53 protein-coding genes and 3 tRNA genes (1 of these 56 cut by a window edge) are annotated in these 57,232 nt (G+C 64.5%); 20 read left to right on the top strand and 36 right to left on the bottom strand.

The window, feature by feature from the left end; genetic code table 11:
- From AX729_RS26090 to AX729_RS26015, 16 genes are all read right to left on the bottom strand, one after another.
- Positions 1–328, bottom strand: partial view of an NADH-quinone oxidoreductase subunit M gene (locus tag AX729_RS26090; RefSeq protein ID WP_061027052.1) — the beginning only. It extends 1,181 nt beyond the left edge of the window; 328 of the gene's 1,509 nt are visible here — the first part of the coding sequence; it begins with the start codon at positions 326–328; the stop codon falls past the left edge of the window.
- The gene (gene nuoL / locus AX729_RS26085; RefSeq protein WP_061027050.1) at positions 329–2,404 is read right to left on the bottom strand and encodes an NADH-quinone oxidoreductase subunit L; all 2,076 of its coding nucleotides are present in this window, start codon (positions 2,402–2,404) and stop codon (positions 329–331) included.
- A gap of 8 nt (positions 2,405–2,412) precedes the next feature.
- A complete protein-coding gene (nuoK, locus tag AX729_RS26080; RefSeq protein ID WP_008547737.1) occupies positions 2,413–2,721 on the bottom strand; it encodes an NADH-quinone oxidoreductase subunit NuoK in 309 nt (102 codons plus the stop codon).
- Positions 2,718–3,356, bottom strand: a complete 639-nt coding sequence (locus tag AX729_RS26075) for an NADH-quinone oxidoreductase subunit J (RefSeq protein ID WP_061027048.1) — start codon at positions 3,354–3,356, stop codon at positions 2,718–2,720. Before AX729_RS26075 ends, nuoK begins: the two co-directional genes overlap by 4 nt.
- 9 nt (positions 3,357–3,365) lie before the next feature.
- Complete coding sequence (nuoI, locus tag AX729_RS26070) at positions 3,366–3,854, bottom strand: NADH-quinone oxidoreductase subunit NuoI (RefSeq protein ID WP_026232873.1); 489 nt, start codon at positions 3,852–3,854, stop codon at positions 3,366–3,368.
- A 14-nt stretch (positions 3,855–3,868) separates the two neighbouring features.
- Entirely contained in the window at positions 3,869–4,936 is a 1,068-nt protein-coding gene (gene nuoH / locus AX729_RS26065) for an NADH-quinone oxidoreductase subunit NuoH (protein WP_156457209.1), read from the bottom strand.
- Between the two features lie 10 nt (positions 4,937–4,946).
- The gene (gene nuoG / locus AX729_RS26060; protein ID WP_061027044.1) at positions 4,947–7,022 is read right to left on the bottom strand and encodes an NADH-quinone oxidoreductase subunit NuoG; all 2,076 of its coding nucleotides are present in this window, start codon (positions 7,020–7,022) and stop codon (positions 4,947–4,949) included.
- Positions 7,023–7,027: 5 nt separating this feature from the next.
- Positions 7,028–8,353: an NADH-quinone oxidoreductase subunit NuoF gene (gene nuoF / locus AX729_RS26055; protein WP_061027042.1), complete on the bottom strand. Its 1,326-nt coding sequence runs from the start codon at positions 8,351–8,353 to the stop codon at positions 7,028–7,030.
- A 15-nt stretch (positions 8,354–8,368) separates the two neighbouring features.
- On the bottom strand, positions 8,369–8,569 hold the full coding sequence (locus AX729_RS26050) for a hypothetical protein (RefSeq protein WP_061027073.1): 201 nt from the start codon (positions 8,567–8,569) through the stop codon (positions 8,369–8,371).
- Positions 8,569–9,180: an NADH-quinone oxidoreductase subunit NuoE gene (gene nuoE, locus AX729_RS26045; protein ID WP_061027040.1), complete on the bottom strand. Its 612-nt coding sequence runs from the start codon at positions 9,178–9,180 to the stop codon at positions 8,569–8,571. Before nuoE ends, AX729_RS26050 begins: the two co-directional genes overlap by 1 nt.
- 12 nt (positions 9,181–9,192) lie before the next feature.
- Positions 9,193–10,173: an FkbM family methyltransferase gene (locus AX729_RS26040; RefSeq protein WP_061027037.1), complete on the bottom strand. Its 981-nt coding sequence runs from the start codon at positions 10,171–10,173 to the stop codon at positions 9,193–9,195.
- A complete protein-coding gene (locus AX729_RS26035) occupies positions 10,173–11,369 on the bottom strand; it encodes an NADH-quinone oxidoreductase subunit D (RefSeq protein WP_061027036.1) in 1,197 nt (398 codons plus the stop codon). Before AX729_RS26035 ends, AX729_RS26040 begins: the two co-directional genes overlap by 1 nt.
- A gap of 2 nt (positions 11,370–11,371) precedes the next feature.
- Positions 11,372–11,986, bottom strand: a complete 615-nt coding sequence (locus AX729_RS26030; RefSeq protein ID WP_061027034.1) for an NADH-quinone oxidoreductase subunit C — start codon at positions 11,984–11,986, stop codon at positions 11,372–11,374.
- Between the two features lie 11 nt (positions 11,987–11,997).
- Positions 11,998–12,585 (bottom strand): NuoB/complex I 20 kDa subunit family protein, encoded by a 588-nt coding sequence (locus AX729_RS26025; protein WP_061027033.1) that lies wholly within the window; start codon positions 12,583–12,585, stop codon positions 11,998–12,000.
- Complete coding sequence (locus AX729_RS26020) at positions 12,576–12,941, bottom strand: NADH-quinone oxidoreductase subunit A (protein ID WP_027550614.1); 366 nt, start codon at positions 12,939–12,941, stop codon at positions 12,576–12,578. The genes AX729_RS26025 and AX729_RS26020 overlap by 10 nt, the downstream gene beginning before the upstream one ends.
- Before the next feature lie 685 nt (positions 12,942–13,626).
- Positions 13,627–15,882, bottom strand: coding sequence for a TonB-dependent siderophore receptor (locus AX729_RS26015; RefSeq protein WP_061027032.1), 2,256 nt, complete (start codon positions 15,880–15,882; stop codon positions 13,627–13,629).
- A 476-nt stretch (positions 15,883–16,358) separates the two neighbouring features.
- Here AX729_RS26015 and AX729_RS26010 point away from each other — a divergent pair, with 476 nt between their 5' ends.
- The 4 genes from AX729_RS26010 (at position 16,359) to pepT (ending at position 18,670) form a co-directional block, all read left to right on the top strand.
- Positions 16,359–16,562 carry a hypothetical protein gene (locus tag AX729_RS26010; protein ID WP_061027070.1) on the top strand — a complete coding sequence of 68 codons (204 nt, stop codon included), beginning with the start codon at positions 16,359–16,361 and terminating at the stop codon, positions 16,560–16,562.
- A gap of 159 nt (positions 16,563–16,721) precedes the next feature.
- Positions 16,722–16,798: transfer RNA gene (locus tag AX729_RS26005), tRNA-Asp, on the top strand.
- Between the two features lie 203 nt (positions 16,799–17,001).
- Complete coding sequence (locus AX729_RS26000; protein WP_061027031.1) at positions 17,002–17,316, top strand: HU family DNA-binding protein; 315 nt, start codon at positions 17,002–17,004, stop codon at positions 17,314–17,316.
- Between the two features lie 103 nt (positions 17,317–17,419).
- On the top strand, positions 17,420–18,670 hold the full coding sequence (pepT, locus tag AX729_RS25995; protein WP_061027030.1) for a peptidase T: 1,251 nt from the start codon (positions 17,420–17,422) through the stop codon (positions 18,668–18,670).
- Between the two features lie 60 nt (positions 18,671–18,730).
- Here the strand turns inward: pepT and AX729_RS25990 are convergent, their stop codons facing one another.
- On the bottom strand, positions 18,731–19,621 hold the full coding sequence (locus AX729_RS25990) for a hypothetical protein (protein WP_061027029.1): 891 nt from the start codon (positions 19,619–19,621) through the stop codon (positions 18,731–18,733).
- 464 nt (positions 19,622–20,085) lie between these two features.
- Here AX729_RS25990 and AX729_RS25985 point away from each other — a divergent pair, with 464 nt between their 5' ends.
- From AX729_RS25985 to AX729_RS25965, 5 genes are read left to right on the top strand one after another with little or no spacing between them, the layout of a single operon-like run.
- On the top strand, positions 20,086–20,448 hold the full coding sequence (locus AX729_RS25985; RefSeq protein WP_061027028.1) for a hypothetical protein: 363 nt from the start codon (positions 20,086–20,088) through the stop codon (positions 20,446–20,448).
- Positions 20,449–20,503: 55 nt separating this feature from the next.
- Complete coding sequence (gene ihpA / locus AX729_RS25980; protein WP_061027027.1) at positions 20,504–21,778, top strand: divalent metal ion exporter subunit IhpA; 1,275 nt, start codon at positions 20,504–20,506, stop codon at positions 21,776–21,778.
- Positions 21,775–22,761, top strand: a complete 987-nt coding sequence (gene ihpB, locus AX729_RS25975) for a divalent metal ion exporter adaptor subunit IhpB (protein WP_061027026.1) — start codon at positions 21,775–21,777, stop codon at positions 22,759–22,761. Before ihpA ends, ihpB begins: the two co-directional genes overlap by 4 nt.
- Positions 22,754–25,972: an efflux RND transporter permease subunit gene (locus AX729_RS25970; RefSeq protein WP_061027025.1), complete on the top strand. Its 3,219-nt coding sequence runs from the start codon at positions 22,754–22,756 to the stop codon at positions 25,970–25,972. Before ihpB ends, AX729_RS25970 begins: the two co-directional genes overlap by 8 nt.
- A 2-nt stretch (positions 25,973–25,974) precedes the next feature.
- On the top strand, positions 25,975–26,940 hold the full coding sequence (locus tag AX729_RS25965; RefSeq protein WP_061027024.1) for a cation diffusion facilitator family transporter: 966 nt from the start codon (positions 25,975–25,977) through the stop codon (positions 26,938–26,940).
- 159 nt (positions 26,941–27,099) lie between these two features.
- Here the strand turns inward: AX729_RS25965 and AX729_RS25960 are convergent, their stop codons facing one another.
- On the bottom strand, positions 27,100–27,960 hold the full coding sequence (locus tag AX729_RS25960) for a class I SAM-dependent methyltransferase (RefSeq protein WP_061027068.1): 861 nt from the start codon (positions 27,958–27,960) through the stop codon (positions 27,100–27,102).
- Positions 27,961–28,448: 488 nt separating this feature from the next.
- On the opposite strand from AX729_RS25960, the gene AX729_RS25955 reads away from it, so the two are divergent.
- Positions 28,449–29,963, top strand: coding sequence for an outer membrane protein (locus tag AX729_RS25955; protein WP_061027023.1), 1,515 nt, complete (start codon positions 28,449–28,451; stop codon positions 29,961–29,963).
- A 166-nt stretch (positions 29,964–30,129) separates the two neighbouring features.
- Here AX729_RS25955 and AX729_RS25950 read toward each other — a convergent pair.
- The 7 genes from AX729_RS25950 to AX729_RS25920 form a co-directional block, all read right to left on the bottom strand.
- Positions 30,130–30,206, bottom strand: a tRNA-Val gene (locus AX729_RS25950).
- Between the two features lie 48 nt (positions 30,207–30,254).
- A complete protein-coding gene (locus AX729_RS25945; protein ID WP_061027022.1) occupies positions 30,255–30,659 on the bottom strand; it encodes a GFA family protein in 405 nt (134 codons plus the stop codon).
- Between the two features lie 72 nt (positions 30,660–30,731).
- Positions 30,732–33,155, bottom strand: a complete 2,424-nt coding sequence (gene lon, locus AX729_RS25940; protein ID WP_061027066.1) for an endopeptidase La — start codon at positions 33,153–33,155, stop codon at positions 30,732–30,734.
- Between the two features lie 323 nt (positions 33,156–33,478).
- Complete coding sequence (gene clpX / locus AX729_RS25935) at positions 33,479–34,750, bottom strand: ATP-dependent Clp protease ATP-binding subunit ClpX (RefSeq protein WP_061027021.1); 1,272 nt, start codon at positions 34,748–34,750, stop codon at positions 33,479–33,481.
- A gap of 462 nt (positions 34,751–35,212) precedes the next feature.
- Complete coding sequence (locus AX729_RS25930; RefSeq protein ID WP_061027020.1) at positions 35,213–35,848, bottom strand: ATP-dependent Clp protease proteolytic subunit; 636 nt, start codon at positions 35,846–35,848, stop codon at positions 35,213–35,215.
- Positions 35,849–36,124: 276 nt separating this feature from the next.
- Positions 36,125–37,486, bottom strand: a complete 1,362-nt coding sequence (tig, locus tag AX729_RS25925; RefSeq protein WP_061027019.1) for a trigger factor — start codon at positions 37,484–37,486, stop codon at positions 36,125–36,127.
- A 172-nt stretch (positions 37,487–37,658) separates the two neighbouring features.
- Positions 37,659–37,743, bottom strand: a tRNA-Leu gene (locus tag AX729_RS25920).
- A gap of 154 nt (positions 37,744–37,897) precedes the next feature.
- Between AX729_RS25920 and AX729_RS25915 the strand changes: the two genes are divergently transcribed.
- Positions 37,898–39,202 carry a multicopper oxidase family protein gene (locus tag AX729_RS25915; protein ID WP_061027018.1) on the top strand — a complete coding sequence of 435 codons (1,305 nt, stop codon included), beginning with the start codon at positions 37,898–37,900 and terminating at the stop codon, positions 39,200–39,202.
- Between the two features lie 4 nt (positions 39,203–39,206).
- Here the strand turns inward: AX729_RS25915 and AX729_RS25910 are convergent, their stop codons facing one another.
- Positions 39,207–40,706, bottom strand: a complete 1,500-nt coding sequence (locus tag AX729_RS25910; protein ID WP_061027017.1) for a bifunctional ADP-dependent NAD(P)H-hydrate dehydratase/NAD(P)H-hydrate epimerase — start codon at positions 40,704–40,706, stop codon at positions 39,207–39,209.
- A 382-nt stretch (positions 40,707–41,088) separates the two neighbouring features.
- Here AX729_RS25910 and AX729_RS25905 point away from each other — a divergent pair, with 382 nt between their 5' ends.
- Together AX729_RS25905 and glnA are read left to right on the top strand one after the other, a co-directional pair.
- Positions 41,089–41,427 carry a P-II family nitrogen regulator gene (locus AX729_RS25905; RefSeq protein ID WP_007603495.1) on the top strand — a complete coding sequence of 113 codons (339 nt, stop codon included), beginning with the start codon at positions 41,089–41,091 and terminating at the stop codon, positions 41,425–41,427.
- Positions 41,428–41,578: 151 nt separating this feature from the next.
- Positions 41,579–42,988: a type I glutamate--ammonia ligase gene (gene glnA / locus AX729_RS25900; RefSeq protein ID WP_061027016.1), complete on the top strand. Its 1,410-nt coding sequence runs from the start codon at positions 41,579–41,581 to the stop codon at positions 42,986–42,988.
- 281 nt (positions 42,989–43,269) lie between these two features.
- Here glnA and AX729_RS25895 read toward each other — a convergent pair whose 3' ends face one another.
- Positions 43,270–44,043, bottom strand: a complete 774-nt coding sequence (locus tag AX729_RS25895; RefSeq protein WP_061027015.1) for a gamma-glutamyl-gamma-aminobutyrate hydrolase family protein — start codon at positions 44,041–44,043, stop codon at positions 43,270–43,272.
- An 89-nt stretch (positions 44,044–44,132) separates the two neighbouring features.
- Positions 44,133–44,837, bottom strand: coding sequence for a hypothetical protein (locus tag AX729_RS25890; protein ID WP_061027014.1), 705 nt, complete (start codon positions 44,835–44,837; stop codon positions 44,133–44,135).
- A 139-nt stretch (positions 44,838–44,976) separates the two neighbouring features.
- Here AX729_RS25890 and AX729_RS25885 point away from each other — a divergent pair, with 139 nt between their 5' ends.
- Positions 44,977–46,116, top strand: coding sequence for an AI-2E family transporter (locus AX729_RS25885; protein ID WP_061027013.1), 1,140 nt, complete (start codon positions 44,977–44,979; stop codon positions 46,114–46,116).
- A 14-nt stretch (positions 46,117–46,130) separates the two neighbouring features.
- Here the strand turns inward: AX729_RS25885 and AX729_RS25880 are convergent, their stop codons facing one another.
- The 6 genes from AX729_RS25880 to AX729_RS25855 all read right to left on the bottom strand — a co-directional run bounded on the left by AX729_RS25880 (position 46,131) and on the right by AX729_RS25855 (position 49,816).
- Positions 46,131–46,427, bottom strand: coding sequence for an antibiotic biosynthesis monooxygenase family protein (locus AX729_RS25880; RefSeq protein WP_061027012.1), 297 nt, complete (start codon positions 46,425–46,427; stop codon positions 46,131–46,133).
- A 115-nt stretch (positions 46,428–46,542) separates the two neighbouring features.
- A complete protein-coding gene (locus AX729_RS25875; protein WP_061027011.1) occupies positions 46,543–46,779 on the bottom strand; it encodes a hypothetical protein in 237 nt (78 codons plus the stop codon).
- A 56-nt stretch (positions 46,780–46,835) separates the two neighbouring features.
- The gene (locus AX729_RS25870) at positions 46,836–48,056 is read right to left on the bottom strand and encodes a GGDEF domain-containing protein (protein WP_061027010.1); all 1,221 of its coding nucleotides are present in this window, start codon (positions 48,054–48,056) and stop codon (positions 46,836–46,838) included.
- Between the two features lie 229 nt (positions 48,057–48,285).
- Positions 48,286–48,765: a 30S ribosomal protein S9 gene (rpsI, locus tag AX729_RS25865; protein WP_028178828.1), complete on the bottom strand. Its 480-nt coding sequence runs from the start codon at positions 48,763–48,765 to the stop codon at positions 48,286–48,288.
- A gap of 1 nt (position 48,766) precedes the next feature.
- A complete protein-coding gene (gene rplM, locus AX729_RS25860; RefSeq protein ID WP_061027009.1) occupies positions 48,767–49,231 on the bottom strand; it encodes a 50S ribosomal protein L13 in 465 nt (154 codons plus the stop codon).
- A gap of 156 nt (positions 49,232–49,387) precedes the next feature.
- A complete protein-coding gene (locus AX729_RS25855) occupies positions 49,388–49,816 on the bottom strand; it encodes a PaaI family thioesterase (RefSeq protein ID WP_061027008.1) in 429 nt (142 codons plus the stop codon).
- Between the two features lie 85 nt (positions 49,817–49,901).
- Here AX729_RS25855 and AX729_RS25850 point away from each other — a divergent pair, with 85 nt between their 5' ends.
- The 4 genes from AX729_RS25850 (at position 49,902) to AX729_RS25835 (ending at position 53,320) form a co-directional block, all read left to right on the top strand.
- Positions 49,902–50,726, top strand: coding sequence for an enoyl-CoA hydratase (locus AX729_RS25850; RefSeq protein WP_061027007.1), 825 nt, complete (start codon positions 49,902–49,904; stop codon positions 50,724–50,726).
- A 106-nt stretch (positions 50,727–50,832) separates the two neighbouring features.
- Entirely contained in the window at positions 50,833–51,417 is a 585-nt protein-coding gene (locus AX729_RS25845) for a CoA-binding protein (RefSeq protein WP_061027006.1), read from the top strand.
- Between the two features lie 139 nt (positions 51,418–51,556).
- Complete coding sequence (locus AX729_RS25840) at positions 51,557–52,837, top strand: O-acetylhomoserine aminocarboxypropyltransferase (RefSeq protein WP_061027005.1); 1,281 nt, start codon at positions 51,557–51,559, stop codon at positions 52,835–52,837.
- Positions 52,838–53,029: 192 nt separating this feature from the next.
- Entirely contained in the window at positions 53,030–53,320 is a 291-nt protein-coding gene (locus AX729_RS25835; RefSeq protein WP_061027004.1) for a hypothetical protein, read from the top strand.
- Positions 53,321–53,345: 25 nt separating this feature from the next.
- Here the strand turns inward: AX729_RS25835 and AX729_RS25830 are convergent, their stop codons facing one another.
- A complete protein-coding gene (locus tag AX729_RS25830; protein ID WP_061027003.1) occupies positions 53,346–54,428 on the bottom strand; it encodes a COX15/CtaA family protein in 1,083 nt (360 codons plus the stop codon).
- A gap of 93 nt (positions 54,429–54,521) precedes the next feature.
- Here AX729_RS25830 and AX729_RS25825 point away from each other — a divergent pair, with 93 nt between their 5' ends.
- Positions 54,522–54,743: a DUF2842 domain-containing protein gene (locus AX729_RS25825; RefSeq protein ID WP_061027002.1), complete on the top strand. Its 222-nt coding sequence runs from the start codon at positions 54,522–54,524 to the stop codon at positions 54,741–54,743.
- Here AX729_RS25825 and AX729_RS25820 read toward each other — a convergent pair.
- Positions 54,727–55,773, bottom strand: coding sequence for a polysaccharide deacetylase family protein (locus AX729_RS25820; RefSeq protein WP_061027001.1), 1,047 nt, complete (start codon positions 55,771–55,773; stop codon positions 54,727–54,729). The two genes, AX729_RS25825 and AX729_RS25820, sit on opposite strands and share 17 nt — an antisense overlap.
- A 129-nt stretch (positions 55,774–55,902) precedes the next feature.
- On the opposite strand from AX729_RS25820, the gene AX729_RS25815 reads away from it, so the two are divergent.
- Positions 55,903–57,084: a GNAT family N-acetyltransferase gene (locus AX729_RS25815; protein ID WP_061027000.1), complete on the top strand. Its 1,182-nt coding sequence runs from the start codon at positions 55,903–55,905 to the stop codon at positions 57,082–57,084.
- Positions 57,085–57,232: the final 148 nt, after the last annotated feature.

Raw genomic sequence — 57,232 nt, 5'->3', positions numbered from 1 at the left:
TGATCGCCTTCCAGCTCGCGATGATGCAGAACGGCATCACGGCGGTGGTGAGGATCACGAGCGGCAGCGAGATGCCGTCGACGCCCATGTGATAGGTGATGCCGGTCGCGAGCCAGTTCGCCTTCTCGACGAACTGGAAGTCGGGGTTCGATGGGTCGAAGCGCATGACCAGGATCACCGACACCGCGAAGGTGATCAGCGTGGTCCAGAGCGCGATCCAGCGCGAGTTGCGCCTGGCCGCCTCGTCATCGCCGCGGCTGAGATAGACGATCAGCGCGCCGACCAGCGGCAGGAAGGTCGTGACCGAAAGAATGGGCCAGGTCGTCATTTACTGGCCTCCAAAGCCGAACATGAACCAGGTGATCAGGCCGGCGGCGCCGATCAGCATGGCGAATGCGTAGTGATAGAGATAGCCGGTCTGTATCTTCACGACGTTGCGGGTGACGTCCAGCACGCGGGCCGAGACGCCGTCGGGGCCGAAGCCGTCGATGACGAAGCCGTCGCCCTTCTTCCAGAGCTGATAGCCGAGCCACTTCGCCGGACGGACGAAGATGACGTCGTAGAGCTCGTCGAAGTACCATTTGTTGAGCAGGAACTTGTACAGCATCGGCTGCGTGTTCGCGAGCTCGACCGGCAAATAGGGCCGGCGGATGTAGAACAGGTAGGACACCAGGAAGCCGAGCACCATCATCACCGTCGGCAGGAAGGCGATAGCCTGCGGGATGTGATGCATCTCCTCGATGATGTGCGGGTTCATCTTCAGGGACTCGCGGAAGAACTCCTCGATGCCGTGGCCGGCGAACAGCTCCTTGAACGGCAGACCCGCCACGAACGAGCCGATGGCGAGCACGCCGATCGGGATCAGCATCCAGATCGGGGCCTCGTGCGCGGCCTCGTAGTGATGCTCGTCATGAGGCTCGCCGTGGAACGTCTTGAAGATCAGGCGCCAGGAGTAGAACGAGGTCAGGCCCGCGGCGACGACCGTCATCAGGAAGCCGTAGACCCCGAACGGATTGTGCGAGGCGTAGGCCGCTTCGATGATCGCGTCCTTGGAGAAGTAGCCGGCGGTGAGCGGGAAGCCGGTCAGCGCCAGCGTGCCGACCACCATCACCGCATAGGTGTAGGGGATCTTCTTCCAGAGGCCGCCCATGTTGCGGATGTCCTGCTCGTGGTGCATCGCGTAGATCACCGAGCCGCTCCCCAAGAACAGCAGCGCCTTGAAGAAGGCATGCGTGAACAGGTGGAACATGCCGACCGAGTAGGCCCCTGCCCCCATCGCCACGAACATGTAGCCGAGCTGCGAACAGGTCGAGTACGCGACGATGCGTTTGATGTCGTTCTGGACGAGGCCGATGGTCGCGGCGAAGAACGCCGTGGTGGCGCCGAAGAACATCACGACGGCCTGCGCATTCGGAGCGAGCTCGAACAGCGGCGACAGGCGCGCCACCATGAAGACGCCGGCGGTGACCATGGTCGCGGCGTGGATCAGCGCGGAGACCGGGGTCGGGCCTTCCATCGCGTCCGGCAACCAGGTGTGCAGCAGGAACTGCGCCGACTTGCCCATCGCGCCCATGAACAGGAGGAGACAGGTCAGGGTCAGCGCGTCGGCGTGCCAGCCGAGGAAATTGATGGTCTTGCCGGTGAGGCTGGGCGCCGCATGGAAGATGGTCTCGAAATCGGTCGAGCCGGCCAGCATGAAGATCGCGAAGATGCCGAGCGCAAAGCCGAAATCGCCGACGCGGTTGACCACGAAGGCCTTGATCGCCGCCGCGTTCGCCGACGGCTTCTGGTACCAGAAGCCGATCAGGAGGTAGCTCGCCAGACCCACGCCTTCCCAGCCGAAGAACAGCTGGACGAGGTTGTCCGCGGTCACGAGCATCAGCATGGCGAAGGTGAACAGGCTGAGATAGCCGAAGAAGCGCGGCCGGTTCGGATCCTCGTCCATATAGCCGATGGAATAGAGGTGCACGAGCGAGGACACGGTCGTGACCACCACCAGCATCACGGCGGTGAGCGTGTCGACGCGCAGCGTCCACCATACCTGGAGGTCGCCGGAGAAGATCCAGGGCAGCAGCTGGATCCTGTAGTCGTGATGCATGAAGCCGACGTCGACCAGCGTCATCCAGGACAGTGCCGCCGAGACGAACAGCAGCGCCGTCGTGATCAGCTCGGCCGCGCGCGAACCGGCCGCGGGCGGCTCGGTCGGACCATGGCCGTGGTCGTCGTGACCGTGTTCATCGTGGTCATGGGCGTCATGGGCCGTCGAGGCATGGGCGCCGTGGCCATGATCGCCATGATGCTCGACCTCGTCGCCCGAGGGGTTGCGGGCATGCGCGCCGAACAGCGCGATCAAGCCGGCCAGAATGGCGCCGAGCAGAGGCAGGAAAACGATTGCCTGAACCATTTGAGAGCTCAGCCCTTCATCAGATTGACGTCCTCAACCGCGATCGAGCCGCGGTTGCGGAAATAGACCACCAGGATGGCGAGACCGATCGCGGCTTCAGCGGCCGCAACCGTCAGCACCAGCAGCGCGAAGACCTGGCCGACGATGTCGCCGAGGAAGGTCGAGAACGCGACGAGGTTGATGTTGACCGAGAGCAGGATCAGCTCGATCGACATCAGGATGACGATGATGTTCTTGCGGTTCAGGAAGATGCCGAGAATCCCGAGCGTGAACAGGATCGCGCCGACCGCCAGATAATGTCCGAGCCCGATCGTCATTTCACCCACTCCGCCGCGTCGGCATCCGAGAGCCCCTGCCCCGGCGCCACCTTGCGCATCGCCATCGCCATCTCGGGCGTGCGCGCGTTCTGAACGTTGATGTCCTGCCGCTTCACGCTCGCCTTGTGGCGCAGCGTCAGCACGATGGCGCCGATCATGGCGACCAGGAGCACCATGCCGGAGAGCTGGAAGTAGTGGATGTACTTCGTATAGAGCACGAGGCCGAGCGCCTCGGTGTTGCTGACATTGGCCGGGATCGCCGCCGTGATCGTCTTGGAGACGCCGGGGTTGATGACCCAGAAGCCGACGGTGAGCAGCAGCTCGAACAGGAAGATGCCGCCGATCACGAGGCCGACCGGCAGGTATTCGATGAAGCCCTCGCGCAGCTCGAGGAAGTCGACGTCGAGCATCATGATCACGAACAGGAACAGCACCGCGACCGCGCCGACATAGACGACGATCAGCATCATGCCGAGGAATTCGGCGCCCATCAGCACGAACAGGCCGGAGGCGTTGACGAAGGCCAGGATCAGGTACAGCACGGAGTGCACGGGATTGCGTGAGACAATCACCATCACCGCCGAGGCGACGCAGACGCCGGCGAACAGATAGAAGAACAGCGCGGGAAGGATCATGCCCTCACCTCACCGGTACGGCGCGTCGAGCTCGATCGCTTTCGCGATCTCGCGTTCCCAGCGATCGCCGTTGGCGAGCAGCTTGGCCTTGTCATAGAACAGTTCCTCGCGGGTCTCGGTCGCGAACTCGAAGTTCGGGCCTTCGACGATGGCGTCCACAGGACAGGCCTCCTGGCAGAGGCCGCAATAGATGCACTTCACCATGTCGATGTCGTAGCGCACCGTGCGGCGGGTGCCGTCGTTGCGGCGCGGGCCGGCCTCGATGGTGATGGCCTGCGCCGGGCAGACGGCCTCGCACAGCTTGCAGGCGATGCAGCGTTCCTCGCCGTTCGGATAGCGGCGCAGCGCGTGCTCTCCGCGGAAGCGCGGCGAGATCGGGCCCTTCTCGAACGGATAGTTCAGCGTCGGCTTCGGCTGGAAGAAATAGCGCATGGCGAGGAAGAACGCCGAGACGAATTCCGACAGCAGAAGCGAGCGTGCAGTGGCGTTGATGTTGATACCCATGACGGCCCTCACTTCGGCGCGATGCCGGCGAAATGCAGCACGCCGGCCACCACGATCACCATCGCCAGCGACAGCGGCAGGAACACCTTCCAGCCGAGGCGCATCAGTTGATCGTAGCGGTAGCGGGGCACAATCGCCTTCGCCATCGCGAACAGGAAGAACATGAAGAACAGCTTCAGCGAGAACCAGATGATCCCCGGCACCCAGTTGAAGGGCGGCAGGTCCACCGGCGGCAGCCAGCCCCCGAGGAACAGGATCGTCGCCATCGCGCACATCGTGACGATCGCGACATACTCGCCGAGCATGAACAGCAGATACGGGGTCGAGCCGTATTCGACCATGAAGCCGGCCACGAGCTCGGATTCGGCTTCGACGAGGTCGAAGGGCGGACGGTTGGTCTCCGCCAGCGCCGAGACGTAGAATACCACGAACATCGGGAACAGCGGCCAGACGTACCAGTTCAGGATCGTGAGCTGCGGCAGACCGATCAGGCTGGCGAGGCCGCGCGTGTGCTGGGCCTCGACCACGGCCGTGAGGTTCAGCGTGCCGGCGCAGAGCAGCACCGTGATGATGACGAAGCCGATCGAGACCTCGTAGGACACCATCTGCGCCGCCGAACGCAGCGCGGCCAGGAACGGATATTTCGAGTTTGACGACCAGCCGGCCATGATGATGCCGTAGATCGACAGCGACGAGATCGCGAAGATGAAGAGGATGCCGACATTGATGTCGGCGATCACCCAGCCGAGATTGGTCGGGATCACCGCCCAGGCGGCAAGCGCGAGCACACACGACACCAGCGGCGCCAGCAGGAACACGCCCTTGTTGGCGCCGGCCGGAATGATCGGCTCCTTCAGCACGAACTTCAAAAGGTCCGCGAAGGATTGCAGCAGGCCCCACGGGCCGACCACGTTCGGACCGCGACGGATCTGCACCGCCGCCCAGATCTTGCGGTCGGCGAGCAGGATGTAGGCGATCGCGACCAGGAGGACGACGAGCACCAGGACGCTCTGCGCGACCATGATGATCAGCGGCCAGAGGAACCCGGTCCAGAATGCGCTTTCGAAGAATTCCATCAGATCACGCTCACTCCGCTGCGGTCAGCATGTGCCCGGAGGCGAGGCGCGAGCATTCCGCCATCACGGCAGACGCACGCGCGATTGGGTTGGTCAGGTAGAAGTCCTCGATCAGAGGCTTGAACGGGGCCTTCTCCGGCGCGCCGCCCTTCCCTGCGAGCTTCCTGATCTGGTCGGCGGTGCCGGCCTCGATCTGGTCGAGACGCATCAGATGCGGCACGGCCTTGAAGATCGCTTGGCGCAGAGCCGCAAGCGAGTCGTAGCCGAGCTTCTTGCCCAGCGATTCCGACAGCGCGCGGATGATCGCCCAGTCTTCGCGGGCTTCGCCCGGCGGGAACGCGGCGCGGCCGGTCATCTGCACGCGGCCCTCGGTGTTGACGTAAATCGCGGACTTCTCGGTGTAGGCGGCTGCCGGCAGGATGACGTCGGCGCGGTGCGCGCCGCGGTCGCCATGGGTGCCGATATAGACCACGAAGGTGCCGTCCGGCGCCTTGATTTCGTCGGCCCCGAGCAGGAACAGGAGGTCCAGCGTGCCGAACGTGGTCATCTGCGCGGCGTTGAGCCCGCCCGCCGTGGCGGAGAAGCCGACGTCGAGCGCACCGACGCGCGAGGCGGTCTCGTGCAGCACGCCAAAACCGTTCCAGCCTTCCTTCACCGCGCCGACGTCGAGCGCGAGCTTGGCTGCGACCGCCAGAACCGCCGCGCCGTCGTGACGCGAGGCGGCGCCCCCGCCGACCAGGATGATCGGGTGCTTGGCGTTCTTCAGCACGTCCATGAAGGAGTGCTTGCCGGCCGCGAGCTCGCCGAGCGTGTCGGTGCCCGCGCCGAGATGGTCGTAATCGTAGGTGAGATCGGCCTTGGCGCCGATCACGCCGACCTTGAAGTCGCCGGCGCGCCAGCGCTTGCGGATGCGGGCGTTGAACACGGCCGCTTCCTTGCGCGGATTGGCGCCGATGATGAGCAGCGCGTCGGCCTGCTCGATGCCGGCGAGCGTCGGATTGAAGATGTAGGAGCCGCGGCCGAGCGCCGGATCGAAGGCATCGCCGCCCTGCACCGCCAGATTGGCAGAGCCAAACTTGGCCAGCAGATCCTTCAGCGCGAACATCTCCTCGACGCCGGCGAGATCGCCGGCGATCGCGCCGATGCGCTTGCCGTCGGTGCGCGCGGCCTTGGAAGCGATGGCAGCGAAGGCCTCGGGCCAGCTCGCCGCGCGCAGCTTGCCGGCTTCGCGGATATAGGGACGGTCGAGGCGCTGGGTGCGCAGGCCGTCGACGATGTGGCGGGTCTTGTCGGAGATCCACTCCTCGTTCACGGCCTCATTGATGCGCGGCAGGATACGCATCACCTCGCGGCCGCGGGTGTCGACGCGGATGGCCGATCCCAGGCCGTCCATCACGTCGATCGACTGGGTCTTGCCGAGCTCCCAGGGGCGCGCAGCGAAGGCATAGGGCTTCGAGGTCAGCGCGCCGACCGGGCAGATGTCGACGAGGTTGCCCTGCAATTCCGACGTCAGCGCATGCTCGAGATAGGTCGTGATCTCCATGTCCTCGCCGCGGCCGGTGGCGCCCATCTCGGGCGCGCCGGCGACTTCCGCCGAGAAGCGGACGCAGCGCGTGCACTGGATGCAGCGGTTCATCGAGGTCTTGACCAGCGCGCCGAGATATTTGTCCTCGACCGCGCGCTTGTTCTCGGCGAAGCGGCTGGTGTCGACACCATAGCCCATCGCCTGGTCCTGCAGGTCGCACTCGCCGCCCTGGTCGCAGATCGGGCAATCCAGCGGATGGTTGATGAGAAGGAATTCCATCACGCCTTCGCGTGCCTTCTTCACCATCGGCGAACGGGTCGATATCTCCGGAGGCTCACCCTTCGGGCCCGGACGGCAGTCGCGCACGCCCCATGCGCAGCTCGCGACCGGCTTCGGGCCGCCCTTCACCTCGACGAGGCACATCCGGCAATTGCCGGCGATCGACAGCCGCTCATGATAGCAGAAGCGCGGGATCTCGGCGCCGGCCGCTTCGCACGCCTGAAGCAGCGTGTACTCGGCGGGGACATCGATCTCTTTGCCGTCGATGATGAGCTTGGTCATGTCTCTTACTCCGCCGCGACCATGTTCACGGGATCGCGGACGCCGATATCGTCGATGTCGGCCTTATGCGAATACTGGTCGATGCGCGCTTCGATCTCGTGACGGAAATGCGTGATCAGGCCCTGGATCGGCCATGCGGCTGCGTCGCCGAGCGCGCAGATGGTGTGGCCTTCGACCTGCTTCGTCACCTCGAGCAGCATGTCAATCTCGCGCTTGTGGGCGCGGCCTTCGGCCATGCGAGTGAGTACGCGCCACATCCAGCCGGTGCCCTCGCGGCAGGGCGTGCACTGGCCGCAGCTCTCATGCTTGTAGAAATAGGAGATGCGGGCAATCGCGCGGATCAGGTCGGTGGACTTGTCCATCACGATCACGGCGGCGGTGCCGAGGCCCGAGCGCAGCTTGCTCAAAGAGTCGAAATCCATCGGCGTGTCGATGATCTGCTCGGCCGGCACCATGCGCACCGACGAGCCGCCGGGGATCACGGCCTTGAGATTGTCCCAGCCGCCGCGAATGCCGCCGCAATGCTTCTCGACCAGTTCCCGGAACGGGATGCCCATGGCCTCTTCGACGTTGCAGGGACGCTCGACATGGCCGGAGATGCAGAACAGCTTGGTGCCGACATTGTTCGGACGGCCGATGCCGGCGAACCAGGCTGCGCCGCGGCGCAGGATGTCCGGCGCGACCGCGATGGACTCGACATTGTTGACGGTGGTCGGACAGCCGAACAAGCCGACATTGGCCGGGAACGGCGGCTTCAAACGCGGCTGGCCCTTCTTGCCTTCCAGGCTTTCGAGCAGCGCGGTCTCCTCGCCGCAGATATAGGCGCCGGCGCCGTGGGCGACGTAGATGTCGAACGGCCAGCCATTGACGTTGTCCTTGCCGACCAGCTTGGCGTCATAGGCCTGATCGATCGCGGCCTGGAGATGCTCGCGCTCGCGAATGAACTCGCCGCGGACGTAGATGTAGCAGGTGTGCGCGTTCATCGCGCAGCTAGCGATCAGGCAGCCCTCGATCAACAGATGCGGATCGTGCCGCATGATCTCGCGATCCTTGCAGGTCCCGGGCTCGGACTCGTCGGCGTTGACGACGAGGTAGCTCGGCCGGCCGTCGGTCGATTCCTTCGGCATGAAGGACCATTTCAGGCCGGTCGGGAAGCCGGCGCCGCCACGGCCGCGCAGGCCCGAGGCCTTCATCTCGTTGATGATCCAGTCGCGGCCCTTGTCGATGATGTTCTTGGTACCGTCCCAGGCGCCGCGGCGCCGCGCACCCTCGAGCCCCCAATCGTGGAGGCCGTAGAGGTTCTTGAAGATGCGGTCCTTGTCCTCGAGCATGTCAGTGCTTTCCGATCAACGAATGGACTGCTTGTAGGCAAGTCCGGCGGCGCAGGCAGCGAAGAACAGCGCCCAGAGCAGACTGGTCTCCTGAGACGCGTTCATGAAGAAACGCTGCAGCAGGAACATGAAGGTAGCCGCGACCGCGGCGTGCATGGCGACGAAGCCCCATTTCTTCACGGCCGCGGTCCCTCCGTTTGCGATGAGATCACGCATCATGTGACCTCCTTCAGCGTGGTCGGCCCGGTGATCGGCGCCGAGAACTGGCGGCCGTTCTGCGGGCCCGGCTTGGGCGGATTGCCCGAAGCGAAACCGTCGAGCACCTTGCCAAAGCTCTCCTTGGTCAGGTCCTCATAGGTATCCTTGCCGATCATGACCATCGGCGCGTTCACGCAGGCGCCCAGGCACTCCACCTCTTCCCAGCTGAAATTGCCGTCCTTGGAGAGATGGAAAGGCTCGTGATGGATGCGGTGCTCGCAGACGTGGATCAGATCCTCGGCGCCGCGCAGCCGGCACGGCGTGGTGCCGCAGACCTGGACGTGGGCCTTCTTGCCGACGGGGGCGAGCTGGAACATCGTGTAGAAGGTCGCGACTTCCAGCACACGGATATAGGGCATGTCGAGCATGTCGGCGATGACGCGGATCGCGGCTTCCGAGACCCAGCCGTCGTTCTGCTCCTGCGCCCGCCAGAGAATGGCGATGACGGCGGACGCCTGGCGGCCGGCCGGATATTTCGCGATCTGCTGACGCGCGAATGCGAGGTTCTCGTCCGTGAACGCAAAGCTCGCGGGCTGGACTTCCTTCGGTGCTAATCGGCGAACGGACATCTCTTCAATCTCTCACTGCATGCGGCGCACGGGCTTCGCACTCAAGTTCTTGGCATTCATGGCTTCGATCCTGTCCTGCCAGAATGCGCTCGCGGTGCCGAAAACGTTGTAGCCGACGTGGGTCGAGACCTTGATGCGGTCGAGGATCGACAGCTCGGTCACGGTTTCCATCCGATTGCTGCGCGGATCGAACACGATCAGCTTCAGCGGGGTCTGTTCGAGGATGTAGCGCGAGACGGCATGAGAGCGGTCGCTGCCGTGCTCCTCGCACATGATGACGCTGTCGGCCTGGAGCAGCCGCGCGCCGCCCTTGATCGCCTCGATCTCGACGCCCTCGACGTCGAGCTTGATCAGATATTTGCCGGTGCCGGCGATCTTGCCGTCGTCGATGAGGTTGTCGAGCGCGATCACGGGCACTTCTTCGCCTCCCGCCGACGGATCGCCGGCGATGCTGAAGGCCTCGTGCTTGGTGCCCGAGAGCCGCGCGGTGCCGCGGGCCGCGCCGATGGCGCATTTCATGGTCTCGAAGCGATTGCCGTTGACGCGCGCATTGTTGGCGAGCTTCGGATAGTTCTGCCCCGACGGCTCGATCGCGATCGCCTTGTGCGCGCCGAACGGCTTGCTCGACACCAGCACCGACCAGTAGCCGTAGTTGGCCCCGCAATCGAGCAGCGTGTAGTCGACATCGATGGAGTCGGCGAACAGCAGCTCGAGCTCGTCCTCGTAATTGTAGGAGCGGTTGAGCAGCTTGCTCCAGTAACCGTCGCCGTAAGGGAATTCGAACACGGCGTCGGGATTGAGCCTGATCGCGATATTGCGCTCCGGCAGCGTCTTGCGCAGCAGATTGGCGCAGGCGATGTAGCCCATGTGCGAGAAGTGCGAGGAGATCTTCGATCCCGTCACCAGCGCCAAGGCAGCCGTCCGCTCCCACAGGTTGGCCCCTTCAAGGGCCCCCGAGGCGCGGTCGAACTGGATTGGCGCCTGCTGGCCCATCACCTATCGACCTCTCCGAACACGATGTCGAGCGAGCCGAGGATCGCCGAGACGTCGGCGAGCAGATGGCCGCGGCAGATGTGATCCATGGCCTGCAAATGCGCAAAGCCCGGCGCGCGGATCTTGCACTTGTAGGGCTTGTTGGTGCCGTCGGCGACGAGATAGACACCGAACTCGCCCTTGGGCGCCTCGACCGCGACATAGACCTCGCCGGCCGGTACGTGGACGCCTTCGGTGTAGAGCTTGAAGTGGTGGATCAGCGCTTCCATCGAGCGCTTCATCTCGCCACGCCGCGGCGGCGCGACCTTGTTGTCCTCGACGACGACGGGACCCTTGCCCTCAGGCGCGTTCAGCTTCTGGATGCACTGCTTCATGATGCGCACCGACTGGCGCATCTCTTCCATGCGGATCAAGTAGCGGTCGTAGCAGTCGCCGTTCTTGCCGATCGGAATGTCGAAATCCATCTCGGCGTAGCACTCGTAAGGCTGCGACTTGCGCAGGTCCCAGGCCGCGCCCGAGCCGCGCACCATCACGCCGGAGAAGCCCCACTCCCAGGCCTCCTTCAGCGACACCACGCCGATGTCGACGTTGCGTTGCTTGAAGATGCGGTTGGCGGTGAGCAGGCGGTCGAGGTCGTCGACCACTTTGAGGAACGGATCGCACCAAGCCTCGATGTCGTCGACCAGCTTCTGCGGCAGGTCCTGATGCACGCCGCCGATGCGGAAGAAAGCAGCGTGCATGCGGCTGCCCGAGGCGCGCTCGTAGAACACCATCAGCTTCTCGCGCTCCTCGAAGCCCCACAGCGGCGGGGTCAGCGCGCCGACGTCCATCGCCTGCGTGGTGACGTTGAGCAGATGCGACAGGATGCGGCCGATCTCGCAATAGAGCACGCGGATCAGCTGGCCGCGGCGCGGCACCTCGATGCCGAGCAGCTTCTCGGCCGCGAGGCAGAAGGCGTGCTCCTGGTTCATCGGCGCGACGTAGTCGAGCCGGTCGAAATACGGGATCGCCTGGAGATAGGTCTTCTGCTCGATCAGCTTTTCGGTGCCGCGATGAAGCAGGCCGATATGGGGATCGACGCGGGCCACGATCTCACCGTCCAGCTCCAGCACGAGGCGCAGAACACCGTGCGCCGCAGGATGCTGCGGACCGAAGTTGATGGTAAAGTTGCGAAGCTGTTCGGGTTGCTCGTTCATGATCAGACCTTCGGCCCTGCTTTTTCATCGCCCGGAAGGACCGGATAGTCGGCCCCCTCCCACGGCGACAAAAAGTCGAACTTGCGGAATTCCTGGTTGAGCCGCACCGGCTCGTACACCACCCGCTTCTCCTGGTCGTCGTAGCGGACCTCGACGAAGCCGGTGGTCGGAAAGTCCTTGCGCAGCGGATGGCCCTCGAAGCCGTAGTCGGTGAGGATGCGGCGCATGTCGGGATGGCCGACGAAGAACACGCCGTAGAGGTCGTAAGCCTCGCGCTCGAACCAGTCGGCACCGGGGAATACGTCGATGAGCGAGGGCACCTGCGTGGTCTCGTCAGCCTGGGCCCTCAGGCGGATTCGCGCGTTCAGGGTCGGCGACAGGAAATGGTAGATCACGTCGAAGCGCTTGTCGCGATCGGGATAGTCCACCGCCGTGATGTCAGTGATGTTGACGAAACGGCAGTTTGGGTCATCTCGGAGGTACTTGACCACCTCAACGATCTTGCCGGCCTCGACATCCACGGTGAGCTGGTTGAAGGCGACGGCATGACCGGTCGCGGCGCCCGGAAGCGCGCTAACGATCGTCTGCCCCAGGGCGTCGAGCTTGGCGTCGTCCATGACGTAAAACCTTAGCGTTCGATGGTGCCGGTGCGGCGGATCTTCTTCTGCAGCAGCAGCACGCCGTAGAGCAGCGCTTCCGCGGTGGGCGGGCAGCCCGGCACGTAGATGTCGATCGGCACGATGCGGTCGCAGCCGCGCACGACCGAATAGGAATAGTGATAATAGCCGCCGCCATTGGCGCAGGAGCCCATCGAGATGACGTAGCGCGGCTCCGGCATCTGGTCGTAGACCTTGCGCAAGGCCGGCGCCATCTTGTTGGTCAGCGTACCGGCGACGATCATCACGTCGGACTGGCGCGGCGAGGCGCGCGGCGCGAAGCCGAAGCGCTCGACGTCGTAGCGCGGCATCGACACCTGCATCATCTCGACGGCGCAGCAGGCGAGACCGAAGGTCATCCACATCAGGGAGCCGGTGCGCGCCCAGGTGATGAGGTCGTCGGTCGCGGCCACGAAGAAGCCCTTGTCGGACAGCTCGGAATTGACCTCGAGAAAGAACGGATCATTGGCCCCGACGGGCTTGCCCGTCGACGGATCCAGGATGCCCTTCGGGGCCGGCGCCACGACCGGACCCGCGGACGATGCAGGGGTCAATCCCATTCGAGTGCTCCCTTCTTCCATTCATAGGCGAACCCGACCGTCAGCACGGCGAGGAACACCAGCATGGACCAGAAGCCGGTCGCGCCAAGCTTTCCGAACGCCACCGCCCAGGGGAACAGGAACGCCACCTCGAGGTCGAAGATGATGAAGAGGATGGCGACCAGATAGAAGCGGACGTCGAACTTCATGCGGGCGTCGTCGAAGGCGTTGAAACCGCACTCGTACGCCGACAGCTTTTCCGGGTCGGGCTGCTGAAACGCCACGATGAAGGGCGCGATCAACAGCACGAGGCCGATGAGGCCGGCCACCCCAATAAAGACGACGAGTGGAAGATAGTTCTGAAGAATGCCGCTCATTGACGAGCCCTTTTTCCCGCAGCCTCGGGACAGCCACGGATTCGTCCGATTTGGAATTATTCTGAGCCTTAGCGCAGTGCACCAATGGGCGCAAGACACGCTCTTTTTAGGCCCTTTGCCGCTCCCAGAACGGTCGAAATCCCGGAATCACCCCGCGGCTGGTATGGAGCAGATCGCCTGCCCCAGCAAGGGCGGTCACGGTTTTGCAGGTCGGCAGTTCTGAGATTGCGGCGCTGGGGCCGCGGCAGCTATTTGCCGAGCGCTGACCAAGCTAAATGTTCGGTTTCTTGGTGCGGTAGCGCACGCTGAACCCCGGCAATGACCGCCACAGGGCGCTCTCCCTCCTTCCAGCGGCATACGCCGACCACGATCAGGGCTTGCAGCGAAGGAAAGCCATCCACAGCTGCCAGCGATCGGAAGAGCCATGCGTCACGACGAGGCCGGGTCTCTCCTGGCGAATGCGTCGGCAGGCGCGCTATCCCGGCCCGGCCGCGAGCGCGGCGGCGGCGACCTGGTCGGTCGCTCGCGCCGCGCTCGGATGAGCTTCGGGCTGGGGGGCATAGCCCGCAGGCTCATCGATCTCCTGACGGAAGATCGGCAATCGGACGGCCGGGCGGAGCAGAAGGACGATCGCGATCAGCCGGTCTCGGAGCCTGCCGCCACGACATCCTGCCCTCGCCTCACCTCACCATTTGTAGGAGACGCTGGCGGTCACACGCCGGCGGTCGCCGTAGAAGCAGGAGGAGGCTGACGCGCAGCTTGCGACGTAGATCTTGTCGGTCACGTTGATCACGTTCAGCGCCGTCCGCCAATTCTGCCATTCGTAATGGAGCGCGAGATCGCCGAGCACGACCGCGGGAACCTCGAGCGTATTGGCTGTGTCCGCCCAGGACGAGCCGATGTAGCGCACACCGCCGCCGAAGCCGAACCCTGCGAGCGGCCCGTCCCTGAAGGTGTAGTCGGCCCAGCCCGACACCAGGAGTTCGGGCGTGTTGGTTGGCGTCTTGCCGACGAGGGTCGGATCGAGATCCTTGCTCACAAAGAGGTTATAGGACGTGAAGGAGCCGATGAACTTCAGCTCCTTGGTGGCATTGGCCACCGCTTCGAGCTCGATGCCGCGCGAGGTCACCTCGCCGGTCTGATTTTGCAGAACCGGAACGCTGCCCGGCAATGTGGTCGCGACGTTCTGACGGACCAGATCGAAAGCCGAGACGGTGAAATAGCCGTCGAAGCCTCTCGGCGCGACCTTCACGCCGATTTCGGCCTGCTTGCCCGTCTCCGGCAGGAACAGCTGGTTCTGGGCGTTGAGGCCGATGATCGGATTGTAGCTCGTCGAATAGGAGACGTAGGGCGCGATGCCATTGTCGAAATTATAGATCAGCCCCGCGCGGCCGCTGAACTTGCTGTCCTCTCGGCTGCCAACCAAGGCGCCGGTGTCGCGGGCTTCCTGCGTCGTCTCGACCCAGTCATTGCGGCCGCTCAGCACCAGCGTGAAGTTGCCGAGCTTCATCTGGTCCTGAAGGTAAGTGCCGGCCTGCTTCTGCGTGATCAGGAAGTTCCGGAACGGAGCGCTCGGTAGCGCAACCTCGGACGCCCCGTAGGCCGGATTGAAGACGTTGATCGAGGAGACGCCGAACCCGAAGGCTTGGTAATCGTCGATCTGATGGCCTTTCAGGTCGACCCCGAACAGCATCGTGTGCCTGACCGGGCCTGTGTCGAACCGATACTCGAGCTGGTTGTCGAGATTGGCCTGGTTGGCGGTGTTCTTCGCGTACCAATTGTAGCGATTGAGAGTGGCCGTGTTGATGTTGGCCCAATCGTTGCCGACATAGCCGCGATAGGTGATGTCGACATGCGCAAAGCGCGCATTCTGACGGAACGTCAGATCGTCGGTGAGGTTGCGCGAAAACTGGTAGCCGAGCATCTCCTGCTCGCGCGTGAACTTGTCGACGCTGGGATCGCCGACGAAGAAGCTGGTCGGAATCTTGCCGAACGGCGCGTTGGTCACCGTGCCCTGGTAAGGCAGGAAGTTGATGCCGCGGGTGTCCTGCTTCGAGGCCGAGGCCAGCACCGTCAAGGTCGTGTCGGCATCCGGCTTCCAGGTAACCGAGGGCGCGATGAAGTAGTTGTTGTCGGGCGTGAAGTCGACCTGCGTGCCGCCGTTCTGCACCTGGCCGACGACGCGGGCGAACAGCTTGCCGTTCTCGGGGCTCGTCGCGACCGGTCCGCCGAAATCGAAGCTGACATAGGCATTGCCGAAATTGTTGACGCCGGTCTCAATGTAGCGGATGGGCTCGGCAGGCGGCATCTTGCTGATGACGTTGACGATGCCGCTCGGGCTCGATCCGCCATACAGCACGGCAGACGGACCGCGCAGCACCTCGACGCGCTCCATGTTGGGCGTCTGCAGCTTCCAGCTCGCATAGGAGGTGTAGAACAGCTGCATGCCGTCGAGGAAAAGCCCGATGTCCTCGGACTTGAAGCCGCGGATCAGCCACCAGTCGTTGCGGGTGTCCGTGCCGAACGTTCCGGCCCGCACGCCGGCGGTGTAGCGCAGGACCTCGTCGAGCTTGTTCGGCTTCTGGTCGCGGATCTGCTCGGCACCGATCACCGACACAGACTGCGGCGTCTCCATGATGGGCGTGTTGGTCTTGGTGCCCGACGAGCTGCGGCCGGCGACGTAGCCGTTCACCGGACCGCGCGGCGTCTCGACGAAGCCGACATTGCGCTGCGGCTGCGGCCGGTTCCTGCTGGCGGCCTGCTCGGCGGACCGGGGCGCGCGGCGCTGAGGAGCCGCCGCGGCCCGGCGGCGCACTTCCGGTGCCGTGACCGTCACCGACGGAATGTTCTGAGCGCCACCTTGCGCGGAGGATTGTGCAAGCGATGCCTGAGGCATCAAGACCCAAGCGGATGCGGTCGCCAACACGGCCGACCGCAGCATTCCAAGACTGTTCAACGCGCCACCCCGAAGCTGCATGTTCGATGCGCGATGCCGCCTGTCCCGAAACGGCATGCGCTTTCGATGACGCTTATGTGAGGGTGCGCGATTTCCCTAATTGAAAGCTTCTTAGAAAGGCTCTTAGAAATCCTGCAATGTTCCCGCGCGATGCAGCGAGATCAACGTCCCGCAGCGGCGTGCGGATTTCCGGATTTTTGAATCTGCTCACGCGACAGGGGATCGGCGAACGCGCGGCCCGTCGTGACCGCGACGGCCGCCGCGACGTGCTGCTTGTCCAGGTCGGCCGCCCGACCCGGCTGACGTCGGCGAGGGAACTTAGGCAGCCGCTTCAGCCCCCCGGACGAAACCCGCCAAACGAGGAGATGAAACCATTTTGCGGAACCCGCGAAACCATCCGGAAACAGATGGTCCTTAAGACAAGGCCCATAGACGGCGGCCAAGCCCGTCGGGAGGCTCAGATGAACCACTCAATTCACTCTGCTGATCGAGCGACCCACCTCAAGATCGTGGTGGTGGCGCTGGTGGCCGGCATCGCGGTGGCCGGCTTCGGGATCGCAGCCCGTACCAATGCCGATTACAGCCAGACGGCTCAGTCCACCCCCGTGATCAAGGCCGGAAAGCCGGTGGCCGTGACCAGTGCGGGCACCTCGGCGATCCGCTGACACGTCCCCTCCGGGCTGACCAATGGCCGCCTCCGGGCGGCCGTTTTGTTTTCCAGCGCAATACTTAAGCCTAGGCACCTGGGGAAAGCGCAACGTCCTTGACTTCACCATGTCCCCCCTTTAAGTCCCCCCTCGTTCCGCGCGCGTTCAGCGAACCACGCGGGAGTAGCTCAGTTGGTTAGAGCGCCGGCCTGTCACGCCGGAGGTCGCGGGTTCGAGCCCCGTCTCTCGCGCCATTTTGGCAATCCCTTCATAGTCTTAGCCCAAACTTCTCGCCGCCTTTCGCGACTTTACGGGCCGCTGCCTGCGTCCGGCCGGCTGCTACCGTAGTCAGCCTGCGCCCGAATCGTCTACGCCTGAAAAGGACTTAGAGGGATCCCCGCGCATTCTCGGCCTTTCCAGGGACTCCCCGTCATTGGGCAAACCGAGGAGGCCAGTCATGGCTAAGAAGGAAGCGGCGAAGAAGGCCGCCGCCCCCGCCACCATCACGCTGAAGCACCTCGCCGCGGACATCGCCGAGCGCCAGAACCTGTCGAAAAAGCACGCCGAAGCCGTCTTGACCGACATGGTCGACCTGATCACCAAGCACCTCAAGAAGGGCGACCGTGTCCGCATCGTGGGCCTCGGCATCCTCCAGGTCCGCAAGCGCGCCGCCCGCACCGGCCGCAATCCCGGCACTGGCGAAGCGATCCACATCAAGGCCAGCAGGAAGGTCGCGTTCCGCCCGGTGAAGGAACTGAAGGAGGCGATCTAGCAGTTACGATCTGTTAAGCCAGATCCGAGCTCGTTCCGGCCGCATCACCGCCCGCTTTTCTGATATACCGCGTTCTTCCCTCAAGTTCGGCGGTTCGACCAGAATGTCCTCCCTCACCTTTTCGCACACCGTAACCGAGCGCTTCCTGCGCTACGTCACGATCGACACCCAGTCCGATCCGGAATCCCCCAGCTCGCCCTCGACCGAAAAGCAGAAGGATCTCGGCCGCGTGCTCGCCGCCGAATTGAAGGCCATGGGCGTCGCTGACGCCCATCTCGACGATTACGGCTATGTCTATGGCACCATCCCGGCCAACACCGACAAGAAGGTGCCGGTGATCTGCTTCTGCTCGCACATGGACACCTCGCCGGACGTCACCGGCAAGGACGTCAAGCCGCAAATGGTGAAGAACTATCGCGGCGGCGACATCGTGCTGCCCGGCGACACCAGCCAGGTGATCCGCTTTGCCGAGCACCCCGCGCTGAAGAACCAGATCGGCAACGACATCATCACCACCGACGGCACCACGCTGCTGGGGGCCGACAACAAGGCCGGTGTGGCCGAGATCATGGATGCCGCGCATTTCTTCCTGAACAATCCCGACGTTAAGCACGGCACGATCAAGATCCTGTTCACGCCCGACGAGGAAATCGGCCGCGGCGTCGACAATGTCGACCTGAAGAAGCTGGGCGCCGATTTCGCTTACACCATGGACGGCGAGAGCGCCGGCTGCGTCGAGGACGAGACCTTCTCGGCCGACGGAGCCACCATCACCATCCACGGCGTCAGTGCCCATCCCGGCTACGCCAAGGGCAAGATGGAGCACGCGATCAAGATCGCCGCCGCCATCGTCGAGCGGCTGCCGAAGGAAGGCTGCTCGCCGGAGACGACCTCGGGCAAGCAGGGCTTCCTGCATCCGATCGGCATCGAGGGCGCGCTGGAACAGGCGACGCTCTCCTTCATCGTCCGCGACTTCACCGAGGAGGGGCTGAAGGAGAAGGAGGTCCTGCTCGAGGGCGTCGTCAAGGACGTGATGAAGGACTATCCGCGCTCGACCTACAAATTCGAGGTCAAGGAGCAGTACCGCAACATGAAGCAGGTGATCGATCGTCACCCGCACGTCCTCGAATACGCCATCGAGGCGATCCGCCGCGCCGGCCTGCGCCCGATGCGCACCGCGATCCGCGGCGGTACCGACGGCTCGCGCCTGTCCTTCATGGGCCTGCCCTGCCCCAACATCTTTGCCGGCGAGCACGCGTTTCATTCGCGGCTCGAATGGGTCAGCCGGCAGGACATGGAAAAGGCGGTAGAGACCATCGTCCATCTCGCGATGATCTGGGAGGAACGGGCCTAGCGCCTCCCCACCGTCGTCGATCGAAATGGCCGGGCTCACGCCCGGCCATTTGCGTTGAGACTACGGCACCGGCATCGCGCGCGGAGTACGATGGAAGCGGTTTGAACTCGCCATCCAGTTCGGCAACGGTTCGCCATCGCGGTGTCGCCCGCCGGCGACCGCGGCGGCCCAGGCGACGGCGGCACCGATGAGGGTTGCAGCCGCAACCGAGAACGCCACGATGATCGAGTTGCGTCGCGCACGGTTGATGGCCGTCTTGGACTCCGCGATCAGCGCATCGACCCGTTTTTCGGAATCGGCCGCCGCAAGACCCGTGAGCGCGGCCACCTGCTGCACGAGATAGGCCCTGTCGTCGGTGGTGACGCCGCTGTGGCTGGACGACGTCATCAGGATGCGTCCCGCTTCGGCGCGCGGTTCGCGAAGGTCCGGGTTGGGCGGACGCCGCGGCGCGCGGAACAGCTTGTCGAGCTCATAGCTCAGCAGGGGCTCGGCCGCGGACGTGTTGCTGGCCGAGCTGCGCAACGGCGAACGGTCAACCGCCGATGCGCCGAGAAGCGCGAGCAGAGCTGCGCCGGTCAGCACCGCCAGCGCCCAGGCGGTCAGCCCGTGAAGCCCGTCCCGCCGCTCGCCGTCGTCCTCGATCGTCACCAGTGCAGGTGCCGGCCGCGTCGTCCGTCCGGCGATGTAACCGCCGAAGCCGAAGCTGATGACCGCCTGGATGATCAGATACAGTCCGGAAAGCAGCGCCAGTGCAGACGAGGCATCGCGCCAGGTCGGTGAGGCCGAGCTGACACCAAGGCCGACGGCAACACCGAAGCCAAGCAGGATGAACGACATCGCGCCCGCGGCAAGCGCACCTGCGAACACCGAACTCCACTGGATGCTTCGGGGAGCATCACCGTCCAGCCCGCCTTCAATGATCTCTTCGCGCATCAGAGTCTCGATCGTCATCGCGGCGCTCTCAGCGCAGGCCGAAGAACGACAGGATCGCCATGATGACGACGATCAAGCCAATCAGATAAATCAGTCCGTCCATTGTCCGTCCTCCTCGGTTTCGTCTTGTCGCTAATCGCGAGGCATGATGAACGTTCCTAATTTGCGTGATCGTCGGGAACGAACGGGGGAGATGCGGGTTACCTGCTCAAGTCCCAAGGATAGAGAGTGTGAGCACGAAGGCCTCAGCCGGTCAGCCCGGCTGGGGCCTTTCGCGTTGCGAGCGGCTTTGCCTCCGTGCCCTATCGTAACGAGGCCCGCACGGCTGCCATCAAAACCATGACCTCAGATCGGCGCGTCGTGACCCACCAGTAAGAGGCGACGCACTGCGGCAATTGTTCCGGTGACGTAACAATGTTGCGGGTCGACACTGTTCCCGCCCCCATGCTAGGCCGGGCACAGACCGCAACCAGAGTGACGTCGTGCTAGCAAACCGCCAGCCCTCAGGAACCTGCCGCTCACGCGACTGGCGCGGGCTGCTGTCCGTGCTGCTCGCGGCCGTCTATTTGCTCGCAAGCACGCTGCACGGTTCGCACGACATAGACGTCACCACGCCGGGCGGCGGCTCGGAGATAGCTTCGGTGCTCGATGCCCCCGCAGGGCACAGCGACCACAAGAGCATCGGCAGCCATCACTGCCATGGCTGCTTCTCGCTGGCAGTAACGCAGCCGGCGCCGTTGACCGCATTGGTCGCGCTTGCCTCCGCGGCGAGCCCGCAACAGGCGCTCCGGCTCGCCGGTATTGTCCTGGATACCGACTCCCCGCCTCCAAAACAGATTGCCTGAACGGATTGGTCGGGCGTCCGGCGCCCATTGAGTTCATCGTTCACAGGTCGGTTTCATGTTTTGCAGGAGAATGGCCGCGCGCCTTGCGTGCGCGGCGGCGTGTCTGATTGCCGGCGTGGTGCTGGCTCCGTCGCAGGCCCAGACCTTGACGATGCGGAGCGCGTTGTCCCGCGCGCTGGCTGCGAGCCCGCGGCTGACGGCGGCGGAGCGCGACGTCGGCATCGCCACCGGTCAGCGCATCCAGGCCGGCGCCCTGCTCAATCCGGAACTGACCTACGAACAGGACGATTCCTTTGGCTCCGGCAAATATCGCGGAACGCGATCCGCCGAGACCACGCTCCAGATCAGCCAGGCCTTCGAGCTGTTCGGCAAGCGCGATGCCCGGATCGCCGCGGGGCAGGCCGGCATCGAGGTCGCCGCGATCCAGCGCAGCGCCGTCAGGCTGGAGGTGCTGTCGGAGACAGCAATCGCCTTCCTCAGCGTGCTCGGCGCGCAGCGGCGCATCCAGATCCTCGACGAGCAGATCGCCGCGATCGACCGCCTGACGCCGCTCCTGCGCCGCCGGGTCGAGGCGGGCGCCTCCTCTCCGGCCGAGACCGGCCGCGCCGAGGTCGCCTCCGCCCTGGTCAAGGCCGACCGCGAGCGCCTCAAGGCGACGCTGGCCAGCGCCCGGCGCGAGCTCGCGGTGCTCATGGGCGACCCTGCCATGAAATTCGGCGATGTCTCCGGCCGGCTCGACACGACCGGACGACCGCCCTCGTTCCAGGCCGTCGTCGCCGCCATCGACGCCAATCCGCAACTGGTGCGCTGGACCGCCGTCTTTGCCCAGCGCAATGCCGAGCTGCTGCTGGCGCGGCTCAGGCCTTATCCCGACGTGCGGATCGCCGCCGGCTGGCGTCATTACAACGAAACCAGCGACGATGCCGTACGCTTCACCCTCTCGGTGCCCATCCCCGTGTTCGACCGGAACCAGGGCAACATCCTTTCGGCGCAGGAAAGCCTCGCCAAAACCAAGGCCGAGCGTGAGGCCAACCGCAACGCGCTGATCGTGATCGCAGGCCGCGCTTACGACTCGGTGCAAGGCTCGCTGCGCGAGCTCGCGGTCTTGCGCGAGACCGCGATCCCCAAGGCCGTTGAAGCGTCGGAGGCGATCTCGCAAGGCTACGGCCAGGGCCGGTTCACCCTGCTCGAGGTGCTCGACGCCCAGGCCAGCGTCACCCAGGCGCGACTGCGGGAGCAGGAGGCGCTGCAGACTTTCCATGCGGGCGTGGCCATCATCGAGGGCCTCGTCGGCAATCCCTTTGCGCTGGCCCGGGAGAGCACGCGATGAAGACGTCGTCGACCATCGTCGTGGCTATTATCGCGGCCGCACTCGGCGCTTACGGTTATTCCCTGCTCGCACCTGGCAAGCTCGCGCACACCGAGCATGCCGAGCATAGTGAGCATTCCGAACACAAGAAGCCAAACGACCGCGTCGAGCAGGACGAGCACGGCGCCGACCGCATCCGCATCTCCGACGTCAAGCTCGCGGCCGCAGGCGTCACGCTGGCCGAAGCCGCGGGCGCCACGCTGACCGACACCCTCGCTTTCAACGGCATCCTGCGCGCCAACCAGGAGGCCGTGGTGCAGGTGACCCCGCGCTTTCCGGGCGTGGTCAGATCCATCCTGAAGCGCATCGGCGACAAGGTCGCCAAGGACGATCTGCTCGCCACCATCGAAAGCAACCAGAGCCTCACCGTCTACGAGCTCAAGGCGCCGTTCGCCGGCACCATCATCGAGCGGCAGATCTCGCTCGGCGAATATGCCTCCGAGCAGAAGCCGGCCTTCGTCGTCGCCGACCTCTCCACCATCTGGGTCGATCTGTCGATCTACCGGCAGGACTTGAGGCGCGTCCGCCTCAACGACGAGGTGCTGATCGATCCCGACGACGGCCGCGGCGAGATCAAGGGCAAGATCTCCTACATGGCGCCGATCGGCTCGAGCGAGACCCAGACCGCGCTGGCGCGCGTGGTGCTGCCCAACACCGATGGCCGCCTGCGTCCCGGTCTGTTCGTCACGGCGCGGCTGATCCTCGCCGCGCGCAACGTCGCGGTCGCCGTGCGCCGCAGCGCGATCCAGACGCTGGAGAACAGGACCATCGTGTTCGTCCGCGAGGACGGCGACAAGATCGAGGCGCGCCCGGTCGAACTCGGCGATTCCGATCCGAGGTTCGTCGAAATCAAGGCTGGGCTCGCCGCCGGCGAGCATTATGTCGCCGAGAACAGCTTTGTCGTGAAGGCGGAGATGGGCAAGGGCGAGGCCGAGCATGATTGAGCGCCTCATCGCCGCCTCGCTGCATCAGCGCTGGCTGGTCCTCCTGCTTGCGCTCGGCGCCGTCGCCTTCGGCGCCTGGAATTTCCAGCGCCTGCCGATCGACGCCGTGCCCGACATCACCAACGTCCAGGTCCAGATCAACACCCGCGCGCCCGGCTATTCGCCGCTCGAGACGGAGCAGCGCATCACCTTCCCGGTCGAGACCGCCATGAGCGGGCTGCCGCAGCTCGACTATACCCGCTCACTGTCGCGCTACGGCCTCAGCCAGGTGACCATCGTCTTCAAGGACGGCACTGACATCTATTTCGCCCGCCAGCTCGTGGGCGAACGCATCCAGCAGGTGAAGGACCAGCTTCCGGCCGGCGTCGAGGTCGCGATGGGTCCGGTCTCGACCGGGCTTGGCGAAATCTTCATGTACACCGTCGAGGCCAAGGCAGGTGCGAAGACGCAAGCCGGCCACGACTATTCGCTGACGGACTTGCGCACCGTGCAGGACTGGATCATCCGGCCGCAGCTTCGTAACGTGCCGGGGGTGATCGAGGTCAACACCATCGGCGGCTTCGAACGGCAATTCCACGTGCTGCCGGACCCCGGCAAGCTGATGGCCTACCGGCTCGGCTTTCGCGACGTCATGACGGCACTTGCCGCCAACAACGCCAATGTCGGTGCCGGCTATATCGAGCGCAATGGCGAGCAATATCTGGTGCGCTCGCCGGGGCAGGTCGGCAACATCGCCGAAATCCAGGACATCGTGATCGGCGCGCGCGGCGGCAATCCCGTCAGGATCAGGGACGTCGCGACCGTGACTGAAGGCCGCGATCTGCGCACGGGCGCTGCGACGTGGAACGGCGAGGAGACGGTGCTCGGCACCGCCATGCTGCTGATCGGCGAGAACAGCCGCACCGTGGCCCGCCGCGTCGCAGCCCGTCTCGAGGAGATCGCCAAATCGCTGCCCGAAGGCGTCGTGACGCGAACCGTCTACGACCGCACCCACCTGGTCGAAGCCACCATCCGCACGGTGCAGAACAACCTCCTGGAAGGCGCGGCGCTGGTCGTAGCCGTGCTGTTCCTGATCCTCGGAAACATCCGTGCCGCACTGGTCACGGCCTGCGTCATCCCCTTGTCCATGGCCATGACCATCACCGGCATGGTCGAGACCAAGGTCAGCGCCAACCTGATGAGCCTGGGCGCCATCGATTTCGGCATCATCGTCGACGGTGCCGTGATCATCGTCGAGAACTGCCTCCGTGTGCTGGCCGTGGCCCAGCGCGAAAAAGGCGGGCTGCTGACGACCTCCGAACGACTGGGCGCGATCCTGCGCGGGTCGAGCGAGGTCATCAAGCCGAGCCTGTTCGGAACGCTGATCATCGCGGTGGTTTACCTGCCGGTGCTGACGCTGACGGGGGTCGAAGGCAAGATGTTCACGCCGATGGCGCTGACGGTGCTGATGGCGCTCGGCGCGGCCGTGCTGTTCTCGATCACGTTCGTACCGGCGGCGGTCGCCATCTTCGTCACCGGCAAGGTGTCCGAGCACGAAAACCTGTTCATGCGTTTGGCGAAGCGCGGCTACCTCCCCCTGCTCCGCTTTGCGATCGACAACCGAGGCGCGGTCGCCATCATGGCTGTCGTCATCGTGGTTGCAAGCGGCATCGCCGCCGCGCGCATGGGCGGCGAGTTCATTCCGAGCCTCGACGAAGGCGACGTTGCGCTGGCCTCGATCCGAATTCCCGGCACCAGCCTCACCCAGTCGCTGGACCTGCAGAAGGCGCTGGAAAAGCGTGTCATGCAGATTCCCGAGGTGAAGGAATTCTTCACCCGCATCGGCACCGCGGAGATCGCCACCGACCCGATGTCGCCGGCGCAGACCGACGGCTACGTCATGCTCAAGCCGCGTGCGGAATGGCCCGACCCGGACAAGACGAAATCGGAGGTGATCGAGGCGATCGAGCATGCCGCCGACGACATTCCCGGCAGCGCCTATGAAATCTCCCAGCCGATCCAGTTCCGCGTCAACGAGCTGATCTCGGGGGTGCGCACCGACATCGGCGTCAAGATCTTCGGGGACGATCTCGACATCCTGCAAGGCGCCGCGAAGCAGGTGGAGGCCGCGATCCGCGGCATCCGCGGCGCCAGCGACGTCAAGATCGAGCAGGTCGCGGGCCTGCCGATCCTCACGGTGCGCCTGGACCGCCAGGCGCTCGCGCGTTATGGCCTGAGCGTCGCCGAGGTGCAGGGCATCGTCGAGATCGCGGTCGGCGGCAAGTCGGCCGGCAAGCTGTTCGAGGGCGACCGCCGCTTCGAGATCGTCGTGCGCCTGCCCGAGCATCTGCGCGGCAATCTGGAAGCGATCCGGGCCATCCCGATTCCACTGCCACCCGGCGAGGAAGCCGGCTCCGGCTCTGCCATTCGACCGGCCCTATCCGCCTATCCCCTCACCCAGATCCGCTATGTGCCGCTGTCGTCGGTCGCAACCGTCGATGCGACTCCAGGCCCCAACCAGATCAGCCGGGAGAACGGCAAGCGGCGCATCGTCGTCACCGCCAATGTCCGCGCGCGCGACCTCGGCTCCTTCGTGAGCGAGGCGGAAGCGGCCGTCGCCGAGAAGGTCAAGCTGCCGCCCGGCTACTTCATCGGCTGGGGCGGACAATTCGAGCAGTTGGTCTCCGCGACGAAGCGGCTGACGATCGTCGTCCCGGTGGCGCTGCTGCTGGTGTTCCTGCTGCTGTTCATGGGCATGGGATCGGCGGCGGATGCGGCGCTGGTGTTTTCCGGGGTGCCGCTGGCGCTGACCGGCGGTGTCGCGGCGCTGCTGCTGCGCGACATTCCCTTGTCGATCAGCGCCGGCGTCGGCTTCATCGCGCTATCGGGCGTGGCCGTGCTCAACGGCCTCGTCATCATCGCCTTCATCGAGCGTCTGCGCAGCGAAGGGCAATCCGTCGTGGACGCGGTCCGCGAAGGCGCGCTGACGCGGCTGCGGCCCGTGCTGATGACGGCCCTCGTCGCTTCCCTCGGCTTCGTGCCGATGGCGCTGGCCACCGGCGCCGGCGCCGAGGTGCAGCGGCCGCTTGCGACCGTGGTGATCGGAGGCATCATCTCCTCGACCATGCTGACGCTCTTGGTGCTGCCGGCGCTCTACGTGCTGTTCCGCCGTGACGAAGTCACCGAAGCGCCTACAATGGCGGCCGATTTGGCGGGTTCCGGGGAGCGCTAGGCTTGGGCAGTCACGATCACGGTCATCACCACCACGATCATGGCGACCATGCTCATGAGCATGGCCACGCCCACGCCCATGTCCATGTCCATGCGCCCGCCAGTTTCGGCAAGGCGTTCGCGATCGGGATTTCGCTCAACACCGCGCTGGTCGTGGCCGAGGCAATCTACGGCTATATCGGCAACTCCACCGCCCTGCTCGCGGACGCCGGTCACAATCTTTCCGACGTGCTCGGCTTGGTGGTGGCCTGGGGCGCCTCGATCGCAGCGCGCCGGGCCCCGAGCGGCCGCTTCACCTACGGCCTGCGCGCCTCCACGATTCTTGCGGCACTTGCGAACGCGGTGTTCCTGCTGGTCGCCACCGGCGCGATCGGCTGGGAGGCGATCCTGCGCCTGCAGCAGCCGGAGCCGGTCGCAGGGGTTACGGTGATGGTGGTCGCCGGCATCGGCATCCTCATCAACGGATTTACCGCCCTCCTGTTTGCGAGCGGACGCAAGGACGACATCAACATCGAAGGCGCCTACCTGCACATGGCGGCCGACGCCGCGGTCTCGCTCGGCGTCGTGGTCTCGGCGGCGCTGATCATCTGGACGGGCTGGCTCTGGCTCGATCCCATCACCAGCCTCGTCATCTGCGCCACCATCCTCTGGAGCACCACCAGCCTGCTGCGCGGCTCCATCGACATGTCGATGGCAGCGGCGCCCAAAGGCACCGACCTCGCCGCGATCAGGGCGTTCTTGCTCGCGCGTCCCGGCGTCTCGGGGATCCACGATCTCCACGTCTGGCCGATCTCGACCACCGAGACGGCGCTGACCTGCCACCTCGTCATACCCACAGGCGCAGGCGATGCGTTCCTGATGGAGACGGCGCAGCTGCTGAAGACATCCTTCCGCATCGGCCACGCCACGCTCCAGGTCGAGACGCATCCCGACAATGGCTGCGCGCTGGCACCGGATGATGTGGTGTAGGATAAACGAAATCCATCCACGTCGTCATTGCGAGCGCAGCGAAGCAATCCAGAATCCTTCCGCAGAAAGCCTCTGGATTGCTTCGTCGCCAGCGCCAAATTGCTTCGCAATTTTGTCGCGGGCTCCTCGCAATGACGGGCGTGGAGAGAACGCCGCGCCCTACCTCGCCTTCGCCGTCACGATCCAGATCGCACCCTGCAACTCGACGCTCTGCCCCTTCAGGAACGGCGCGAGCGTCTCGCGGATCGAGGCTTTGGCGGCTTCATATGTTTCCGGCGGATGGCCCTGCAGCGCGCGACTGGCGGGGCCGATCTGGAGCGAGCCTTCGACCGCGGCATCGAGCCCGCCGCCGATTGCGATATCCATCGGAAGGTTGTGCGACTCCATCGCCACGTCGGTGAAACCTGCGCCCTTCAGGATGCGCATCACGCGCTCCTCCGCGGCGAAAGCGAACGGACCCGGCTCCTCCGGCCCGACCGGCGGCATTTTCGGCACGTGCTTGTAGACCGCCATCAGCGGCGCCATCATCCACGGGTTCTCCTTCGGCTCGCGCCAGCAGGCGAAGGCAAGCCGCCCGGTCGGCTTCAGCGCACGGCGGAGGTTGGTGAAGGACGCAATGGGATCGGCGAAGAACATCACGCCGAAGCGGGAGGCCAGCAGATCAAAGCTCGCCGGCTCGAACGGATGCACGGTCGCATCCGCCAGCACGAAATCGAGCGGCAAGCCCTTCGGCGCAAACGCGCGCGCCTGCGACAGCATCGGCTCGGAGACATCGAGGCCGAGCGCGAAGCCATCAGGCGCCACCGCTTTTGCGAAGGCGACCGTCGTCGCACCGGACCCGCAACCGACATCGATCACACGCTCGCCCGGCTTCGGTTCTGCCCGATCAATCAAGACATCGGCGATCGGTCCGAGCAACGTCTCCTGAACAGCATGGCGATCGGCCCAGCGCTGCCCGCTCGGGCCGTTCCAATAGGCGATCTGGTCGGCGTTCTCTGCGTGTCCGGCGGGTTGTTGCATGCGGGGCTCCATCATCCCTTGCTCGTATCATAGAAGTCAGTTCGGTCGAAAAGCCGAGATCGACCACGCCAAGCACGAGCGAGAGCGTCATGAGGTCGCGACGGATTGCCGCGTCGTGCCTGGCGGCCGGTCAAAAACCGCCCCCAATCGAGACCGACTATCCAACCATGCTGAGGCGCTGCGTCATCCTGCCAGCACATTTCGGACCGTCACACCCCTCGGGGGCTAAAGACATTCCTCTGAACGTCCATCTGGTCTCGTTGACGTGAACGCTCGCAAGCACTGCTTGCGCCCGTTTAGGGCGGAAGAGCGATGTCGCGAAAAGCCAGATTCGCGGCCTGGTAGGCGCATGCGAGCAACACAGTTTCTGCGATTGTAGCCCCCCTGCAACAGCATTCTAGATCAAACTTCGTATGTTTGTCCTGAGGAGTCGACCTTGACTGGCGTGCGGTCGCTTGGTCGCGGTTTGGTGGAATGGGAATATTGGAATGAAGCAGGTTGCGTCCGCTCTGGCGGCATTGGCAGCATTTTCCGGATCAGCATTTGCGGCCGACCTGCCGCGCAAATATTCCAAAGCACCGGCGGTCGCCACGGCCGTGGTCAATTGGACCGGTTGCTACGTCGCAGGCGGTGGCGGCTACGGTATGTGGAATCAGGAAAATTCGACTTATGTCGACGGCCCGCCCCGCTTTCAGAACTTCGATACGATCACCACCGGGGGTCGCGGCTACTTCGGAACGGTGCAGGCGGGATGTGACTATCAGTTCGCGGCGGCCGGCGAGCGCTTCGTGATCGGAGCTTTTGGCGATTACGATTTCGCCAGTCTCTCCGGAAGATTGGTCCCCTCCGGCTTCTCGATGGTTGGTGACGAAAAGATGAGTTCGGCATGGGGCGTCGGTGGCCGTCTCGGCTGGGTGGCGACGCCTAACCTGCTGACCTATGTCTCGGCGGGCTACACGGAGGCAACCTTCGACCGCACGGACTTCACCTTGAACTTTCCGCCGCTCGGAGTAGCGGCCGGACGCTATCTGGACAAGCAAACCTACCAGGGCTGGTTCATCGGTTCCGGCGCCGAATATGCGCTGGGCATCCTCCCCGGCCTGTTCTGGAAGACCGAATACCGGTTCTCGGAGTTCGACGTCGGGACCAATCCGATCAGGGACACGGCAACCGGATTGCCGACCGGCTTCTCGGAGGACTCCAAGAAGTTCGTCCACACCGTTCGCAGCGAGCTGGTCTATCGTTTCAACACGGGCGGCCCGTCCGCGGATGTGGCGGCCCAGACTTATCTGAAGGCCCCACCGGCGCCTGCGCCGGCGACGAACTGGACGGGCTGCTACGTTGGTGGTGGCGGCGGCTATGGACTCTGGAATCAGGACAACACGACTTACCTCGACGGTCCTCCCAGAACCCGGTTTAGCGATACGGCGACGACAGGCGGCCGCGGCTTTTTCGGCACCGTGCAGGGCGGCTGCGACTACCAGTTTGCGGCAGCAGGCGCCGGCTTCGTCGTCGGCGCATTTGGCGATTATGATTTCAGCAGCCTCAAGGGCCAGCTCAGCCCCCCGCGTTTCGGGATCGTTGGCGAGGAGAAGATGAGCTCAGCATGGGCGGGCGGCGGGCGGCTCGGCTGGTTGGCGACCCCGAACCTCCTGACGTATTTCTCTGTCGGCTATACCGAAGCCAATTTCGACCGCACGGATTTTACGGTGAATGCCGTACCGGTTGGTGTTCCCAGCACTGTTTACATGGACAAGCGTACCTACAGAGGCTGGTTCATCGGCGCCGGCGACGAGTATGCTCTCAAGATTGTGCCCGGCCTGTTCTGGAAGACAGAGTATCGTTTTTCTGAATTCGATGTCGGGACGAATGCCATACGCGACAGGGCAACGGGTCTGCCGATCGGAACATCGATCGACTCCGAGAAGTGGGTCCATACGGTTCGCAGCCAGCTGGTCTATCGCTTCAACTGGGGCGGAGGCCCCGTCGTGGCGAAGTACTAATCGCCTCACAGCAGATCCATCGATGCGGCAAAGCCCCGGTACCTCCGGGGCTTTCTGCGTCGCGGCCTTCGCGACGCATCGCTTGGCAGGGAAGCCGCTGTGCCATCCGCGTCAGGGAAGCGATCTGATGAACGATGCGCCCTCCAGCGGAGCTCGGAGGAAGGGCTGGTGGGCGGTCACGGATTCGAACCGCGGACCCTCTCGGTGTAAACGAGATGCTCTAACCAGCTGAGCTAACCGCCCTCGCCGCCTCTTTAGCCCTCCCGCCCCCCTCGGAGCAAGAGCCGAACGTCAATCCTGCGGCCTCCCCGGCAGCAGCGGCACAGCGTCGATCCAGACCGCCGCCGACTGGCACCAGATCTGCCGCACCGGTCGCAAGGCGTCGCGCTGGCGGATGCTGCCCCAGCGGATGCCCCAATCGTAGGCCTGGTCGCCCTCGCCACTGGTGAACAGCGGAGAACCGCATTCGGCGCAAAAGTGCTGGAAACGCATCAGGCCATTGTCGCCGCGTTTGCCGTAGATTTTCGGCGTGCCGCGGGTCAGGCGCACGTCGGCTCTCGAACAGACGGCCGTCACGCGGAACGGCGAACCGGTCAGCGTTTGGCAATCGGTGCAATGGCACACCGAGACCTCCTCCGGATTGATCTCGGCCTCGAAGGTGATTTTCCCGCAATGGCATTGCCCATCGATGTGCATTGCCTCCTCCCCTTCCCCCAAACAAAAACGGCGCCCGAAGGCGCCGTTCTATCATCCTTTTGAGCCGCGATCTCAGTGAGCGGTCAGGCCGCCGGCGGCTTCATCTCCGTCCGGCTTCACCGTCACCTTGGTGTCCTCTTCCCAGACGATCGGCACCGGCTTCCTCACCAGCGCCTTGGCGATGACGTCGTCGAGGCGCGAAACCGGGATGATCTCCATGCCGCCCTTGATCGCATCGGAAATCTCCGTGAGATCCTTGGCGTTGTCCTCGGGGATCAGCACCGTCTTGATGCCGCCGCGGGCCGCAGCCAGCAGCTTCTCCTTGAGACCGCCGATCGGCAGCACGCGGCCGCGCAGCGTGATCTCGCCGGTCATCGCGACATCGTGGCGGACCGGGATGCCGGTCATGACCGAGATGATCGCGGTGGCCATGGCGACGCCCGCGGACGGGCCGTCCTTCGGCGTCGCACCCTCCGGCACGTGCACGTGGATATCGCGGCGGTCGAACAGCGGCGGCTCGATGCCGTAGGTGATCGCCCGCGAGCGGACGTAGGACGCCGCCGCCGAGATCGACTCCTTCATCACGTCGCGCAGATTGCCCGTGACCGTCATCTTGCCCTTGCCGGGCATCATGACGCCTTCGATGGTCAGCAGCTCGCCGCCGACATCGGTCCAGGCAAGGCCGGTGACGATGCCGACCTGCGGCTCGCTCTCGATCTCGCCGAAGCGGTACTTCGGCACGCCGAGCAGCTCTTCCAGAGTCTTCTCGGTGACCTTGACCGACTTCTTCTTGGAGATCATCAGCTCCTTCACCGCCTTGCGGGCGAGTGTCGAGAGCTCACGCTCCAGGTTACGCACGCCCGCTTCGCGGGTGTAGCGGCGGATCAGGAGCAGCAGCGCGTCGTCGTCGATCGAGAACTCTTTCGACTCCAAGCCGTGCTTGGACACCGCGTTCGGGATCAGGTGCTTGCGCGAGATCTCGACCTTCTCGTTCTCGGTGTAGCCTGCGATCCGGATGATCTCCATGCGGTCCATCAGCGGGCCCGGAATATTGAGCGTATTCGCGGTCGTGATGAACATCACGTTGGACAGATCGTAGTCGACCTCGAGATAGTGGTCGTTGAACGTCCCGTTCTGCTCGGGATCGAGGACCTCGAGCAGCGCCGAGGACGGATCGCCGCGGAAATCGGCGCCCATCTTGTCGATCTCGTCCAGCAGGAACAGCGGATTGGACGACTTCGCCTTCCGCATCGACTGGATGATCTTGCCGGGCATCGAGCCGATATAGGTGCGGCGGTGACCGCGGATCTCGGCCTCGTCGCGCACGCCGCCGAGCGAGACGCGCACGAATTCGCGCCCCGTCGCCTTCGCGATCGACTTGCCGAGCGAGGTCTTGCCGACGCCGGGAGGTCCGACGAGGCACAGGATCGGGCCCGTCAGCTTGTTGGCGCGCGACTGCACGGCGAGATACTCGACGATGCGTTCCTTGACCTTCTCGAGCCCGTAGTGATCGGAATCCAGGATGGCCTGCGCCTGCTCCAGATCCTTCTTCACCTTGGACTTCTTGTTCCACGGGATCGAGAGCAGCCAATCCAGATAGTTGCGCACGACGGTCGCTTCCGCGGACATCGGCGACATCTGGCGCAGCTTCTTCAATTCATGCTGCGCCTTCTCGCGCGCTTCCTTGGAGAGCTTGGTCTTGGAGATCTTCTCTTCGAGATCGGCGAGCTCGTCGCGACCGTCGTCGTCGCCGAGTTCCTTCTGGATCGCCTTCATCTGCTCGTTGAGGTAATACTCGCGCTGGGTCTTCTCCATCTGGCGCTTGACGCGCGAGCGGATGCGCTTCTCGACCTGCAGCACCGAGATCTCGCTTTCCATCAGGCCCAGCACCTTCTCGAGGCGCGTGGTGACGGACAGCGTCTCCAGGATGCCCTGACGATCCGCGATCTTGACCGCGAGATGCGAAGCAACCGTGTCGGCGAGCTTGGCGAAGTCGGTGATCGCCTGCACGACGCCGACGACCTCCGCCGAGATCTTCTTGTTGAGCTTCACATAGCTCTCGAAGTCGGACACGACCGAGCGCGCCAGCGCCTCCGCCTCGACCGACTTCGCATCGGTATCGGCGAGCGCAACGGCAGTCGCTTCGTAATAGTCGGCACGGTCGGTGTATTTTGCCACGCGCGCGCGCTCGAGCCCTTCGACAAGCACCTTCACGGTGCCGTCCGGAAGCTTCAAGAGCTGGAGCACGCTGGCAAGCGTCCCGGTCTCGTAAATGGCATCGGGCGCCGGATCATCGTCGGACGCGTTCTTCTGCGTCGCCAGCATGATCAGCGCGTCGTTCTTCATCACCTCTTCGAGCGCGCGGATCGACTTCTCGCGGCCGACGAAGAGCGGCACGATCATGTGCGGGAAGACGACGATGTCGCGCAGCGGCAGCACGGGATAAGCGTGCGTTTCGCCATGGACGATGGTTGGCCGGGGTTTGGGATTTGTCATGGCCTTTTCCTTTTGCTTTGCCCCCTCGCACGCAGCCCGCCGATCATGCGCAACCGCCACAAGGTGCCGAGGTGATCCGCAAGACGGTCGGTCCTTTTGCGGGTTGGACCGGCTCGCCGGATCGGAACTGAGGCGAATCTTGAAGAGAGTTTCTGCTCGCCGCCGACATTAGGTGGCTATCGACCCGGGGGGTGTCAAGTCATTGAAAAACGCGCGCCATCAGGCGCTTACGCACGCAGGAAAGCGACGCAACACCGGCTGCGGAGATACAGTTCCGCAGCCCACCTTGTGGGGGACGATTGGAGCGTTCCAGCGCCGTCAGATCAAGCGCTGGCGTTCTCGACCGCGCGATCAGACCGATCGGCGTAGATGTAGAGCGGACGCGCCGTGCCTTCGACGACTTCTCGCGAAATCACGACCTCTTCCACACCTTCAAGGCCCGGCAGGTCGAACATGGTCTCGAGCAGGATCGCCTCGAGGATCGAACGCAACCCGCGCGCGCCGGTCTTGCGCTCGATCGCCTTGCGGGCGACCGCGCCAAGCGCCTCGTCGGCGAAGGTCAGCTCGATGTTCTCCATCTCGAACAGCCGCTGGTACTGTTTCACCAGCGCGTTCTTCGGCTCCGTGAGGATCTTCTTCAGCGAGGTCTCATCGAGGTCCTCGAGCGTCGCCACGACCGGCAGACGGCCGACGAATTCGGGGATGAGGCCGTACTTCAGGAGGTCCTCGGGTTCGACATGACGGAAGATCTCGCCGGTACGGCGGTCCTCCGGCGCGAGCACCTGGGCGCCGAAGCCGATCGAGGTCGATCGTCCGCGTGCCGAGATGATCTTATCCAGACCGGCGAACGCGCCGCCGCAGATGAACAGGATGTTGGTGGTATCCACTTGCAGGAACTCCTGCTGCGGATGCTTGCGGCCGCCTTGCGGCGGGACCGAAGCCACCGTGCCTTCCATGATCTTGAGCAGCGCCTGCTGGACGCCCTCGCCCGACACGTCACGCGTGATCGAGGGGTTGTCGGACTTGCGGCTGATCTTGTCGATTTCGTCGATGTAGACGATGCCGCGCTGGGCGCGCTCGACATTGTAGTCGGCGGCCTGGAGCAGCTTCAGGATGATGTTCTCGACGTCCTCGCCGACATAGCCGGCTTCGGTCAGCGTCGTCGCATCAGCCATCGTGAACGGCACGTCCAGGATGCGGGCGAGCGTCTGCGCGAGCAGCGTCTTGCCCGAACCGGTCGGACCGATCAGCAGGATGTTCGACTTCGCGAGCTCGACGTCGTTGTGCTTGGTCTGGTGGTTGAGGCGCTTGTAGTGATTGTGCACCGCGACCGACAGGACCTTCTTCGCATGGCTCTGTCCGATCACGTAATCGTCCAGCACCTTGCAGATTTCCTTCGGCGTCGGAATGCCGTCGCGCGACTTGACCAGCGAGGATTTGTTCTCCTCGCGGATGATGTCCATGCAGAGCTCGACGCACTCGTCGCAGATGAAGACCGTGGGACCCGCGATCAGTTTGCGGACTTCGTGCTGGCTCTTGCCGCAGAACGAGCAATATAGCGTGTTCTTGGAGTCGCTCGTGCCGACTTTACTCATTCATGTCTCCGTCCGCGGTTCGATCCCGTTCCGCTCGATCGCTCCATTCCGACACGATGGTCGGCATGAAGCTTAAGTAGAGCAAATTCCGTACCAAAAAAGACCCTACGCATTACATCCCGTGCGAAACATCCCGTGCGAATCACGGTCGCTCGATTCTCCGCGATCATAGCCGATCAATCGTAGCCAACCATGCTGTCACCCGACTATCAAGAATTCGCTAATCGGGCGCCGCCGGCTACCCGTGACAATACCGTGATTTCCGGTCTTGGCACGAGAGAAGTGACCGAAATCACCCCGGCGTTGCTGGACTGCCACGAAAAACCAGCACGAAAGCGGAACTTTCCGCCTGTCGCAGGGCGCAAAGCCGCGCTTTTTGCGACGCACGGTGCGCACCCAACGTGAACGTTGCCCTGCCGGGTCCACGGCGAACACGGGGTTCGCCGCTACGCCCCAGTAATGCTACGGGGCTTTGGCCGCCGCCGGCTCCTCGGCGCGCTTGTCGATGACCTTGTCGACCAGGCCGAACTCCTTGGCGTCGTTCGCGGTCAGGAACTTGTCGCGTTCCAGCGCATCCTCGATCGACTTGTAGGTCTGGCCGGTGTGCTTCACATAGATCTCGTTGAGCCGCTTCTTCAGGTTCAGGATTTCCTGAGCGTGCAGCATGATGTCGGTGGCCTGGCCCTGGAAGCCGCCGGAGGGCTGGTGGACCATGATGCGCGCATTCGGCAGCGAGAAGCGCATGTCCTTCTCGCCGGCGCAGAGCAGCAGCGAACCCATCGAAGCCGCCTGCCCGGTGCACAGCGTCGAGACCGGCGGGCGGATGAACTGCATGGTGTCGTAGATCGCAAGGCCCGACGTCACCACGCCGCCCGGCGAATTGATGTACATCGAGATTTCCTTCTTCGGATTTTCCGCCTCAAGGAACAGGAGCTGCGCGACGACCAGCGTCGACATGCCGTCCTCGACCGGGCCGGTCAGGAAGATGATGCGCTCCTTCAGGAGGCGCGAGAAGATGTCGTAGGCGCGCTCGCCACGGTTGGTCTGCTCGACCACCATGGGCACGAGGTTCATGTAGGTTTCAACCGGATCGCGCATGAGTCACCTAGGGTTTGGAGAGACGGACATCGCCGGACGTGGCTGCCAGCTGGGCTGGATTGCCGGATGGCGATGGACGTCCCGTGATGCAGGAACTTGGTAGAGCTGGAAGGCTTAGCGACAGATATAGCCCAATTCGTTCCTGACAAGTGCGGAGCGCATTAAGGCTTAATCCGTCGGGCAGTTGAAGCTGATTCGCACAAACAGGCCCAGCCGGCCATCTGGCTAGCTGGGCCTGTTCGCCGATCATCCTTAATGGAAGACTGTCGCACCCCCTCAGGCTGCGGTCTTTTCCGCGTCGTCGTCCTTGTAGAGATCCTCTCGCGAGACCTTCTTCTCGGTCACGCTGGCGAGCTCGAGGATGAAGTCGACCACCTTGTCCTCATAGATCGGTGCGCGAAGCTGGGCCAAGGCCTGGGCGTTGCTGCGGTAATAGTCCCAGACCTCCTTCTCGCGGCCGGGCATCGAGCGCGCGCGCTCGATCACGGCGCGACCGACCTCGTCGTCGGTCACGGTGATCTTGTTCTTCTCGCCGATCTCGGAGAGCACGAGACCGAGCCGGACGCGGCGATCGGCGATCTTGCGGTACTCTTCCTTGGCGGCGTCTTCGGTGGTGTTCTCGTCGGCAAAGGTCTTGCCGGCGGAATCCATCTCGGCCTTGACCGAGTTCCACATCAGATTGAACTCCTCATCGACCAGCGAGGGCGGCGCCTCGAAGCGATGCGCCTCGTCGAGGCGGTCGAGCAGCGCGCGCTTGACGCGCTGGCGCGTCGCGGTCGCGAACTCGGCGGTCAGCCGCTCGCGTGCGGCCTCCTTCAGCTTGTCGAGCGATTCCAGGCCGAGCGACTTGGCGAACTCGTCGTCGATCGCGACGTCCTGCGGCGCCTCGATCAGGGTCGCGGTGGTCTCGAACTCAGCCGGCTGGCCGGCCAGCTTGTCGTTCATGTAGTTCTTGGGGAACGACACCTTCAGCGTGCGGGTCTCGCCCGCGCCGATGCCGATGAGCTGCTCCTCGAAGCCGGGAATGAACGTGTTGGAGCCGATGACGACCTGGATGCCCTCGCCGGTGCCACCCTCGAACACTTCGCCGTTGATGCTGCCCTTGAAGTTGATGGTGACGCGGTCGCCGGAGGCGGCCTTCTCGCCCTCGGCCTTCGCGGCATAGCCGCGATTGGTATCGGCGATCCGCTTGATCGCCTCGTCGACGTCGGAATCGGTGACGTCGGCAACGGGCTTCTCGACCTGGAAGGTCTTGAAGTCGGCCAGTGCAATCGAAGGCACCACTTCGATCGCGACCGTATAGGTCAGATCGGTCTTGCCGGAGAGCAGTTCCTCGACCTCGGCCTGCTCGCTCGGCATCGTGATCTTCGGCTCGGTCGCAAGGCGGAAACCGCGCTCGGAGAAGAGCTGCGTGTTGGTGTCGCGGATGGTCTGATCGATGGTCTCGGCCATCACCGAACGGCCATAGACCTTCTTGAGGTGCGCCACCGGCACCTTGCCGGGACGGAAGCCGTTGATGCGGACCTTGTCCTTGAGGTCGACGAGCTTGGCGCCGGCCTTGGCATCGAGATCAGACGCGGGAACGCTGATCTTGAACTCGTGCTTCAAACCTTCCGAGAGGGTTTCTGTGACCTGCATGGCGTCCAATCTTCTTCTCGTTCGGTCCCGGCACGTCGCGCGTCGGGACGCTCATTAATCGATCCGGCGCGAGGCAATCGCCTCGACGCCGGTGCTTCATCGGACCGGCTTCCGACGGACGATCATCCGCGCGGAATCAGGTCTCGTAATCCGTGCAAACGCGATAAGCGCTTGGTGCGGGCGGAGGGACTCGAACCCCCACAACTTTCGTCACTGGAACCTAAATCCAGCGCGTCTACCAGTTCCGCCACGCCCGCGTAAATTTGCATCAAGACCGGCCGCGATGCCGCGGGCGGCCGGGCTTATAGCATGTGCCTGACTGTTCGCAGCAAAAAAATGGCCGGTTGGAGGCATGCTTCAAGTGGGCACGATGGCTGGACTTATCCGGCGCGCCGTGGTCCGGATCGACCCATGACAAAGCGGATTTTCGACCCGAGCCGACGCGAGGTTTTGGCGGGCTTTGGGGCCTGCGCGACGGGCCTGATCGCAGGTGGCGCCGGCCCGCTCGTAACCGCTCAGCTCTCCCTCCAGGCCAAGCCGGCCATGCTGGCTCTCAGGCCGGGTCAGCCGGCTACACCAATCTGGGAGCTGGCCGCCCCAAGCCATTTGGGAAATGTTCGTCTCAAGCGCGGGGACCGCTGCGAGGTGGTCTTCCGGAACGAGCTGCCTGTGCCGATTGCCCCAGCCTGGTACGGTCTGAACGGTCCGGCCGCTTCCGATCCGCTGCGGGGGCGCGCCCCGACACCACCGGACGCGACTGAAACCTCAATCATTTCAATGCCAAATGCAGGAACCCTGCTAGCCGACTTCCGGCTTTTCGAGGACGGCCTGAAGCAGTCGGCGCGGCCGCTTCCGATCATCGTCGAGGAGACTAACCGCCTCGCCGTCGATCGCGACGAGGTCCTGTTGATCGAGGAATGGCGCCTGCGGCCGGACGGGACCGCGCTTCCCGCGGGCCGCGATCCCCAGGACACGACACCGCTCTACACGATCAATGGGCGAACCTCATTCGAACTCTCAGCCGCAAGCAATGAACGGCTGCGGCTGCGCTTTATCAACGGATCCCAACGCACTGTTCTGGCGATCAAATTGGAAAGCCATGAGGTCCGCGTGATGGCCCTGGACGGACAGCCGGCCGAGCCGTTTTCGGCGCGCAACGGCGCTCTGGTGCTGGCCCCCGGCGGACGGGCCGATGCCATTGTCGATGCAGCCACATCGGCCGCATTCCTGCTCCATGACGGCAAGGAGGCACGCCAGGCCGGAAGTCTCACGATCTCCGGCAAGCCGGAGCGGCGCGCACCGCTGGCGCCTCCTCCGCCGCTTCCTTCAAACGACCTGCCCGAGAAGCTCGATCTGAGAGGCGCCCTGCGGTTCGATGTCGCGCTCGGCTCACCCGACCCCGGCTGGATTCGGCCTGCAAGTTTCTCCACCGCCTCCGCCCCGGCGTTCCGCGCCAAGACCGGCCGCACCGTCGTGCTGGCCCTGAAGAACCCGGCCCCCGTCACGACGGTGTTTCACTTGCACGGTCACCATTTCCGTCTGCTCGATAAGCTCGACGATGGCTGGAAACCCTATTGGCTCGACACGCTCGCGATCGAGCCCGGCCAAACCCAGCGTATCGCGTTCGCGGCGACCTCCCCTGGACGATGGCTGCTCGAGTCCGTGGCAACCGATTGGGCCGCGCCGCGGCTGGTGCGCTGGTACGGCGTGGAGTGAGCGTTCAGTACTCAACGCCCAGCGCGTCATAGATTCGCCGGTGCACGGCGGGCAGCGTCTCGGTGAGATCTTCCGCAATCAGGCCCGGCCCGGCTTCGCGGCCCGCTTCCCCATGCATCCAGACGCCGATGCTGGCGGCTTCGAAGGCCGGCACGCCCTGCGCCAGGAGCCCGGCAATGATGCCGGAGAGCACGTCGCCGGCACCCGCCGTGGCGAGCCAGGGCGGCGCGTTGGCGGCGATGGTGGCGCGGCCGTCGGGAGAGGCGATCGTCGTGTCCGGCCCCTTCAGGAGCACGACGGCGCCGGAGCGCTCGGCGGCAGCGCGGACGCGCTCCAGCTTGGAACGGCCGGGATGCTTGTTGCTGAGATCGGAGAACAGGCGCGGAAACTCGCCTTCGTGCGGGGTCAGCACCACGGCGTTGTCCTGCGAGGACTTGATCGATTCGAACAGACGCTCGGGCATGGCGGCAAAGCTCGTCAGCGCATCCGCATCCAGCACCAGATGCCGTTGCGCCGTGAGAGCGGTGTGGACGAGATCGCGGGTGCGCTCGCCGATCCCAGCGCCGGGGCCGATGATGCAGGTGTTGTAACGCTTGTCGCCGAGCAGTTCGCCGAACTCGATCGCGCTGTCGATGGTGCGGACCATCACCGCCGTCAGCGCGGCCGCATTGATCGCGAGCGCATCGCGCGGGCTCGCCAGCGTGACAAGGCCCGCACCGGCGCGCAGCGCCCCCCGCGCGGCGAGCCGCGCCGCCCCGGTTGCGGCCGCATCGCCGGAAACCGCCAGCACGTGCCCCCGCGCGTATTTGTGGCCGTCGATGCGCGGCACCGGAAAGGCGTCGCCCCAGAAGTCCGGATCGTTCTCGAAGGTCCGCGGCGCGATCTCGTCCAGCACCTGGGCGTCGATGCCGATGTCGGCGACGCGCACGCGGCCGCAATGCACGCGGCCGGGCAAAAGCAGATGCGCCGGCTTCTTGCGGAAGAAGGTGACGGTCTCGTCGGCCTTCACCGCAACGCCCATCACCGCCGCGCTGGTCCCGTTGATGCCGCTCGGCAGGTCGACGGCGAGCACCGGAGCACCGTTGGCGTTGATCGCCTCGATCATTGCGCGCGCCTCGCCGTCCACGGGACGGCTGAGGCCGGCACCGAACAGGGCGTCGATGATCAAGGATGGCTTTCCGATCGCCTGTGGATTGAACGGGAGCACCGGGTGCTTCCAGCCGCGCGCCGCGGAGGCCGCATCGCCCTGGAGCTGGTCGCGCTCGCACATCAGGATCACCGAGACCTCGCGGCCCTGGGCGGCGAGCTCGGCGGCTGCGACAAAACCGTCGCCGCCATTGTTGCCGGGGCCGGCCACGATCAGGATCGGCCCCTCCTCCACCAGCGCATTCGCCGCCTCCGCGACCGCCTGGCCCGCGCTGAGCATCAACTTGAAGCCAGGCGTGCCTGCCGCGATGCTGAGCTGATCGGCGCGCTGCATTTCAGCGGTGGTCAGAACTTCCATGCCACTTCCCTGGTCCAAACGCCCGTTCAACAGGCACGTTCCATGCCGATCCACCCCACGGACCAACGATCTGCATATATATTGAACTGTTTGCCTATTTCGCAGTCTTCGATATCTTGTGCAGGTCGCTACCACCCTCAGAGATGCTCTTTAAAAGGCTGATAACGCTCCAACAATCAGGGCATTTCCAACTTGGCATAGACCCTGCTTTCGAGGAAGCCGCTTCGGTTCGTCGCGCTCACTGGCAACTATCAGGGTGTAGCCGGGCCGCAGTTGCCGGACTTGTCAGGGATTCCGGCACAGCGAAGACAACATCGTGCGTTAAGAAAAGCGCATCCTGACGAAGACGTTGCTATCAGATCGAAAGGCCGGGAGGCGCGCAGTGAAGAAAATCGAAGCCATCATCAAGCCGTTCAAGCTCGACGAGGTGAAGGAAGCGCTTCAGGAAGTCGGCCTTCAGGGCATCACCGTCACCGAAGCCAAGGGCTTCGGCCGGCAGAAGGGGCACGCCGAACTCTACCGCGGCGCAGAATACATCGTCGACTTCCTGCCCAAGGTGAAGATCGAGATCGTGATCGGCGACGATCTGGTCGAGCGCGCCATCGACGCGATCCGCCGCGCCGCGCAGACCGGCCGCATCGGCGACGGTAAGATTTTCGTCTCGAACATCGAAGAGGCGATCCGCATCCGAACCGGCGAATCCGGGCTGGACGCTATCTGAGCCGGGTGCTATCCCGCACTTTGCGACACTCCGACAAGAAATAAGGCTGCTTCGGCGGCCTGATTTCGTTTGTGCGGTCGCGCAAAACTCGCCCAAGCGAGAATAATTTTGCTCATCTGGAAACCGACCCGCAGAGCCAAAAGGGGTATGCATGAAGACCGCCAAAGACGTCCTGAAATCGATCAAGGACAACGACGTCAAATACGTCGACCTGCGCTTCACCGATCCGCGCGGCAAGTGGCAGCACGTGACGTTCGACGTCAGCATGATCGATGAAGACATCTTCGCCGAAGGGACGATGTTCGACGGCTCCTCGATCGCCGGCTGGAAGGCGATCAACGAGTCCGACATGTGCCTGATGCCAGATCCGGTGACCGCGACGATCGATCCGTTCTTCGCCGAGACCACGATGGTCATCACTTGCGACGTGCTCGAGCCGACCACCGGCGAGCCCTACAACCGCGACCCCCGCGGCATCGCCAAGAAGGCGGAAGCCATGGTGAAGTCGATGGGCGTGGGCGACAGCGTGTTCGTCGGTCCGGAAGCCGAGTTCTTCGTGTTCGACGACGTGCGCTATTCGGCCGACCCCTACAAGACCGGTTTCCGGCTCGACTCCTCGGAACTGCCGACCAACTCCGATACCGAATATGAAGGCGGAAATCTCGGCCACCGCATCCGCACCAAGGGCGGCTACTTCCCCGTCCCGCCGCAGGACTCGGTGCAGGACATGCGCTCGGAAATGCTCGGCGCCATGGCCAAGATGGGCGTCAAGGTCGAGAAGCATCACCACGAGGTCGCTTCCGCCCAGCACGAGCTCGGCATGAAGTTCGACACGCTGACGCTGATGGCCGACCACATGCAGATCTACAAGTACTGCATCCACCAGGTCGCGCACATCTACGGCAAGACCGCCACCTTCATGCCGAAGCCGATCTACGGCGACAACGGCTCGGGCATGCACGTGCACCAGTCGATCTGGAAGGACGGCAAGCCGGTTTTCGCCGGCAACAAATATGCCGACCTCTCGGAGACCTGCCTCCACTACATCGGCGGCATCATCAAGCACGCCAAGGCGATCAACGCCTTCACCAACCCGTCGACCAACTCCTACAAGCGTCTGGTCCCGGGCTATGAGGCGCCCGTGCTGCTCGCCTACTCCGCGCGCAACCGCTCGGCCTCCTGCCGCATCCCCTACACCGCTTCGCCGAAGGCCAAGCGCGTCGAGGTGCGCTTCCCCGATCCGATGGCCAATCCCTATCTCGGCTTCGCCGCGATGCTGATGGCCGGCCTTGACGGCATCAAGAACAAGATCGATCCGGGTCCGGCGATGGACAAGGACCTCTACGATCTGCCGAAGGAGGAGCTGAAGCAGATCCCGACGGTGTGCGGCAGCCTGCGTGAAGCGCTGGAAAACCTCGACAAGGACCGTGCCTTCCTCAAGGCTGGCGGCGTGTTCGACGACGACTTCATCGACGCCTATATCGAGCTGAAGATGACCGAGGTCGCCCGCTTCGAGATGACCCCGCACCCGGTCGAGTTCGAGATGTACTATTCTGGCTGATCGGTTCGAACTTTTTGCGACAAGCAAAAGGCGCTTCCGAAAGGAGGCGCCTTTTCGTTTGAGAGCGAAGCTGCGGCGTGCGCTTCGAAGCCGTCAGCTTTCGTTCTGGATCTGACTCCACTTCGTTCTCAAAGAACAAATCAGAGCCGCGAAAACCGGCACGAACCAATTCCTACTGATTGGTTTATGCCGTCCGACATTTGGAAAGGCACGTCGCCGCCGAGATCGCTCGGAGAAGACGCAATGTGAGAGATCGCTGCAGATCCCACCGCACCGGTCGCCTACGCCGCCGCCCTCTGCCGCGCCACCAGCGCCTCGCCAAAAGCCTCGAACAGCTTGCGGTTGATGGGATTGTGCTGCGGGTCGTATTCGGCGTGCCATTGCACGCCGAGCGCGAAGGCCGGGGCTTCCGCGATGCGGATGGCCTCGATGGTGCCGTCCTCGGCGATGCCTTCGATCAGCACGCGCTTGCCGGGCTCCAGAATGCCCTGCCCGTGCAGCGAATTCACACGGATCTTCTCGCAGCCGAGAATCTTCGCGAACGCCCCGCCCGGCGTCAGATCGACGTCGTGACGGTCGGCGAACACCACGGTCGGATCGGGATGGATCTCGCCGTTCTCGAGCCGGGGCATGCGGTGGTTCATGCGGCCGGGGATTTCCCGGATTTCGGGATGCAGCGAGCCGCCGAAGGCGACGTTCATCTCCTGCAGGCCCCGGCAGATGCCGAACAGCGGGATGCCGCGGGAGACACAGGCGACCGAGAGCGCCAGCGCCACCTCGTCGCGGTGGATGTCGTAGGGCTCGTGCTTCTCGCAGGGATCGACGTTGAAACGGGTCGGGTGCACGTTGGCGCGGGCGCCGGTGAGGATGATGCCGTCCACGGTATCGAGCAGCGCCGCGATATCGGTGATGTCAGGGGAGCCTGCGAACATCACCGGCAAGCCGCCGGAGACTTCGGCAACGGCGCGCAGGTTTCGCTCGCCGACCATCTGGACCTGAAATCGATTCTCGACGCGATGGGAATTCCCGATCACGCCGACGACCGGCTTTCTCATCTGTCGTTCTGCGCCTCCCGCAAGAAGATTCTGCAAACATGCCCCCGGGGTGGAACAAATTCAACAGAAGGGATCGCGGGACGGCAATGCTATTTTCGCGCAAATGCCTCCTGGGCTTCCATCACGCTCCCGACAGGCAGGCCGGCGGCCTTCAGCGCGGTTGCCGCGGGGTCGCCCGGCGCAGCGAGCCAGGGCAGTTTCGCATGGATTCCACGCGTCACGGGCTCCCCGAGCGCGCCACCGAAGTCGATCGGCCAAAAGCCGTTGGGCACCACCTCGGCGGTGAGGCCACCGATGGCGTAGCCGTCGCCAAGGACTGCTCCCGTATCGTCGCTCGCAACGAGGCGCGCGCTCGCGGGATCCGCGGCATCACCAAAGCTCAACAGCACGGGGATCAAGTCGCCCTGCACCGGGACAATGCCGGTCTGCCGGCTGATGTCGTTGAACGAGACGCGGTTGCCGCGCGCGGCGCCATAGGCGCGGAGCGCGACATAGTTGATGTCGTCCAGGTCGAGCTTGGCGCCCTGCCGATGCGTCAGCAATGCCACCAGGTTCTTGCCCTGGCCGAGGTCGACGAACACCGCCTCCCCGCGCGTCGTGGTGCGGCCGCCGCGGTTGTAGTTGCGATCGGGCACGACGGCGAGAATGCCCGAGCCGGCTCTGATCCCGTCGGGCGTCGTCACCTCGACGGTGAGACGATATTTGTGGCCCGGCCGGTTGATCCGGATCTGGTCGCCGATGACGAGCACGGCCAGAAGCCCGAGCACACCGATCCACTTGCTGATAAAACTCAAGCGCCCTCACCTGTTCTTGCTCATCGCTTTGCACGGTCGTGCGGCAGCGTCAAACCAGCGCGTTGACGCGGCTCTTGATCGAAAGCGCGTTTGTCGAAAGAGTGCACGCCCGCAGCCGCAGCATCCCAAAGGACTTGATGTGACCATCCCAGCAGAGCAACGCCCCCGCACCCGCACCGATTTGGCCTGGGCGATTGCAGTCGGCGGCATCGGCGTCGTGCTGTTCACCACTCTCCTGGTCTTCACCTGGTATTTTGCCGCCACCCTGCTGCTGATCTTCACCGGCATGCTGCTCGGCCTCGGCCTCAACGCACTGACGGGCGCGCTCGGCCGCCGCTTGCCCCTGCCCCATTCGGTCCGCCTCGCGATCGTCTGCACCGCGCTCGGCCTGATGCTGGGGGGTGTCGCCTATCTCGGCGGCGCCACCATCGCCCAGCAGGCCTCGGTGCTGAGCAAGACCATCAGGTCGCAGATCACCAACGTCCGGAGCCTCCTCGATAGCCACGGCATCGACACCAGCTTCTTCGATCTCGGCAGTGCCGCAGCCGAGTCGTCGGCCGATGCGCCGGAGAACGCGACGCCCTCCCCGGGCGCGACCCCGCGCGGCCCGTTACCCAGCGCCGGCGCACTCGCCTCCAGCGGCGGCGCGATCGTGGGCCAGACCTTCAAGCTGCTGCTTGGCACCATCCACGGCGTCGGAAACATCTTCATCGTGCTGTTCCTGGGGCTCGCCTTCGCCGCCCAGCCCTCCGTGTATCACGACGGCCTGTTGTACCTCGCACCGGCCAAGCATCGCACCCGCATTGCCCTCATCATCGACCGCACGGCTGTGACGCTGGAGCGCTGGCTGATCGCGCAGATTACCGTCATGCTGGCGGTCGGCGCGGTGACCTGGATCGGCCTTGCCATCATCGGTATCCCCAGCGCGTTCATCCTGGGAATCCAGGCCGGACTGCTCGCCTTCATCCCGACCGTCGGCGCCATCATCGCCGGTGTCGTCGTGGTGCTGGCCAGCCTTGCTTCGGGCTGGATCGCCGCGCTGTCGGCCTTTCTTCTCTTCATGGGCGTCCACGCCATGGAGAGTTACATCTTGACGCCGATCCTGCAGCGGCAGGCACTGGACATTCCGCCGGCCACGCTGTTCGCGTTCCAGATCCTGCTCGGCGTCGTGTTCGGCATCTGGGGCCTCGCGCTGGCGCTGCCACTCGTCGCCATCGCCAAGGTCATGATCGACCACTTCAAGACGGACGAGGTAGCGCCGCTGGCAGAGGCGGCCTGACGTCGCTCAGGCCCTCATGTCGTCAGCACGGTCTCGGTGTGCTCAACCTCGGGAGGCGAGGCAAAATACTGGCCGACGAGGCCGCGCCATTCGGTGAAATTTTCCGAGCCGCGGAAGTCGACGGTGTGGTTCTCCAGCGTCTCCCACTTCACCATCAGCCGGTAGCGCTGCGGCTTTTCGATTGATTTGTGCAGCTCGAAGCCGTGAAACCCCTTGGAACCGCCGAAGGCGGCCTTGGCCTTGGCGACGGCCGCCTCGAAATCCTTCTCGCTGCCCGGCTTGACGTCGATTTGCGCGATCTCGGTGATCATTGGTTTCCACCCTTTTCGTTCGATCCGCGTGTCTACCGCAGACGGTGACAAAGAAAAAGGCGCCGATCGGCGCCTGGCTCGCTGGATGATGCAGGTCTCTTGGGTGCAGGCCCTGTCAGGCGAGCAGCAAGACGGTGCCCGCAACGATGAACACGCAACCGACGAACATTGCGAACGGCCAATAGCTGCGTTGCTGGCCATAGCGCCCCTGCGCGCGACGCGCGGCGATCAGCGCCGTCTCGTATTCATCGGCGGTCGAGAAGAGACAGGCGAAACCGCCGCGTGCGGAGGCCGCGGCGGCTTCGAGCGACATCAGGGTGATTTGCGGATTCTGTCGACGGATCGATTCCATGGCCGCAATGGTAGGGATCGAATGGTAAACAGAAAATTACCGCAAGCCCCCGCGGCTCAGGCGGTGGCCGGACGCACCTGCGCTGCGCCGGTACGCGCGGCGCTCTGGCGCCGCCAGTTCTCCAGCGACAGCGGCAGCTCCTCGGCCGCCTCGACGCGGTTACGGCCGCCACGCTTGGCCTGGTAGAGCGCGGTGTCGGCGGAGGCCAAGAGCACCTCGAGCTCGGTGCCGGCAGGACCGCCGGCGACGCCGATGCTGACGGTGGTATCGACCGGGCCTTCATCGACCACGACGCCGGAGGTCTCGAACGCTTCGCGCACGCGCTCGGCGACCAGCACGCCCTCCTCCAGCGAACACGGCAAGAGCGCGGCGAACTCTTCGCCGCCGATGCGGCCCGAGAGATCGGACATGCGGAGGTTGTTGACCACGACGGTCGAGAACAGCTTCAGCATCTCGTCGCCGGCGGGATGGCCGAATCGATCGTTGATCGACTTGAAGTGGTCGATATCGAAGATCATCACGGTCACGGGCCGCCCGGCCTTCGCCTCGCGCTCGATTACGCGCGCGCAGGCTTCCGAGAAGCCGCGGCGGTTGAGCATGCCGGTCAGGGGATCGGTGGACGCCGCGGTCCGGTGCGCGGTGACGGTGCGTTCCGACACCAGCATGAAGATCACGAACACGGTGCCGACGGCGTAGAGCACGAGCTCGACCACGAATACGGTCACCCAGATGCTCGATGAGAAGCCGGTATCGTGCGGACGCAGGAAACTGCCGATCAGGATCGGCAGCATCAGCACGCAGCCATGCAGCACCGGCACCACGAAGGCCGGCCAGCGCCTTTGCAGGCTCTTGCGCCGCTCGGTCCACAGCTCGCTCGCGGTCAGCGCCGCGTAGACCGAGACGATGCCGGCGCCGACGATCATGCGCAGCATGGACGCGGTCGGGTCGAGCAGCGTCGCGGCGGCGGCCCACGCGAGCGCGCCCAGCACGAGCCCGGGCCAGTTCGGCTTGCGACCGTGGAAGACGCGCGCCGCATTCCACACCATGCCGCAGGCGACGAAGCCGACGGCGTTCAGCGCAAGGTAAATGTGGGGGCCCAGCTTGTCGCCGGCCGCCGTCCATAACGCGACGGAGGCGGCACCGAGGAGATAGGCGGTGCCCCACCATTTCAGCGCGAGGCTGTTCTCCTGCTTGCCGAAAAACACCATCATGGCGCCGAGCAGTGCGGCAACCATGGTGGCGACCAAATAGAGCGTGATGCTATCGAGCGACATCATGTCGGCCCCCTCTAGAACATAGCAGTTACGCGATCGGCACATCCGATTTGCGCGCCCTTCCGAATGGGACGCTATGTCCGGCGGGTTCCATTCAGGTTTTCGCCGGCATCCAAGTTTTCAGGAAACACGCCATCAATTTGCATACAAACGAACAGCAAAAAGGGCGCTGAAATCAGCGCCCTTTTGCATTTCATTGAAGCCGCTTTCGCGGCGAATGCGACAAAAGCGATTAACGCTTCGAGAACTGGAAGGACCGGCGGGCCTTGGCCTTGCCGTACTTCTTGCGCTCGACCACGCGCGAGTCGCGGGTGAGGAAGCCGCCCTTCTTGAGCACGCCGCGCAGCTCCGGCTCGAAATAGGTGAGCGCCTTGGAGATGCCGTGACGGACCGCACCGGCCTGGCCTGACAGGCCGCCGCCGGCGACCGTGCAGATCACGTCGTACTGGCCGGAGCGCTGGGCCACGGAGAACGGCTGCTCGATCATCATGCGCAGCACGGGACGGGCGAAATAGACCTCGACCTCGCGGGAGTTGACGGTGACCTTGCCGGCGCCGGGCTTGATCCACACGCGGGCGACAGCGTCCTTGCGCTTGCCGGTGGCGTAGGCGCGGTTGAACTTGTCGACCTTCTTCTCGTGCTTGGGCGCCTCGGGCGCTGCCGCCGTCTTGAGCTGCGAGAGCTGGTCGAGCGACTGGATGGATTCGGCCATGTTATGCGGCCCTCGTGTTCTTGCGGTTCAACTTGGCGATATCGATCTTCTCGGGCTGCTGCGCCTCGTGCGGATGATCGGCCCCGCCATAGACACGGAGGTTGCCCATCTGCACGCGACCGAGCGGACCACGCGGGATCATGCGTTCGACGGCCTTCTCGAGCACCCGCTCGGGATGCTTGCCCTCGAGGATCTGGCGCGCGGTGCGCTCCTTGACGTGACCGACATAGCCGGTGTGCTTGTAGTAGGTCTTCTGCTCGCGCTTGCGACCGGTGAGGACCGCATGCTGCGCGTTGATGATGATGACGTTGTCGCCGCAATCGACGTGCGGGGTGTAGGTCGGGAGGTGCTTGCCGCGGAGCCGCATGGCGACGATGGTGGCGAGACGGCCGACGACCAGACCCTTGGCGTCGATCAGCACCCACTTCTTGTTCACCTCGGCCGGCTTTGCCGAAAAGGTTTTCATGTCAGAATTTCCGTGAGGGAGACATCGGCGCGAACACCGCACCGGACTGCGCGGTTTTCTAGAGAAGAGACGCGCAACGGTCAATGCCCAAGGACGGAAATTACATAAATGAAATCAAACGCTTATAAATACGGTGCTATATTACCCTCAAAAATTTCAAACATTTGGAATGGAATAGGTCGAAGTGACATGGGCAATCGGATCGGGTGAAGTGCCCGACAAGAGGTTCACCTCCCCGACCGCCAGCCGCTTCCCGAGCTTGAGGAGCCTCGCCTCGGCGAGAACATCCTGTCCCGGCTGGCCCTTACGCAGGAAGTTGATGTTGAGATTGGTGGTGACCGCGAGTCCGATCGGCCCGATCGCGGACAGCAGCACCACGTACATCGCGAAATCGGCGAGCGCCATCAGCGTCGGGCCGGATACGGTTCCGCCCGGCCGCAGCATTCGCTCGCTGTAGCGCTGGCGCAGCAGGCAAGTCTGGCCGTCCGCGCTCTCGATCGTGATGTCGTCACCGCTGAAGGCCTGGGGGAATTCGGCACGTAGGAACTGCTCGAGCTCCGCGACGCTCATTTTCGCTAACGCCATGCCGTTCCCACCCTCGCTTCGCTTGTCCTGTTACATTAAGTTATCTGCGTCATCCAATTGCAATCATCTAGCGGAAACCGCGTCAATGTCCGTCCAGGCCGCCCGCGCTCCCTCCCCGCAACCTCAGATCCTGCTGCGCGAGACGATCGGCAGCATCGCGGTCCTGACGCTCAACCGCCCGGCCGCGCGCAACAGCCTCTCTGAGGCGATGATCGCGAGCCTGCATGCCGAGCTCAACGGGATCCGCGACGACAAGGCCGTCCGCGGCGTCGTGATCGCGGCCAACGGTCCCGCCTTCTCCGCCGGCCACGACATGAAGGAGCTCACCGCGCGCCGCGCCGATCCGGATCGCGGCCGAGCGTTCTTTGCCGACATGATGAATGCCTGTAGCGCGATGATGCAGGCGATCGTGCAACTGCCGAAGCCGGTGGTCGCCGCGGTCCAGGGCATCGCGACGGCGGCCGGCTGCCAGCTCGTGGCAAGCTGCGATCTCGCGATCGCCTCCGAGGCGGCGAGCTTTGCGACGCCCGGCGTCGATATCGGCTTGTTCTGCTCGACGCCCATGGTGGCGCTGTCGCGCAATGTGCCGCGCAAGCAGGCGATGGAGATGCTGCTGACGGGCGAGCCGATTCCGGCGGCGCGCGCCCGCGAGATCGGGCTCATCAACCGCGTCGTTGCCGCCGGGGCCGAGCGCGATGCCGCGATTGCGCTGGCGCAGAAGGTCGCCCTGAAATCCGCCTACACGATCAAGCTCGGCAAGGAGGCGTTCTATCGCCAGGCCGAGATGAACCTTGCAGACGCCTATCGCTATGCGGCAGAGGTGATGACCGAGAACATGATGGCACGCGACGCCGAGGAAGGCATCGGCGCCTTCATCGAGAAGCGCACGCCGACGTGGCGGGACGAGTGAAATCGTCATTGCGCGCGAAGCGAAGCAATCCAGGAATCGCTCCGCAGCGACAGGCTGGATTGCTTCGTCGCTTCGCTCCTCGCAATGACAAGGAAAAAGACGAGCAATGAACCACGACTCCTATCCCGACAATTACATCCGCGGCATCCTCAACAGCGTGAAGTCGATCGCGATGGTCGGCGCCTCGCCGGTCAACGTGCGGCCGAGCTATTTCGCGTTCAAATATCTGGCGCAGCGCGGCTACGACATGATCCCGGTCAATCCCGGCCATGTCGGCAAGGACCTGCTTGGAAAGCCGTTCATCGCCTCGCTCTCGGACATCGGCCGTCCTGTCGACATGATCGACATTTTCCGCAACTCCAGCCACATCATGCCCGTCGTCGAAGAGGCGCTCACGCTCGACCCGTTGCCGAAGGTGATCTGGATGCAGCTCGGGGCGCGCGACGACGCGGCGGCGGCGAAAGCGGAGTCGGTCGGCATCAAGGTCGTAATGAACCGCTGCCCCAAGATCGAATATGGCCGCCTGTCGTCCGAAATCTCCTGGATGGGTGTGAATTCGCGCACGCTCAGTTCCAAGCGGGCGCCGGCACCGACGCAAGGCATGCGGCTATCCCTCAATCGAATGAGCGTCGGCGGCGGCGACACCGCAGCATCCGATCGCGCCGCGAAAAACAAGACCGAGCAGAGCTGACGCAATTGCGAAGGATTTCTTTCGCGAACGCGACAATGCGTAGCACGATCGTTTCAATGTGAAGCCGCGCCTTGACGGCGAGCGCGGCGCCGATCAGCATGCCGCCCGATTTTCAGACAACGAGACATAGGACGCCCAAATGAGCGATCGCCTCCCGGGATTTTCGACTCTCGCCGTGCATGCCGGTGCACAGCCCGACCCCACCACCGGTGCGCGCGCGACTCCGATCTATCAGACGACGTCCTTCGTCTTCAACGATGCCGATCACGCCGCCTCCCTGTTCGGCCTGCAGGCGTTCGGCAACATCTACACCCGCATCGGCAACCCGACCAATGCCGTGCTCGAAGAGCGCGTCGCCGCACTCGAAGGCGGCACGGCCGCGCTTGCGGTGGCCTCGGGCCATGCCGCGCAGGTCGTAGTGTTGCAGCAGCTGCTCCAGCCGGGCGACGAGTTCATCGCCGCGCGCAAACTCTATGGCGGCTCGATCAACCAGTTCACGCACGCGTTCAAGAGCTTCGGCTGGAACGTGGTGTGGGCCGATCCCGATGACATTGCGAGCTTCGAGCGCGCGGTGACGCCGCGCACCAAGGCGATCTTCATCGAGTCCATCGCCAACCCCGCCGGCAGCATCACCGACATCGAGGCGATCTCGACGGTGGCGCGCAAGGCGGGCGTGCCGCTGATCGTCGACAACACGCTGGCCTCGCCCTATCTGATCCGCCCGATCGACCACGGCGCCGACATCGTCGTGCACTCGCTGACGAAGTTCCTGGGCGGCCACGGCAACTCGCTCGGCGGCATCATCGTCGATGCCGGCACCTTCGACTGGTCGACGGGCGGCAAATATCCGATGCTGTCGGAGCCGCGGCCGGAATATCACGGCATCCGGCTTCAGGAGACCTTTGGCAATTTCGCCTTCGCGATCGCCTGCCGCGTGCTGGGCCTGCGCGACCTCGGCCCCGCGCTGTCGCCGTTCAACGCCTTCATGATCCTCACCGGCATCGAGACGCTGCCGCTGCGCATGCAGAAGCACTGCGACAACGCCAAGGCGGTTGCCGAATTCCTCGCCGGCCATCCGGCGGTGGCCTCGGTGAGCTACGCAGGCCTGCCGAGCGACAAGTACAACCGGCTCGCGCGCAAATATGCGCCGAAAGGCGCCGGCGCGGTGTTCACCTTCAGCCTGAAGGGCGGCTATGACGCCGGCGTCAACCTGGTGTCGAAGCTGCAGCTGTTCTCGCACCTGGCGAACGTCGGCGACACCCGCTCGCTGGTGATCCATCCGGCCTCGACCACGCACAGCCAGCTCGACGACGCTGCCAAGATCAAGTCCGGCGCTGGCCCCGACGTGGTGCGGCTCTCGGTCGGCATCGAGGACAAGGAAGACCTGATCGCGGATCTGGAACAGGCGCTGGCGGCGTAGTCCTCGTCGTTCCGGGCGGTGCGAAGCACCGGGCCCGGAACCTCGACGACATCTGCTCATCTCTGGATTCCGGGTTCGGTCCTGCCGGACCGCCCCGGAATGACATCGGCGACCCTTGCCAGTTAACAGTCATTAACCATATCTGCCTCATACATCGTCCTTGGATCGCCCCTTTTTGATTCGGAGCCGACGATGCTGCGCTGGATGGTGCCTGCCCTTGCGGCGATGCTGACGGTTTCAAGCGCGCTCGCCGCCGATCTGCCGGCGACGCCGAAGCGGCGGGCTGCCGTGCCGCCGCAGGACCCGCCAAAAGTCTACGTCGGCAATCTGCCGGGCACGCCGCTCTTGCCCGGCTCCCACACGCTGCCGGGCTATTACGGCCGCCCCTGGAGCTACGATTATCAGGGCGCGTATTACGGAGGGACGCAGGTCGACTACTTCTGGCGCCTGCCCTACGCGTGCGGCGTCTACGGCTATTGCTGATCTCTGATCAGCGGACTGATGGTGATCAGCCGGGCTGACCGGCCGGAACCGCGCGCGGCTGCGCTTCGACGGAGTGCCGCGCGGCCAGACGCTCCACCTGCAACACCGCAAGCGTCAGCACCACGATCGCGACCGCCTGGTGGGCGAGCGCGAGATCGATCGGCACCTGGTTGAGCAGCGTGAGGATGCCGAGCACCGCCTGCAAGCTCACTGCCGCAAACAGCCACAACGCGCCGCCCGCCGCCGCGCCTGCACGCGAGCCCACCGCGTCGATCGCGTGCAGCGCCGCAAGCGCGAAAAGCAGATAGGCGGTCATGCGGTGCTCGAACTGCACCGTCAGCACGTTGTCGAACATGTTGCGCCACCACGGCGTCTCGAACCACAACCGCTCCGCCGACGGGATGAACGCGCCGTCGATCTGCGGCCAGGTGTTGTAGGCACGCCCGGCGCGCAGGCCCGCGACCAGCGCGCCGAAATAGATCTGCACGAACGTCACGACGAGAAGCAGCGCGCTCGTGAACCGCAGCCGCGCCGGCGCTGCGATCTGCGGCCGCTCCTCGAGCCGCCTTACCGTCCAGACGATGCCGGCGAAAATCAGAAGCGCGAGCACCAGATGGGTCGCCAGCCGATATTGCGACACTTCGGTGCGTTCCGTCAGGCCCGAGGCCACCATCCACCAGCCGACCGCGCCCTGAAGCCCGCCGAGCGCAAACAGCAGCCACAGCCGCCGCTTCAGCTCACCGGACAGGCCACCGCGCCAGAGGAAGAACAGGAACGGCAAGAGATAAGCGACACCGATGAAACGGCCGAGGAGCCGGTGGCCCCACTCCCACCAGAAGATCTCCTTGAACTCGGACAGGCTCATGCCGGCGTTGAGCTCGCGATATTGCGGGATCTTCTTGTAAGCCTCAAATGCCTCGATCCACTGCGTCTCCGAGAGCGGCGGAACACTGCCGGTGACCGGCTTCCATTCGACGATCGAGAGGCCGGATTCCGTCAGCCGTGTCGCACCGCCGACCAGCACCATCAGCGCGATCAGCGCGGCCACTGCGATCAGCCACCAGCGCACGACGCGAAGCGGCTCGGACGGGGTGGAAATCGACGTCATTCGGAGCAAAAACCAGGCTTGAACCGGACTGCGTGCCCCTTATAGTCCCCCGCTCCCGCAGCGCAAGTTACGCGAACGCAGCAAGCTCCCGCCATGACGATCCGCACCCGCAAGTTCCTCGGCGCCATCCTGCTCCTGGTGCTGGCCACCGTCTGGGCCCTGCTCGGCATGGCGTTGGCGCAGATGCCCTGGATCGCCGAATCCGGCTGGCGACAGGCGGTCTACTACGTCGTGGTCGGCATGGGTTGGGTGCTGCCGGCGATGCCGATCGTGAGCTGGATGCAGCGGCCCGACCGGGTCAAGTCTGGCCGATAACGCTGCCCGTCGGCTTCACGGGCGCGAACGCCGCGCCCGACACCAGCACGCGCAGCATCCGCAACGATCGCACCCGTCCGTCCCAGGAAATCCGCGGCAGCGCGCGCAGATTGGTGCGCCCCTCCGCGTCCACGATGCCCGGGATCGTCGACACCGCGCTGGCGAAACCGGCCTCCTCCGCCATCACGACGTGGCTGCGCCGAAACGAAGAGCGATCGCCGAACGGGAACGCGAGATGCCTGATCTCGCGGCCGAAAGCCGCTTCCGCGACGGCCTTGCCCATCGTCATCTCGCGCAGCGCGGCGGCATCCTTCATGTTGGCGAGAACGGGATAGTTCACGGTCGCGCTCCCGATCGTGACGAGCGGATCGGCGGCGAGCTTCGCAAGATCCTCCCAATCCATGGACGCCTCGCGCGAGAGTGCGGCGAGGTCGACCCGGTAGCGCGTGCAGAGATCGGCGATCGCGGCCGACAAATCCGCCGGCGGCAAAGAACGCAGCCAGCTCTCGAGATACGAGAACAGCGCCTGCTTCCCGGCATTGTCGGTCACCGTGAAACGCTGCTCCTTCTCGCCCATCATCAGGCTGATGCGGCTCTCGCGCGCGATGACCTGCTCGAGCCCGAGCCACCATGCCTCGCCGACGCCGTCCGGAAACGCAGTAGGCACATAGATGGTGAAGGGCACGCCATGGCGCGCCAGCACCGGATAGGCGAAGTTGACGAGATCCTTGGGCGCGCCATCGAAGGTCAGCGCCACGAAGCGGCGCTTCTCCGGCAGTGTCACCGCGCGCCGGCAGACCTCGTCCATGCCGAGGAAATCGTACTTCCACCGCTTCAGCGCGCGAATGGCGCGGTCGAGAAATTGCGGCGAGATCTCGTTCGGCCGCAGCGGCTGAAACCCGCGCCGCCGCGGCCGCACGTGTGCAAAGCGAAAGATAGCGCCGGCACCGCGACTGCGCAGCACGGCCTGCCCGGTGAACCAGGCCAATTCGAGGCGCAGCCGTTCCGGCCATCTGTCGTCGGATGCCAAAATCCCACCCTTCACGCTCGCCCGGCGGCCGATCCCTCTCCCCTTGTCATTACCCTTTGTTGACCTTTGTTTGCAAAGGTCGGCCACAGGCCGAAATACGTATTTACGATTTCTCGACAGGTTTCGCGAATGACCATGGCTGCGGCGATGCAAAGCCGGACGGCAGAAGCGCCAGCGCGGTCGAAAGCGAGCCGTATCGCGCAGGTCGATATCGTCACCGATCTGGCCGAAGCCGAGCCGGTCTGGCGCGCCTTCGAGATGAGCGGCCACCTCTTCACGCCCTACCAGCGTTTCGATCTGCTCGGCCCGTGGCAGCGACATGTCGGGGCCCGCGAAGGTGCCCGGCCGCTCATCGTGATCGCCCGCGACGCCGATCGACAACCGCTCCTGCTGCTGCCGCTTTCGCAACGCCAAGGCCACGGCGTGCGCACGGCCTGCTTCATGGGCGGCAAGCACACGACCTTCAACATGGGCCTGTGGAACGCCGACTTCGCAGCGCAGGCTGACAGTGCCGATCTCGACGCGCTGCTCGCGCCGCTGCGCGAGCATGCCGACGTGCTGGCGCTGACGCAACAGCCGTTGCGCTGGCACGACCAGCCCAACCCGTTTGCGCAACTGCCGCGGCAGAGCGCGATCAACGGCTGCCCGCTACTGGTGATGGAGCCGGACGGCCCGCCACCGTCGCGGATCAGCAACTCCTTCCGCCGCCGCCTCAAGAGCAAGGAGAAGAAGCTCCAGGCGCTCGCCGGCTATCGCTATCACCTCGCCACCTCGGACGCAGACATCACCCGCCTGCTCGACTGGTTCTTCCGCGTCAAGCCGGTGCGGATGGCGGAACAGAAGCTCCCGAACGTCTTCGCCGAGCCCGGCGTCGAACAGTTCGTCCGCAGCGCCTGCCTGGCGCCGCGCGGCGACGGTCGTGTCATCGACATCCACGCGCTTGAATGCGACGAGGAGGTGATCGCGATCTTCGCCGGCGTCGCCGACGGCCAGCGCTTCTCGATGATGTTCAACACTTACACGATGTCCGAGCACGCACGCTACAGTCCCGGGCTCATCCTGATGCGCTACATCATCGACCGCTACGCCGAGCGCGGCTACCGCTCGCTCGACCTCGGCATCGGCACGGACGAGTACAAGCGGATGTTCTGCAAGGACGACGAAGAGATTTTCGACAGCTTCGTCCCCCTGACCTCCCGCGGCAGGCTCGCGGCGATGGCGATGTCCTCGGTCAGCCGCGGCAAGCGGCTGGTGAAGCAGAACCAGATGCTGTTCGACATGGCCCGACGGCTGCGGCAGGCGTTCGGGTAGATCTCTCCACTTGCACAACTGCCTTCCCTTCTCCCCTTGTGGGAGAAGGTGGCGCGAAGCGCCGGATGAGGGGGATCTATCCGCAGATTCAAAACAACAGGAGGATTCGCGGATAGATCCCCCTCACCCGTCTCGCCGCTATCGCGGC

Origin of the sequence: Bradyrhizobium sp. CCH5-F6 (assembly GCF_001556045.1) — a bacterium.
Lineage (GTDB): Bacteria > Pseudomonadota > Alphaproteobacteria > Rhizobiales > Xanthobacteraceae > Bradyrhizobium.
Note: the sequence above shows the minus strand (reverse complement) of the source record. Positions and strands in the feature narration are given on the sequence as shown.

Coding starts and splice junctions, on each gene's coding strand:
- nuoL (WP_061027050.1), bottom strand. CDS start 2,404: ATGGTTCAGGCAATCGTTTTCCTGCCTCTGCTCGGCGCCATTCTGGCC.
- nuoK (WP_008547737.1), bottom strand. CDS start 2,721: ATGACGATCGGGCTCGGACATTATCTGGCGGTCGGCGCGATCCTGTTC.
- AX729_RS26075 (WP_061027048.1), bottom strand. CDS start 3,356: ATGATCCTTCCCGCGCTGTTCTTCTATCTGTTCGCCGGCGTCTGCGTC.
- nuoH (WP_156457209.1), bottom strand. CDS start 4,936: ATGGAATTCTTCGAAAGCGCATTCTGGACCGGGTTCCTCTGGCCGCTG.
- nuoG (WP_061027044.1), bottom strand. CDS start 7,022: ATGACCAAGCTCATCATCGACGGCAAAGAGATCGATGTCCCCGCCGAG.
- nuoF (WP_061027042.1), bottom strand. CDS start 8,353: ATGCTCGAGGACAAGGACCGCATCTTCAAGAACCTCTACGGCCTCCAC.
- AX729_RS26050 (WP_061027073.1), bottom strand. CDS start 8,569: ATGCGTGATCTCATCGCAAACGGAGGGACCGCGGCCGTGAAGAAATGG.
- nuoE (WP_061027040.1), bottom strand. CDS start 9,180: ATGTCCGTTCGCCGATTAGCACCGAAGGAAGTCCAGCCCGCGAGCTTT.
- AX729_RS26040 (WP_061027037.1), bottom strand. CDS start 10,173: ATGGGCCAGCAGGCGCCAATCCAGTTCGACCGCGCCTCGGGGGCCCTT.
- AX729_RS26035 (WP_061027036.1), bottom strand. CDS start 11,369: ATGAACGAGCAACCCGAACAGCTTCGCAACTTTACCATCAACTTCGGT.
- AX729_RS26030 (WP_061027034.1), bottom strand. CDS start 11,986: ATGGACGACGCCAAGCTCGACGCCCTGGGGCAGACGATCGTTAGCGCG.
- AX729_RS26025 (WP_061027033.1), bottom strand. CDS start 12,585: ATGGGATTGACCCCTGCATCGTCCGCGGGTCCGGTCGTGGCGCCGGCC.
- AX729_RS26020 (WP_027550614.1), bottom strand. CDS start 12,941: ATGAGCGGCATTCTTCAGAACTATCTTCCACTCGTCGTCTTTATTGGG.
- AX729_RS26015 (WP_061027032.1), bottom strand. CDS start 15,882: ATGCTGCGGTCGGCCGTGTTGGCGACCGCATCCGCTTGGGTCTTGATG.
- AX729_RS26010 (WP_061027070.1), top strand. CDS start 16,359: ATGAACCACTCAATTCACTCTGCTGATCGAGCGACCCACCTCAAGATC.
- AX729_RS26000 (WP_061027031.1), top strand. CDS start 17,002: ATGGCTAAGAAGGAAGCGGCGAAGAAGGCCGCCGCCCCCGCCACCATC.
- pepT (WP_061027030.1), top strand. CDS start 17,420: ATGTCCTCCCTCACCTTTTCGCACACCGTAACCGAGCGCTTCCTGCGC.
- AX729_RS25990 (WP_061027029.1), bottom strand. CDS start 19,621: ATGACGATCGAGACTCTGATGCGCGAAGAGATCATTGAAGGCGGGCTG.
- ihpA (WP_061027027.1), top strand. CDS start 20,504: ATGTTTTGCAGGAGAATGGCCGCGCGCCTTGCGTGCGCGGCGGCGTGT.
- ihpB (WP_061027026.1), top strand. CDS start 21,775: ATGAAGACGTCGTCGACCATCGTCGTGGCTATTATCGCGGCCGCACTC.
- AX729_RS25970 (WP_061027025.1), top strand. CDS start 22,754: ATGATTGAGCGCCTCATCGCCGCCTCGCTGCATCAGCGCTGGCTGGTC.
- AX729_RS25960 (WP_061027068.1), bottom strand. CDS start 27,960: ATGCAACAACCCGCCGGACACGCAGAGAACGCCGACCAGATCGCCTAT.
- AX729_RS25955 (WP_061027023.1), top strand. CDS start 28,449: ATGAAGCAGGTTGCGTCCGCTCTGGCGGCATTGGCAGCATTTTCCGGA.
- AX729_RS25945 (WP_061027022.1), bottom strand. CDS start 30,659: ATGCACATCGATGGGCAATGCCATTGCGGGAAAATCACCTTCGAGGCC.
- lon (WP_061027066.1), bottom strand. CDS start 33,155: ATGACAAATCCCAAACCCCGGCCAACCATCGTCCATGGCGAAACGCAC.
- clpX (WP_061027021.1), bottom strand. CDS start 34,750: ATGAGTAAAGTCGGCACGAGCGACTCCAAGAACACGCTATATTGCTCG.
- AX729_RS25930 (WP_061027020.1), bottom strand. CDS start 35,848: ATGCGCGATCCGGTTGAAACCTACATGAACCTCGTGCCCATGGTGGTC.
- tig (WP_061027019.1), bottom strand. CDS start 37,486: ATGCAGGTCACAGAAACCCTCTCGGAAGGTTTGAAGCACGAGTTCAAG.
- AX729_RS25915 (WP_061027018.1), top strand. CDS start 37,898: ATGACAAAGCGGATTTTCGACCCGAGCCGACGCGAGGTTTTGGCGGGC.
- AX729_RS25910 (WP_061027017.1), bottom strand. CDS start 40,706: ATGGAAGTTCTGACCACCGCTGAAATGCAGCGCGCCGATCAGCTCAGC.
- glnA (WP_061027016.1), top strand. CDS start 41,579: ATGAAGACCGCCAAAGACGTCCTGAAATCGATCAAGGACAACGACGTC.
- AX729_RS25895 (WP_061027015.1), bottom strand. CDS start 44,043: ATGAGAAAGCCGGTCGTCGGCGTGATCGGGAATTCCCATCGCGTCGAG.
- AX729_RS25880 (WP_061027012.1), bottom strand. CDS start 46,427: ATGATCACCGAGATCGCGCAAATCGACGTCAAGCCGGGCAGCGAGAAG.
- AX729_RS25875 (WP_061027011.1), bottom strand. CDS start 46,779: ATGGAATCGATCCGTCGACAGAATCCGCAAATCACCCTGATGTCGCTC.
- AX729_RS25870 (WP_061027010.1), bottom strand. CDS start 48,056: ATGATGTCGCTCGATAGCATCACGCTCTATTTGGTCGCCACCATGGTT.
- rpsI (WP_028178828.1), bottom strand. CDS start 48,765: ATGGCCGAATCCATCCAGTCGCTCGACCAGCTCTCGCAGCTCAAGACG.
- rplM (WP_061027009.1), bottom strand. CDS start 49,231: ATGAAAACCTTTTCGGCAAAGCCGGCCGAGGTGAACAAGAAGTGGGTG.
- AX729_RS25855 (WP_061027008.1), bottom strand. CDS start 49,816: ATGGCGTTAGCGAAAATGAGCGTCGCGGAGCTCGAGCAGTTCCTACGT.
- AX729_RS25850 (WP_061027007.1), top strand. CDS start 49,902: ATGTCCGTCCAGGCCGCCCGCGCTCCCTCCCCGCAACCTCAGATCCTG.
- AX729_RS25845 (WP_061027006.1), top strand. CDS start 50,833: ATGAACCACGACTCCTATCCCGACAATTACATCCGCGGCATCCTCAAC.
- AX729_RS25840 (WP_061027005.1), top strand. CDS start 51,557: ATGAGCGATCGCCTCCCGGGATTTTCGACTCTCGCCGTGCATGCCGGT.
- AX729_RS25835 (WP_061027004.1), top strand. CDS start 53,030: ATGCTGCGCTGGATGGTGCCTGCCCTTGCGGCGATGCTGACGGTTTCA.
- AX729_RS25830 (WP_061027003.1), bottom strand. CDS start 54,428: ATGACGTCGATTTCCACCCCGTCCGAGCCGCTTCGCGTCGTGCGCTGG.
- AX729_RS25825 (WP_061027002.1), top strand. CDS start 54,522: ATGACGATCCGCACCCGCAAGTTCCTCGGCGCCATCCTGCTCCTGGTG.
- AX729_RS25815 (WP_061027000.1), top strand. CDS start 55,903: ATGACCATGGCTGCGGCGATGCAAAGCCGGACGGCAGAAGCGCCAGCG.